The organism is Brevundimonas sp. (assembly GCF_013912005.1).
Lineage (GTDB): Bacteria > Pseudomonadota > Alphaproteobacteria > Caulobacterales > Caulobacteraceae > Brevundimonas.
The window spans coordinates 1-41,903 of sequence record NZ_JACESB010000023.1 but is presented as its reverse complement, the minus strand read 5'-3'; the positions used below and the strand labels follow the sequence as shown (position 1 = coordinate 41,903).

General features: G+C 72.2%; 45 protein-coding genes. 14 read left to right on the top strand and 31 right to left on the bottom strand.

The window, feature by feature from the left end; translation table 11 throughout:
- From H2038_RS12825 to H2038_RS12815, 3 genes are all read right to left on the bottom strand, one after another.
- A partial coding sequence (locus H2038_RS12825) for a hypothetical protein (RefSeq protein WP_292113915.1) occupies positions 1-464 on the bottom strand: 464 nt, incomplete at its 3' end.
- Between the two features lie 79 nt (positions 465-543).
- A complete protein-coding gene (locus tag H2038_RS12820) occupies positions 544-2,415 on the bottom strand; it encodes a ferrous iron transporter B (protein WP_292113911.1) in 1,872 nt (623 codons plus the stop codon).
- On the bottom strand, positions 2,415-2,684 hold the full coding sequence (locus H2038_RS12815; RefSeq protein ID WP_292113908.1) for a FeoA family protein: 270 nt from the start codon (positions 2,682-2,684) through the stop codon (positions 2,415-2,417). The genes H2038_RS12820 and H2038_RS12815 overlap by 1 nt, the downstream gene beginning before the upstream one ends.
- A 137-nt stretch (positions 2,685-2,821) precedes the next feature.
- Here H2038_RS12815 and H2038_RS12810 point away from each other — a divergent pair, with 137 nt between their 5' ends.
- A complete protein-coding gene (locus H2038_RS12810; RefSeq protein WP_292113905.1) occupies positions 2,822-3,319 on the top strand; it encodes a cytochrome c family protein in 498 nt (165 codons plus the stop codon).
- Here the strand turns inward: H2038_RS12810 and H2038_RS12805 are convergent.
- From H2038_RS12805 to H2038_RS12790, 4 genes are all read right to left on the bottom strand, one after another.
- Entirely contained in the window at positions 3,298-6,555 is a 3,258-nt protein-coding gene (locus H2038_RS12805) for an efflux RND transporter permease subunit (protein WP_292113919.1), read from the bottom strand. The two genes, H2038_RS12810 and H2038_RS12805, sit on opposite strands and share 22 nt — an antisense overlap.
- Positions 6,555-7,685 (bottom strand): efflux RND transporter periplasmic adaptor subunit, encoded by a 1,131-nt coding sequence (locus H2038_RS12800; RefSeq protein WP_292113902.1) that lies wholly within the window; start codon positions 7,683-7,685, stop codon positions 6,555-6,557. Before H2038_RS12800 ends, H2038_RS12805 begins: the two co-directional genes overlap by 1 nt.
- Positions 7,686-7,831: 146 nt before the next feature.
- Positions 7,832-8,614, bottom strand: a complete 783-nt coding sequence (locus tag H2038_RS12795) for a hypothetical protein (protein WP_292113899.1) — start codon at positions 8,612-8,614, stop codon at positions 7,832-7,834.
- Positions 8,611-9,375 (bottom strand): class II aldolase/adducin family protein, encoded by a 765-nt coding sequence (locus H2038_RS12790; RefSeq protein ID WP_292113897.1) that lies wholly within the window; start codon positions 9,373-9,375, stop codon positions 8,611-8,613. The genes H2038_RS12795 and H2038_RS12790 overlap by 4 nt, the downstream gene beginning before the upstream one ends.
- Positions 9,376-9,514: 139 nt before the next feature.
- On the opposite strand from H2038_RS12790, the gene H2038_RS12785 reads away from it, so the two are divergent.
- From H2038_RS12785 to H2038_RS12775, 3 genes are all read left to right on the top strand, one after another.
- A complete protein-coding gene (locus tag H2038_RS12785) occupies positions 9,515-10,645 on the top strand; it encodes a DUF2336 domain-containing protein (protein ID WP_292113896.1) in 1,131 nt (376 codons plus the stop codon).
- A 31-nt stretch (positions 10,646-10,676) separates the two neighbouring features.
- Positions 10,677-11,453, top strand: coding sequence for an NAD kinase (locus tag H2038_RS12780; RefSeq protein ID WP_292113893.1), 777 nt, complete (start codon positions 10,677-10,679; stop codon positions 11,451-11,453).
- 67 nt (positions 11,454-11,520) lie between these two features.
- Positions 11,521-11,997 (top strand): Hpt domain-containing protein, encoded by a 477-nt coding sequence (locus tag H2038_RS12775; protein WP_292113890.1) that lies wholly within the window; start codon positions 11,521-11,523, stop codon positions 11,995-11,997.
- Between the two features lie 38 nt (positions 11,998-12,035).
- Here H2038_RS12775 and H2038_RS12770 read toward each other — a convergent pair whose 3' ends face one another.
- Both H2038_RS12770 and H2038_RS12765 read right to left on the bottom strand, forming a co-directional pair.
- Positions 12,036-13,175, bottom strand: coding sequence for a DUF2336 domain-containing protein (locus tag H2038_RS12770; protein ID WP_292113888.1), 1,140 nt, complete (start codon positions 13,173-13,175; stop codon positions 12,036-12,038).
- 78 nt (positions 13,176-13,253) lie between these two features.
- Positions 13,254-14,051 (bottom strand): transglycosylase SLT domain-containing protein, encoded by a 798-nt coding sequence (locus H2038_RS12765; protein WP_292113886.1) that lies wholly within the window; start codon positions 14,049-14,051, stop codon positions 13,254-13,256.
- Between the two features lie 154 nt (positions 14,052-14,205).
- On the opposite strand from H2038_RS12765, the gene H2038_RS12760 reads away from it, so the two are divergent.
- The gene (locus H2038_RS12760; RefSeq protein WP_292113883.1) at positions 14,206-14,943 is read left to right on the top strand and encodes a TonB family protein; all 738 of its coding nucleotides are present in this window, start codon (positions 14,206-14,208) and stop codon (positions 14,941-14,943) included.
- Here H2038_RS12760 and H2038_RS12755 read toward each other — a convergent pair whose 3' ends face one another.
- Both H2038_RS12755 and H2038_RS12750 read right to left on the bottom strand, forming a co-directional pair.
- On the bottom strand, positions 14,944-15,951 hold the full coding sequence (locus H2038_RS12755; RefSeq protein WP_292113881.1) for an FAD-dependent oxidoreductase: 1,008 nt from the start codon (positions 15,949-15,951) through the stop codon (positions 14,944-14,946).
- 39 nt (positions 15,952-15,990) lie between these two features.
- Positions 15,991-17,835 carry a phosphoenolpyruvate carboxykinase (GTP) gene (locus tag H2038_RS12750; protein WP_292113879.1) on the bottom strand — a complete coding sequence of 615 codons (1,845 nt, stop codon included), beginning with the start codon at positions 17,833-17,835 and terminating at the stop codon, positions 15,991-15,993.
- A 208-nt stretch (positions 17,836-18,043) separates the two neighbouring features.
- Between H2038_RS12750 and H2038_RS12745 the strand changes: the two genes are divergently transcribed.
- The gene (locus H2038_RS12745) at positions 18,044-18,679 is read left to right on the top strand and encodes a DUF938 domain-containing protein (protein WP_292113876.1); all 636 of its coding nucleotides are present in this window, start codon (positions 18,044-18,046) and stop codon (positions 18,677-18,679) included.
- A gap of 6 nt (positions 18,680-18,685) precedes the next feature.
- Here the strand turns inward: H2038_RS12745 and H2038_RS12740 are convergent, their stop codons facing one another.
- Positions 18,686-19,186, bottom strand: coding sequence for a hypothetical protein (locus tag H2038_RS12740; RefSeq protein ID WP_292113873.1), 501 nt, complete (start codon positions 19,184-19,186; stop codon positions 18,686-18,688).
- Positions 19,187-19,462: 276 nt separating this feature from the next.
- On the opposite strand from H2038_RS12740, the gene H2038_RS12735 reads away from it, so the two are divergent.
- On the top strand, positions 19,463-20,218 hold the full coding sequence (locus tag H2038_RS12735; protein WP_292113871.1) for a pseudouridine synthase: 756 nt from the start codon (positions 19,463-19,465) through the stop codon (positions 20,216-20,218).
- A gap of 130 nt (positions 20,219-20,348) precedes the next feature.
- Here the strand turns inward: H2038_RS12735 and H2038_RS12730 are convergent, their stop codons facing one another.
- Complete coding sequence (locus tag H2038_RS12730) at positions 20,349-21,092, bottom strand: MauE/DoxX family redox-associated membrane protein (RefSeq protein ID WP_292113869.1); 744 nt, start codon at positions 21,090-21,092, stop codon at positions 20,349-20,351.
- 69 nt (positions 21,093-21,161) lie between these two features.
- Here H2038_RS12730 and H2038_RS12725 point away from each other — a divergent pair, with 69 nt between their 5' ends.
- Positions 21,162-21,578: a MerR family DNA-binding protein gene (locus tag H2038_RS12725; RefSeq protein WP_292113866.1), complete on the top strand. Its 417-nt coding sequence runs from the start codon at positions 21,162-21,164 to the stop codon at positions 21,576-21,578.
- A gap of 102 nt (positions 21,579-21,680) precedes the next feature.
- Here the strand turns inward: H2038_RS12725 and H2038_RS12720 are convergent, their stop codons facing one another.
- From H2038_RS12720 to H2038_RS12710, 3 genes are all read right to left on the bottom strand, one after another.
- Positions 21,681-23,213: an acyl-CoA carboxylase subunit beta gene (locus tag H2038_RS12720; protein ID WP_292113863.1), complete on the bottom strand. Its 1,533-nt coding sequence runs from the start codon at positions 23,211-23,213 to the stop codon at positions 21,681-21,683.
- Positions 23,214-23,275: 62 nt separating this feature from the next.
- Entirely contained in the window at positions 23,276-24,040 is a 765-nt protein-coding gene (locus H2038_RS12715) for an ATP12 family chaperone protein (RefSeq protein ID WP_292113861.1), read from the bottom strand.
- 97 nt (positions 24,041-24,137) lie between these two features.
- Positions 24,138-24,626, bottom strand: coding sequence for a hypothetical protein (locus H2038_RS12710; protein WP_292113859.1), 489 nt, complete (start codon positions 24,624-24,626; stop codon positions 24,138-24,140).
- A gap of 105 nt (positions 24,627-24,731) precedes the next feature.
- On the opposite strand from H2038_RS12710, the gene H2038_RS12705 reads away from it, so the two are divergent.
- Entirely contained in the window at positions 24,732-25,109 is a 378-nt protein-coding gene (locus H2038_RS12705; RefSeq protein ID WP_292113858.1) for a DUF202 domain-containing protein, read from the top strand.
- A 3-nt stretch (positions 25,110-25,112) separates the two neighbouring features.
- On the opposite strand, the gene H2038_RS12700 is transcribed toward H2038_RS12705, so the two are convergent.
- The 3 genes from H2038_RS12700 to crcB are packed head-to-tail and all read right to left on the bottom strand — an operon-like array spanning position 25,113 to position 27,189.
- Positions 25,113-25,790 (bottom strand): HAD-IA family hydrolase, encoded by a 678-nt coding sequence (locus H2038_RS12700; protein ID WP_292113856.1) that lies wholly within the window; start codon positions 25,788-25,790, stop codon positions 25,113-25,115.
- Between the two features lie 8 nt (positions 25,791-25,798).
- Positions 25,799-26,809: an RluA family pseudouridine synthase gene (locus H2038_RS12695; protein ID WP_292113855.1), complete on the bottom strand. Its 1,011-nt coding sequence runs from the start codon at positions 26,807-26,809 to the stop codon at positions 25,799-25,801.
- Complete coding sequence (gene crcB / locus H2038_RS12690) at positions 26,806-27,189, bottom strand: fluoride efflux transporter CrcB (protein ID WP_292113853.1); 384 nt, start codon at positions 27,187-27,189, stop codon at positions 26,806-26,808. The genes H2038_RS12695 and crcB overlap by 4 nt, the downstream gene beginning before the upstream one ends.
- Before the next feature lie 361 nt (positions 27,190-27,550).
- On the opposite strand from crcB, the gene H2038_RS12685 reads away from it, so the two are divergent.
- Together H2038_RS12685 and H2038_RS12680 are read left to right on the top strand one after the other, a co-directional pair.
- Positions 27,551-28,759 carry a hypothetical protein gene (locus H2038_RS12685; RefSeq protein ID WP_292113851.1) on the top strand — a complete coding sequence of 403 codons (1,209 nt, stop codon included), beginning with the start codon at positions 27,551-27,553 and terminating at the stop codon, positions 28,757-28,759.
- A 78-nt stretch (positions 28,760-28,837) separates the two neighbouring features.
- A complete protein-coding gene (locus H2038_RS12680; protein WP_292113848.1) occupies positions 28,838-29,854 on the top strand; it encodes an alpha/beta hydrolase in 1,017 nt (338 codons plus the stop codon).
- On the opposite strand, the gene H2038_RS12675 is transcribed toward H2038_RS12680, so the two are convergent.
- The 4 genes from H2038_RS12675 to H2038_RS12660 all read right to left on the bottom strand — a co-directional run bounded on the left by H2038_RS12675 (position 29,851) and on the right by H2038_RS12660 (position 33,170).
- Positions 29,851-30,357 carry a hypothetical protein gene (locus H2038_RS12675; protein ID WP_292113846.1) on the bottom strand — a complete coding sequence of 169 codons (507 nt, stop codon included), beginning with the start codon at positions 30,355-30,357 and terminating at the stop codon, positions 29,851-29,853. The genes H2038_RS12680 and H2038_RS12675 overlap by 4 nt on opposite strands.
- A 214-nt stretch (positions 30,358-30,571) precedes the next feature.
- The gene (locus tag H2038_RS12670; RefSeq protein WP_292113843.1) at positions 30,572-31,297 is read right to left on the bottom strand and encodes an RluA family pseudouridine synthase; all 726 of its coding nucleotides are present in this window, start codon (positions 31,295-31,297) and stop codon (positions 30,572-30,574) included.
- A gap of 39 nt (positions 31,298-31,336) precedes the next feature.
- Positions 31,337-31,789 carry a hypothetical protein gene (locus H2038_RS12665; protein WP_292113840.1) on the bottom strand — a complete coding sequence of 151 codons (453 nt, stop codon included), beginning with the start codon at positions 31,787-31,789 and terminating at the stop codon, positions 31,337-31,339.
- Between the two features lie 61 nt (positions 31,790-31,850).
- Positions 31,851-33,170, bottom strand: a complete 1,320-nt coding sequence (locus H2038_RS12660; protein ID WP_292113838.1) for a replication-associated recombination protein A — start codon at positions 33,168-33,170, stop codon at positions 31,851-31,853.
- 70 nt (positions 33,171-33,240) lie between these two features.
- On the opposite strand from H2038_RS12660, the gene H2038_RS12655 reads away from it, so the two are divergent.
- Complete coding sequence (locus H2038_RS12655; RefSeq protein WP_292113837.1) at positions 33,241-33,660, top strand: VOC family protein; 420 nt, start codon at positions 33,241-33,243, stop codon at positions 33,658-33,660.
- A 6-nt stretch (positions 33,661-33,666) separates the two neighbouring features.
- On the opposite strand, the gene H2038_RS12650 is transcribed toward H2038_RS12655, so the two are convergent.
- Complete coding sequence (locus H2038_RS12650; protein WP_292113834.1) at positions 33,667-35,079, bottom strand: Do family serine endopeptidase; 1,413 nt, start codon at positions 35,077-35,079, stop codon at positions 33,667-33,669.
- Between the two features lie 49 nt (positions 35,080-35,128).
- Positions 35,129-36,430 (bottom strand): TCR/Tet family MFS transporter, encoded by a 1,302-nt coding sequence (locus H2038_RS12645; protein ID WP_292113831.1) that lies wholly within the window; start codon positions 36,428-36,430, stop codon positions 35,129-35,131.
- Positions 36,431-36,560: 130 nt separating this feature from the next.
- On the opposite strand from H2038_RS12645, the gene H2038_RS12640 reads away from it, so the two are divergent.
- On the top strand, positions 36,561-37,472 hold the full coding sequence (locus tag H2038_RS12640) for an ABC transporter ATP-binding protein (RefSeq protein ID WP_292113828.1): 912 nt from the start codon (positions 36,561-36,563) through the stop codon (positions 37,470-37,472).
- On the top strand, positions 37,462-38,337 hold the full coding sequence (locus H2038_RS12635) for a hypothetical protein (protein ID WP_292113825.1): 876 nt from the start codon (positions 37,462-37,464) through the stop codon (positions 38,335-38,337). The genes H2038_RS12640 and H2038_RS12635 overlap by 11 nt, the downstream gene beginning before the upstream one ends.
- Positions 38,338-38,343: 6 nt before the next feature.
- Here the strand turns inward: H2038_RS12635 and H2038_RS12630 are convergent, their stop codons facing one another.
- The 6 genes from H2038_RS12630 to H2038_RS12605 all read right to left on the bottom strand — a co-directional run.
- On the bottom strand, positions 38,344-38,817 hold the full coding sequence (locus tag H2038_RS12630; protein ID WP_292113822.1) for a GNAT family N-acetyltransferase: 474 nt from the start codon (positions 38,815-38,817) through the stop codon (positions 38,344-38,346).
- 97 nt (positions 38,818-38,914) lie between these two features.
- Complete coding sequence (gene rplQ, locus H2038_RS12625; protein ID WP_292113820.1) at positions 38,915-39,334, bottom strand: 50S ribosomal protein L17; 420 nt, start codon at positions 39,332-39,334, stop codon at positions 38,915-38,917.
- A 106-nt stretch (positions 39,335-39,440) separates the two neighbouring features.
- A complete protein-coding gene (locus H2038_RS12620; RefSeq protein WP_292113817.1) occupies positions 39,441-40,460 on the bottom strand; it encodes a DNA-directed RNA polymerase subunit alpha in 1,020 nt (339 codons plus the stop codon).
- A gap of 87 nt (positions 40,461-40,547) precedes the next feature.
- Positions 40,548-40,937, bottom strand: coding sequence for a 30S ribosomal protein S11 (rpsK, locus tag H2038_RS12615; protein ID WP_292113815.1), 390 nt, complete (start codon positions 40,935-40,937; stop codon positions 40,548-40,550).
- Positions 40,938-40,953: 16 nt separating this feature from the next.
- Positions 40,954-41,322 carry a 30S ribosomal protein S13 gene (rpsM, locus tag H2038_RS12610; RefSeq protein WP_292113813.1) on the bottom strand — a complete coding sequence of 123 codons (369 nt, stop codon included), beginning with the start codon at positions 41,320-41,322 and terminating at the stop codon, positions 40,954-40,956.
- A 140-nt stretch (positions 41,323-41,462) separates the two neighbouring features.
- The coding region (locus H2038_RS12605) for an energy transducer TonB (protein ID WP_292113810.1) at positions 41,463-41,903 on the bottom strand (441 nt) is incomplete at its 5' end.

The following is a 41,903-nucleotide window of genomic DNA, read 5'->3' as shown; positions in this document are numbered from 1 at the left end:
AGTTCGCCCGGCTGCGGGAGGCGCGGTTCGCGCTGTCCGGCGGCCCCGCCCCCGGACAGCGCGAACCGCGCCTCCCGCAGCCGGGCGAACTGGACCGCGGCCGGAGGGCCGAACAGCAGCGGCTCCGCCGAATGGCCGTCCTCGATGATCGCCAGCACCGCGTCGAGGGTCTCTTCCGGACCCAGGACGCCCCCGTCGGCCAGCCTCTCCAGCAGCTCCGGCAGGCGTCTCCGCCGCGCCGCCGCTTCCCGGCGCAACGCCTGCGGCGCGGTGGCGAACCGCACCGGCGCCGGAAGCGGCCTGCCCTCCCCGGCGGCCGGCGGGCCCGACGGCGGGGCCCTCCGCGGCGGCGGCCCCGTCTCCACCTGCCCGAGCTTGCCGCACCGGCGACAGCGTTCCGCCCGGTGCCGTTCGGACCAGTACCAGTCATGGCGGCAAAGCAGAGGCTTGAGCGGCGACCGCATGCGTCTCTCCCCTGCCGACAGGGAACCGCGCCCGCCGCCGCCTTGTCAACCGTCGTTCCGTGAATGCGGACGAGCGACCTCAGCCGCCGCCCAGCGCCACCGCCACGCGATAGGTCACGAAGGCGGCGAGATAGGCCAGGCCGAACATGTAGGCGATCATCACCCACATCCACTTCGCCGAATTGGTCTCGCGGCGCACCACCCCGAGGGTGGCCACGCACTGCGGGGCGAACACATACCAGGCGAGGAAGGCCAGGCCGGTGGCCAGCGACCAGTGCGCCGACAGGGTCGTGGCCAGCGCCGCCGTGGCGCTCTCCGCATCGGCCACCGCATAGACGGTGCCCAGGGCGGCCACCGCCACCTCCCGCGCCGCCATGCCCGGCACGAGGGCGACGACCATCTGCCAGTTGAAGCCGATCGGCTGGAACAGCGGCTCCAGCGCCCGTCCGATCATGCCGGCGAAGGAATAGTCGATCGCCGGCCCGGTGGCGCCCGCCGGCGGGTACGGGAAGGTCGACAGGGCCCAGACCACCACCATCAGCGGCAGGATGATGCGGCCGGCCCGCTCCAGGAAGATGCGCGCCCGGAGCCACAGGTTGAACAGCACGCTCTTCACGTCCGGCGCCTTGTAGGCCGGCAGCTCCATCATGAAGGGCTCGACGGCGCTGCGCCAGAACAGCTTGCGGATGACGAAGGACACGACCAGGGCGCTGACGATCCCGGCCGCATAGAGGCCGAACATCACCAGCCCCTGCAGGTTGGCGAAGCCCCACACCTGCCGGTCCGGGATGAAGGCGGCGATGATCAGGGTGTAGACCGGGATGCGCGCCGAGCAGGTCATCAGCGGCGCGATCAGGATCGTGGTCAGCCGGTCCCGGCGGTTGTCGATCACCCGCGTCGCCATCACGCCGGGGATGGCGCAGGCGACGCTGGACAGCAGCGGGATGAAGGCGCGGCCGTGCAGTCCGGCGACGCCCATGATCCGGTCCAGCAGGAAGGCCGCCCGGGCCATGTAGCCGAAGTCCTCGAGCAGGATGATGAACAGGAACAGGATCAGGATCTGCGGCAGGAAGACCAGCACGCTGCCCACCCCGGAGATCAGGCCGTCGACGATCAGGCTCTGCCAGAGCCCGTCCGGAAGGAGGGCCGCCACGCCGCCGCCCAGCGCCCCCAGTCCGGCCTCGATGGCGTCCGCGGCCGGCGTGGCCCAGGCGAACACCGCCTGGAACATCACGAACATCACCGCCGTCAGGATCAGCAGGCCGGCCACCGGGTGCAGCAGGAGCGAATCGATGCGGCCGGTCAGGGTGTCCGGCCGTTCCGGCGGCCGCACGCAGGCGCGCATGATCCGCTCCGCCTCGGCCGCCTTGCCGCGCAGCGCCGTCGCATCCGGGGGCGACCAGTCCGCGGCGAGCGCCGGTGCGGCGTCGGCGGAGGCCGTCGCCTCGATGGTGCGGACCAGATCATCGATGCCGCGCCGGCGGGTGGCCACCGTGGTCACGATCGGCACGCCCAGCTCCGCCTGCAGGCGCTCCAGGTCGATGCGCAGCCCCTGGCGCTGGGCGATGTCGAACATGTTGAGCGCCAGCACCATGGGGCGGCCGACCGCCTTCAATTCGAGGATCAACCGCAGCACGAGGCGCAGGTTGGTCGCGTCGGCGACGGCCACGATCACGTCCGGCGGCGCCTCCCCGGCCAGCCGGCCGAGAATGGCGTCGCGGGTGACCTCCTCGTCCGGGCTGCGGGCGCGCAGCGAGTAGGTGCCGGGCAGGTCGAGCACCGACAGGGTCCCGTGGGCGCCGCGGATGATCCCTTCCTTCCGCTCCACCGTCACGCCGGCGTAGTTGGCGACCTTCTGGTGGGCGCCGGTGAGGGCGTTGAACAGGGCGGTCTTGCCGCTGTTGGGATTGCCGACCAGCGCCACGCGGGCGCTGCGAACCTGCATGTCCATCAGGCCAGCGCCCCGGCCCGCACCGTGATGCTCTCGGCCTCATGCCGCCGGAGCGCCACCCGCATGTCGTCGACCTTCAGGGCGATCGGGTTGCGGCCGAACAGGCCCTCGTGCAGCAGCTCCACGCGCGCGCCCTCGACGAAGCCCAGCTCCAGCAGCCGCCGTTCCAGCTCGGCCGTATGCTCGTCCTCCTGGTGGTGGCAACCGACGCGGACGATGACGCCGCAGGCGCCCTTGCGCGCCTCGCTGAGTTTGAAGGTGTCGGACATGGCTCTCGAACCGGTCGGCGTCGTGACGCGCCTTTCTGACAGTGATTATCAGGTGCGAACCGCCAGCGTCCACCCCGTCAAGGCGTCGCAGGTGGCGCCCGGCGCGGGTTGGGCTATCAGGAGGCGACTGACCGGAGATGACCATGCACCGCCCCGCGCTCGCCGCCGTCCTTCTGCTCCTGGCCGCCTGCGGCGACGGCGGCGGGACGACCTCGCAGCCCGCCGCCTCGCCCGCTCAGGCCCCGGCGCCGGCGACCGATGCGGAGAAGGCGGCCATCCTGGCGTCGCTGCCGGCCCCCTGGAGCGCCGGCGACATCGAGAACGGCCGCCGCGTCTTCGCCCGGTGCCGCGCGTGCCACACCCTGACCGAGGGCGGACCTAACATGACCGGTCCCAACCTGCATGGCGTGTTCGGCCGCGTCGCCGGGTCGAAGGACGGCTTCAACTACTCCCCGGCCCTGCGCGAGGCGGGCTTCGCCTGGGACGCGGAGCGCCTCGACCACTGGCTGGAGAACCCGCGCGAGTTTCTCCGCGGCAACAAGATGAGCTTCGCGGGCATCCGCGACGCGGAGGACCGCCGCGACCTCATCGCCTTCCTCAAGGTCGAGACCGGCTACGCCCCGCCCGCGGTCTGAACCTGTTCGGCGGCGGCCGGGACCGGATCGTTGGCGGCGATCTCCTTCGCCTCCCACTCCTCGATCTTGCGGGCGGTGTACTCCGGCGATTTCGTGAACCGGGCCAGCACGCCGTAGATCACCGGCACCACGAACAGGGTGAGCAGGGTCGCGAACATCGCCCCGGCGAAGATCACCACCCCGATGGTCTGCCGGCTGCCCGCCCCCGCGCCCTGCCACAGCACCAGCGGCAGGGCCCCGAAGGCGGTGGCGATCGAGGTCATGATGATCGGGCGCAGGCGCAGGGTCGACGACTCGATGATGGCCTCGCGGATCGACCGGCCCTGGTCGCGCAGCTGGTTGGCGAACTCGACGATCAGGATGCCGTTCTTCGCCGCCACGCCGATCAGGATGATCAGCCCGATCTGGGAGTAGATGTTGAGGCTGGAGCCGGCCATCACGAGGCCGAACAGCCCCCCGGCGGCGGCCAGCGGCACCGTCAGCATGATCACCGCCGGCGTAATCCAGCTCTCGAACTGGGCCGCCAGCACCAGGAACACCAGCAGCAGCGCCAGACCGAAGGCCCAGGCCACGGCCCCGCCCGCCTCCTGCTGGTCGCGGGCCGCGCCGCCCCACTGGGTGGTCACCACGCCCTGGGGCTGCTCCGCGGCCACCCGGTCCAGGAACTCCGTGGCGTCCACCAGGGTGGTGCCGGGGTTGAGATCGGCGCTCAGGGTGATGGCGCGTTGCCGGTCGAGGCGGCGGCGTTCCGGCGTGTCGCCGGAGGTCTGGGTGGTCACCACCGACGACAGGGGCACGAGGGCTCCCGAACCGGTGTTGACGTACAGCGCCTCGAGATCGCCGACGCTGCGCCGGTCGTCCCGCTGGGTCTGCAGGATGACGTCGTACTCCTGACCGCCCTTCAGATAGGTCGTCGCCCGCCGCGAGCCGAACATGGTCTCCAGCGTGCGGCCGATCGACTGGGCCGAGACGCCGAGGGCCGCGGCCTTCTCCGGGTCGACGTCGACCAGCAGTCGGGGGGCGTTGGGCTCGTAGTTCAGACGCGGGCGGGAGAAGCCCGGGTTCTCCAGCGAGGCGGCCAGCACCGGCTGCAGCCACTCATAGATGTCCTCGTACTCCGCCCCGGTGACCACCATCTCGATCGAGTTGGAGTTGCCGCCGCCGCGCTGGAAGGCGCCGGGCGTCGAGGCGTTGACCTGGGCGCCGGTCTGGCTGCGCAGTCTGCCGTTCAGCTCCTGGGCGATCTCGTCGGCCGAGCGGTTCCGCTCGGACCAGTCCGCCAGCGTCAGCACCGCATTGCCCGAATTGAAGCTGCCGCCGCCGAAGCCCGGCGCCGAGACGAGGAAGGTCTCCGCCTCCCCGCTCTCGACGTAGTCGGCGAGGATCGGCTCGAGCCCGAGCATGATCTCGCGGGTGTAGTCGAAGCCGGCGCCCTCGGGCCCCTGCACCCGCACCGACACCCGCCCCCGGTCCTCGTCCGGCACCAGGGTCTCCGGCAGGGTGACGAACATCGCCGCCGCGCCGGCGCCGATCAGCGCCACCACCAGCCCCGTTCCGACCACCGCCGACCGGCGGCCCAGCAGGGCGGCCAGCGAGTTGCTGTACGAGGTCTTCAGCCGGTCCATGGCCCAGTCGACCCTGCGCGCCACCCAGCCGCCGCTGGTGGCGGGGCGCAGGATCTTCGAGGCGAGCATCGGCGACAGCGTCAGCGCCAGGAAGGCGGAGAAGGCCACGGCCGCCGCGATCGCCGCCGCCAGTTCGACGAACAGGCGACCGACGTAGCCGGGGAGAAACAGCAGCGGCGCGAACACCGACAGCAGCACGATGGTGGTCGCCACCACGGCGAAGAACACCTGCCGGGCGCCGCGCTCCGCCGCCACCAGCGGCGGTTCGCCGTGGTCCAGCCGGCGCTGGATGTTCTCGGTGACGACGATGGCGTCGTCGACCACGAGGCCGATCGCCAGCACCAGCGCCAGCAGGGTCAGCAGGTTCAGCGAGAAGCCCAGCGGCGCCAGCACGATGAAGGTCGACAGCAGGCAGATCGGCGCGACGATGGACGGGATCAGGGCCGCGCGCAGGGTGCCGAGGAAGATGAAGTTCACCAGCGCCACCAGGACCATGGAGATGCCGATGGTGATCCACACCTCGTCGATGGCGTGCGAGGTGAAGACGGAGTTGTCGGAGCCGACCACGAGCTCCACGCCCTCCGGCAGGCTCGGCCGCACCTCCTCCAGCATGTCGCGGACGCCGGCCGAGATGGCGAGGTCATTCGACTGGGCCTGGCGGGTGATGGCCAGTCCGATCTGGTCGAGGCCGTTGCCGCGGAACAGGCGGCGGTCCTCCTCCGGCGCCTCCTCCACCCGGGCGATGTCGCCGAGGCGCGTGACGTACCCGGTCTGGCCGAGGATGGCTCCGCTCGCGCCGCTGGGCAGGCTGCTCAGCGATGCGCTCGCGGCCGCGGCGGCGCCGCCTCCGGTGGCGGTGGCGGACAGACCGCGCGCGCCGATCGGCAGCTGCCGGAAATCGGCCGGATTGGCGTACGTCCGCGCCACCCGGACCGTGTAGTTCTTCTGCCCCGACTCCAGCGCGCCCGCCGGCAGTTCCACGTTCTGGCTGGTGAGGGCGCTCTCCACGTCGGTGACGGTGATGCCCCGCGCCGCCATGGCCGCCGCATCCAGCCAGATGCGCATGGCGTAGCGTTGCTCGCCGTAGATGTTCACCGCCGCCACGCCGGGCACGGTGGCGAGGCGGTCCAGCAGGTAGCGGTCCGCGTAGTCGGTCAGCTCCAGCCGGTTCATGGTCGAGGCCCGCAGGAACAGGATCATGATGGGCTGGCTGTCGGAGTCGGCCTTGGCGACCTCGGGCGGGTCGGCCTGGTCGGGCAGGCGCCCCACCACCCGCGAGATGCGGTCGCGGACGTCGTTGGCGGCGTCGTCGATGTCGCGGTCCAGCGAGAACTCGATGTTGACGTTCGAGCGCCCGTCGCGGCTGGTCGAATTGATGCGTTCGACGCCCTGGATGCCGGCGATCTGCTGCTCGATCGGCTCGGTGATCCGGCTCTCGATCACCTCGGCCGAGGCCCCGGCGTAGCTGGTGTTGACCGAGACGATCGGCGGATCGACGTCCGGCAGCTCGCGGACCGGCAGGAAGAAGAAGGAGGCTGCGCCGATGACGCACAGCACGATGGCCGCGACCGCCGCGAAAACCGGGCGCCGGACCGCGACGTCGGAGAGCATCATCGGGCGGCGCCCTTCGCGGCCGCGCCCTGCGGCGCGGCGCCGGCCACCCGGATCGGGGCGCCCGGCTGGATGCGGTTCAGACCGGAGCCGACGACCCGGTCGCCGGCGTTCAGCCCGGATACGATCTCGACGAAACCGCCCTCGACGGCGCCGGTCTCGACCTCGACCCGCTGGGCCGTGGCGCCGCGCTCGCCCATGGCGATGCGGTACACGAAAGCGCCCTCGCCCTCGTACTGCACCGCCGACTCCGGCACCGCCGGCGCCGTGCGCTGGCCCTGCGCGACGGAGACGCGCACCGCCATGCCCGGCCGGATGCGCCCGCCCGGATTGGGGATCTCGGCCCGCGCCGTGACCGCGCGCGTCTGTTCGTTGACCCGGGTGTCGATCAGGGCGATGCGGCCCGCGAAGGTCTCCTGGCCGTAGGCGTCGACCGTGGCGGTGATCGACTGGCCGGTGCGCAGCACGCCCAGGTACCGCTCCGGCACCGGGAAGTCGACGCGGACCACGTCGATGTCGTCGAGGGTCGCGATCACCGCGCCCGGGCTGACGAGGGTGCCGGCGGTGACGGTGCTCAGGCCCAGAATCCCGGCGAAGGGCGCGCGGATGATCCGGTCGCCCTGTCGCGCCTGGGCGGCGTTGAGCGCCGCCTGCGCGCTTTCCAGCTGGGTCTCGTACTGCTCGACCATCATGGGCGAGGCGAAGCCCCGCTCCCCCAGCGCCCGGTACCGTTCGTACATCGACCGCGCCTGGGCGACCTGCGCCCGCGCCTCCACGACGCCCGCGTCCTCCTCGCGCGCCTGCAGTTCGACCAGAGGCGCGCCGGCCGCGACCCTCTGGCCGTCCCTGAACAGCACCCGGGTGATCAGCTCGCTGGTCGAGGAGGTGATGTTCACCGACCGCCGGCCCCGCGCCACGCCCAGGACGCGGATCTGGTCGCTGAACGGCCTCGGCGTGGCCACCGCCTGGGAGACCTGTTGCCCGCCGCCGCGCCCGCCGGGTCCGCCGGGGCCGCCGGGGCCGCCGCCCCCCTTCTCCTCGCCCGCGAAGGCCATGCGCAGGATGACGGCGATCACCATCACGCCGAGCAGGAGGCCGGCGGCGACGAGGAAGAAGTGGCGTTTGATCACGCGGAAGGCACTCCGGACGGGGGACGAGCCGGCTTAGCGGCTTCCGCCGGCGGCGCAACTCAAGTTCATGTAACGGATGCGGTTCCGGTTTCCGTCGCCGCCATGGTCGCAAATGTACGACCGGAGGTTGGCCGCGGATCGCGGCGTCAGAACCGCCGCCAGAGGGCGATCACCGGACCGGAGGAACGCGGCGTTTCGCGGCCGCTCACCGTCTCGCGCCAGCCGGCCTGCAGGCTCCAGTCGCCGAACCGCCGGACGGCGGAGGCCTCCATCGAGAGCCAGCGCGGCCCGTCGTCGTCGGCCCGCCCGCCGAAGGCCTGCACCAGCACCATCCAGTCGTCGCCGAAGTGCGCCCCGGCGGTGGCGTCAACGCGGACCTCGTCGGCCAGGCCCTCCCGCACCCGCCGCGCGGCCTGCAGCTCGACGAACCCGCCGGCGAAGCCGCCGGGACGGTCGCGCGGCCCGGGAAAGGCATGGCCGACGGACGCCCGCACCTCCCAGTCCCGCTCGCCCTGGCCCGGCGCCGCATAGCCGGCGTTGCGCCCCTCCCCGCCCGCGGCGACCGCGCCGTACAGCGCCACCGTGGTGCGGTCGTCCCGCCAGAGCGCCCAGTTGACGCCGACCTCCAGCGGCCCCCGGCCCTCGTAGTCGACGAAGGCGTCCTCGCCGGACTGCCAGTCCCCCTTGACCACCAGGGTCGCCCGGTCCGTCAGCCCGTATTCGGCGAAGACGCCGAGGACGCGGTCCCGGCGTTCCGCCGGCAGGGGCGCAAGGTCCCCGGCGGGATCGAAACCCTCGGCCGCTCGCATGTCCTCGAACTTGAGGATGACCTGCCCCTTGCCCTTCCGCTGCGGCCACGCCCCCGCCTCGGCCGGCAGGGCGATCGCGCCGGCGGCCAGGACCAGAAGCAGGCCGCCGCCCGGGTTCACACGTCGTAGCCCGGCGACTTGCGATCCAGCATCCGGAGCGCCCCCGGCCAGGCGAGGGCCGAGACGAAGCCGACCCCGCCGCCCTGCTGGCGGGTCTCCTCCTGGGCCGCCTCGGGGGCGAACAGCACGTGCTCCCGACCGCCGGACAGGGCGGCGATCTGCTGGGCGCAGGCCCGCTCGAGGAAGAACATCCCCACCCACGCCTGGGCCGCCGTCCGGCCGACGGCCAGGGTGCCGTGGTTGCGAAGGAGCATCAGCGGCTTGTCACCGAGATCCGCCACCAGCCGCTCACGCTCGTCATGGTTCAGCGCAAGGCCTTCGTAGCCGTGGTACGCGACCTGGTGCTGCAGCAGGCAGGCGTTCTGGCCGATCGGCAGCAGCCCCTCCTTCTGCGCCGCCACGCCCACCCCGGCCACCGTGTGCAGGTGGATGACGAAATGCGCATCCTCGCGCGCGCCGTGGATGGCGGAATGGATGGTGAAGCCGGCCGGATTGATGAAGTCGGTGGTCTCCTGGACGATGTTGCCGTCCAGATCGACCTTGATCAGCGAGGAGGCGGTGATCTCCTCGAAGTAGTAGCCGTACGGGTTGATGAGGAAGTGGGTCTCCGGCCCGGGCACGCGCGCCGAGATGTGGGTGAAGATCATGTCGTCCCACCCGTGCAGGGCGACCAGCCGGTAGAGGGCTGCAAGCTCGACCCGCGTCTGCCACTCCGTCTCCGAAACCCGGGACTTCAGGGAAGTGATCGCCCCGTCCGCCATCGCAGCGTCCTCCTTATGTTCCGGCGCACGCTCGCGCCGACGCGAGCCCCCGTCAAGATTCAGGTTCGGTTAACCCTGTCTTAGGTCCCTGCGGCTAAGGTCCGGTTCGCCGCATGCAGCCGGCGCGCCGGAGACGTTCGTGACCGTCCTCGTCCAGCTTCCTCTCGCAAGCCGCGAGCCGGCCTCCGCCAGCGAGCTATTGACCCTCGCCCGCAACCCCAGCCCGGACGCCCGCCAGCGGCTCCTGCTGGGCGTCATGGCGCTGTGCGACGCCAGTCCGCCGGCGGGCGAGCTCTCGCCGGTGCTTGGGGAGATTTTCCTCACCCTGGCCAGGCAGGCCGAACGCGAGGTGCGGCGCGCGCTGGCGGAACGGCTCGCCGACGCAGACTGGGCGCCGCGCGCGCTCGTGAACATCCTCGCCCTCGACGAGATCGAGATCGCCCGGCCGATCCTGCTGGCGAGTCCGGTCCTGGGCGACGAGGACCTGCTCCGGGTGCTGATCGAGGCGTCCCTCGATCACCAGATCGCCGTGGCCCGCCGCCCCCGGCTGAGCGGCCGGGTGGCCGACGCCGTGATCGACCGCGGCGCCCCGGCCGTGCTGGCGGCGCTGGCCACCAACCGGACCGCCGAGATCAGCGGCGACGGATTGCGCCGGCTGGTCGAACACTCCCGGCGGATCGCAGCCCTGCGGGGGCCGCTGATCCGCCATCCGCGCCTGACCGAAGCGCTGGCCCGCGAGATGTACCACTGGCTGGGAGACGCCCTGCGGCAGTCGATCGTCGCCCGGTTCGAGGTCGACGAGCAGAAACTCGGCGCGGCGGTGTACGACGCGGTCCAGGGGGTCATGCGGCCCGCCGCCGCAGACTACGCGGAAACGCCGGAGCGGGAGGAGATGGAGCGCCGGCTGGCCGCCAAGCTCCACGCGGCGGGGCAGCTGCGCCCGGCGGTCGTGGTCCGGGCGACCCGCGAGAAGCGGATGAGCCTGGCGGTCCACGCCCTCGCGCTGCTGGGCGGCTTCACCGTCGCGCAGGTGCGGGCCGCCCTCGCGGCCCCGTCGCCGGAAGCGCTCTACTACGCCTGCGCCGCGGTCGGCATCGACCGGGCGGTCTTTCCCGGCCTGCTGGCGGAGCTTCGGCGCATGAACCACGGGCTGCCGGGTGACGAAGGCGCCGCGGTCTGGCTCCGCGGCGGCATTTCCGCCACCTCGGCGCAGCGGGCGTTCCGCGCCCTCCTGCCCGAACCGGCGGCCGAGGCCCGGGCTGCGGTTTGACTCCGCGGACGGGCTCGGCTTGCCTGCCGGTGTGAACCAGCCCCGCCCCCCGCGTCTCGCCTTCTCAGCTTCCGACCGCCCCGAGGCGCAGGAGGCTCGCGCCCGCCTTGCCAGCCGCTACGGCTCCGCACCGCCTGAAGAGGCGGACGTCATCGTGGCGCTGGGGGGCGACGGGTTCATGCTCGAAACGCTGCACACCGTCATGAACCGCGGCACGCCGGTGTTCGGGATGAACCGGGGTTCGGTCGGATTCCTGATGAACGACTACAGCGAGGACGACCTGCCGCAGCGCATCGCCGGCGCCGGGCGAACGGTCATCCATCCGCTGCAGATGGACGCCTGGACCGAGAGCGGACAGGTGCAGAGCGGCCTGGCCATCAACGAGGTCTCCCTGCTGCGCCAGACGCGCCAGAGCGCCAAGCTGAGGATCAGCGTCGACGGGCGGGTGCGGCTGGAGGAGCTGTCCTGCGACGGCTGCCTGGTCGCGACGGCGGCGGGATCGACCGCCTACAACCTGTCGGCGCACGGGCCGATCATCCCCCTCGATTCCCGGGTTCTGGCGCTGACGCCGATCAGCGCCTTCCGGCCGCGGCGCTGGCGCGGCGCCCTTCTGCCGCACGAGGCGAAGGTCTGCTTCGAGGTGCTCGAGGCCGACAAGCGGCCGGTCAGCGCCACCGCCGACAGCTTCGAGGTGCGCCGGGTGGTCCGGGTCGAGGTGCGGGAGCGGCGCGACATCGCCCTGACCATGCTGTTCGACGCGGACCGCTCGTTCGAGGAACGGGTGCTGGCGGAGCAGTTCGCCGCCTGAGGCTGCGTGCACCGGTTCTTAAGGTCGCCCGTGACAGACTGGTCCGGTTCAGTTTGGGGAGCCCTCCGTGAGCAATTCGGCCCAGGTCATCCGTCCGCCCAACACCCTGCGCCTCAAGGTCGGCGGCGGGTTCGGCGGCATCGACGCCGGCGCCATCGCCAAGGCCGAGGAAGCCCTGAAGGCGATGTCGGCCCAGTTCGGCCAGTGGCTGCAGGACGAGATCGAGAAGCTGGACAAGGCGCAGGCGGACATCCGCACCCGCGGCTACGACGAGCAGACGGCGGAGGCCCTGTACTTCCGGGCGCACGACCTGAAGGGACTGGGCACGACCTACCAGTATCCGCTGGTCACCCGCCTCGCGGCGTCGCTGTGCAAGATGATGGATGAGCCGGCCAAGCGCATGGCCGCGCCGCTGGTGCTGATCGACGCCCATGTCGACGCCATCAAGGCCGTGGTCCGCGACCAGATCCAGACCGACGATCACCCGACGGGCCGCGTCCTCGCGGAAACCCTCGAAGCTCGCGTCGCCGACCACCTGGCCTGACCGCCGCCGGCGCGATCGCGCCGGAGCCTCCCGCACGTTCAGGCGGCGACGTTCACCTCGGAACGGTCGGCCGGCCGGCGATCCAGTCGCTCCATCAGATAGGCCAGATCCTCCCGGCCCACATTCGGCCTCTGGCTCAGGAAGCGCTCCAGCATCTGCTGACGGAAGCCGTCGGCCGAGGTGTCCGCCCCTTCGGCCTGCAGGGCGCGCCAGGTGTCGACCCCGGCCCGGAAGGCGTGGAACAGGCGCGGCGGCAGCCCCGCCCGGTCGTAGATGGCCTTCAGGCCCAGCGGCCCGGCGTCGTGGATCATCAGCCAGGCCCGCTGGTGCGGGGCGCCGGCCAGCTCCGCGACCCCATGCTCGAACAGGGTCATCTGACCGCGGGCGAGCGCGCGCAGCAGAAGCGAGGCCGTGAGGGCCCGGCGGGCGTTCAGGGTCGCCACGAACTGTCCGATGTCGGCGTGGCTGGAGGCCTGGTCCACCAGGTCGACCGTGGCGCGCTCGCGGGCCGAAGCGGCCAGCCGGATCGCCGTCTCGGGAGCCACCGCGTGGCGGGTGACGAGGTGCTCGCGGACGGAGTCCGAAGCCAGCTCGATCAGACGCTCGGTGACCGACAGCGGCAGGGCCTGCCGGTAGGCGAGCGCCGCCACCACCTCGGGCGAGGCGCCGAACCGGTCGATGCACCGCGCCAGCGCCGGCTCGGCGATGTCGGCGTTGTCGTTCGCGGCCAGGGCGCGCACCGCCGGTTCGGCCGCCAGCTCGGCGACCGCCGCCGCGACGTCGCGCCCCACGGACGGGCGACTGGCCACGGCCGTCTGCCGCACGGCCGATCCGGCGCGGACGATCTCGATCAGGTCCTCGTCGGTGAAGGCCGGCGAGAAGCTGATGATGGGGAGCGCGACGCTGTCGACGTCCGCCGCCAGCCGGCGGGCCACGTCCCGGGGGATCAGGTCGGAGGACTTGAGCGTCACCGCCATGGCCCGGCGCACCAGCTCCGCAGCGTCTTCCGCCAGCATGCGCAGGATCTTGTGGGCGGCGTCACGGCCGGCGTCGTCGAGCTCCGCCTTGTCCATGCTCCGGCACAGCTTGTGGGCCGCGGCCGCCCGCTCGTCGTCGTCGCCGGCCTTGATCAGGCGACGGATGTCCATCTCGGTGAGGCGGGCGCGGTAGGCGGTCATGGAACGGGCTCGTTTTCCGGCAGCGCCGCAGCATTCGCCCGTCATCCTTAACGGGCGGTTCACCATGACCGGATTCGGTCAGACGTCCGAAGCGTTCCCCGGTCCGAAGGCGCCGCCGAAGCCGCTCCGGCCGCCCTCCCCCTCCTGCCCCAGCAGCAGGGCCAGAAGGCTCTGGTCCTGGCGCAGCCGGTCCAGACGGGCGGCCAGCATCTGGTCCCGGGCGGACAGGTCGGGCGGCCCGGCCGCCGGCGGGGAGCCGGCGGCGGGCGCGCCGCCCCCGGCCGAACGCTGCAGGTTGGCGTGGACCTCCGCGACCGTCGCCGGGCGGCCGTCGCGGTAGAAGATCGACCGGTTGGCCGCCGCCGCCTCGGGGAAGATGGCGGCCGCGCTGGCGGCGGGCCGCTGCGCCATCGCCTCCATCAGCCGCGCGGCCCCCGCGGGGCCGAGGAAGTGGGCGGCGTACAGGTCGCCGGCGCCCGGCTCCCGCCCGGTTCGGCCCCTCAGATAGGCGGCGTTGGAGGCGGTCAGTTCGGCCGCCATGATCGAGGCCGCCTGGGGATCGAACCTCAGGTCGAGGACCACGTTGCGGGCCGAGCCGCCGACGCGCCAGCGCCCGTCGGAGCCGCGGTGGATCAGGTCGGCGTACTGGCCGTAGCCGTGCTTGGCGCCGTGCGCCTTCACCGTCGCCAGCCAGGTCTGCTCGATGAACTGGAACAGCCCCGCGGCCGAGGAGGTGGGCGCCCGCGCCGACGGGTTCATCGCACTCTCGCGGCGGGCCGTCCGCACGAGGAAGTCGGCGTCCACGCCCGTGGCCGACGAGGCGCGCCGGATGGCCGCCTCGACTCCGTTCGCAGAAGGAATCGACCCGATGGTCATAATCGTTAACGCTGGCGAACTCTGGTTAACGGAAGCCTAACGGCGCTCTCCCGGGCGGTGATCATTTCGCGGCGAAGCTCGCCTAAAACTTGCCGTAACGTCAGCGCTCAACTTCCACAGGGACGCTGTGGGGACAGTGACAGGGATGACGGCCATGATGATCAGAACCGCAGGCGGCCCCGGACTGGTGAGCCCCATCGACTTCCACGAGCGGCGGGAGCCCCGCCTCTCGCGCAACGCCTGGATCGCCATCGGCGTGGTCGCCGGCGCGCACCTGGCCGTCGGCGCGGCGCTGTACTACCAGCGTTTCGAGCTGGAGGCGCCGCCGCAGAAGGTCGAGGGGCCGGTGATCCAGGTCACCACCTGGACTCCGCCGCGGCTCGAGCCGAAGCCGGCGCAGGCGGAGCCGAAGGCGGCGAACGCCCCGGTGCATCGCCCTGAAACGCCCCCGCGCGCCGTCGAGACGGCGCCGGTCGTGTTCAACGACGCCGCCACGGAAAGCGCGCCGGTGGTCAGCCTCGCCACCGTCGTCGACAAACCTGTGGAAGACGCGCCGCCGGCCCGGACGCCGGAGCCGGAGCCGCGGCCGGCGGCGGTGATCCGCAATCCCAGCTGGGCGCGGCAGCCCACCGGCGAGCAGCTGATGCGGGCCTATCCGGACCGCGCCCTGGCGCGCGGCGTGGGCGGCTCGGCGACGCTGAACTGCCTGGTGCTCGCCAACGGCTCGGTGTCGGCCTGCGACGTGGTGCGCGAGACGCCGGCGGGCATGGGCTTCGGCCGGGCCGCGCAGGGCCTGTCGCGGCACTTCGGGATCAACCCGCGCACGGTCGACGGCGCGGCCCAGGGGTCGCGGGTGATCATCGATCTCCGCTTCGTGCCGCCGGCCGACTGATCAGCCGAACCTGAGCGGGTCGAGGGCCGCGGCCTCGGGGCGCGGCGGGCGGCCCTCGATCCCGTCGGCGACAATCGCGGCGACCAGCGGGCCCAGTAGCCAGCCGTTGCGCAGCGGCGCCAGGGCCAGGTGCAGGCCCGTCTCGTCCGCCGGGCCCGCCAGCGGCAGGCCGTCAGCGGTTCCGCCGCGGATTCCGACCCGCGGCGAGGCCGCTTCGCCCGTCAGGCCGGAGAGGGCGCGGCCGGCTTCCAGCTGACGCCGGGACACCTCCATGTCGGGCGCGAGGTCGCGGCGGCCGCGCTCCATCGTCGCCCCGACCACCGCGCCGTCCGCCGCGGGAACGACGTAGAGGCCCGGCGCGCGGATCGTCCGGGCCGGCGGCGGCCCTTTCACCGGGGTCAGCTGGCCCCGCCAGGGCTCGATGGACGCGACCTGTCGGGCGACGGCGCCGGGCAGGCCCGCCAGGGGCGGCGCCGCGCCGGTCGCCAGCACCACCACCGGGGCCGCGCCGATGTCGCCCTCCGCCGTCGCGACCCGCCAGGTCTGATCCTCCCGGGCGAGCCGGATCGCCCGCCCCGGCTCGACCCGCACGCCCGGCGCGCGGGCGAGCGCCTGCAGGGCCGGAAGGACCTCGACCCGCCAGTCGTCCGGGGTGAACAGGCCCTCCGGCGTCCGCCGCGCGCTGACGCCGAAGGCGGCGAGCCGGGCCAGCGCCGCCTCGGGATCCGGTCCTCGCCACTCCACCCCGTCCCGGTGCAGGGGCAGACCGAACCGCTCGGCGAAGTCCGGCCACAGATCCCGCGCCCGCAGCAGCAGGGCGGCGCGGTCCGGGGTGGCCGCGTCAGACAGGCATTCCAGCGCCGGGGCGAGCATTCCCGCCGCCGCCGAACTGGCGTTGGGACCGCCGGGGTCGACGACCGTCACCGCAGGGCCGCGGCTGGCAAGCTCGGCCGCGGTGCACAGGCCGAGCACGCCGGCGCCGATGACGATCACGTCGGGGGAGGACACGGGCGGTCAGATCGACCCCCCGCGGCCGGATTGCAAGCCCTACTCGGCGGCGATCGCGGCCGCGCGGGCCTCCTCGAGGCGGCCGACGAGCGCTGCGTGCTGGGACCAGAGGGCCTCCGGCAGACGATCGCCGAACCGGTCGTAGAAGGCGGGGATCAGCGCCGCCTCCTCGGCCCAGACGTCGGCGTCCACCTCGAGCAGGGTGGCGAGGTCGGATTCGGACAGGTCGAGGCCGGACAGGTCCAGCGCCTCGCGCGTCGGCACGCGGCCGACCGGGGTGTCCACCGCCTCGGCCTCGCCGTCCAGCCGGCCGGCGATCCACTTCAGCACGCGGGCGTTGTCGCCGAAGCCGGGCCACACGAACTTGCCGTCCTCGTTCTTGCGGAACCAGTTGACGAAGTAGAGGCGCGGCAGCTTCGCGGGGTCGGTGCGGTCCTTCATCGACAGCCAGTGCGCGAAGTAGTCGCCCATGTTGTAGCCGCAGAAGGGCAGCATGGCGAAGGGATCGCGGCGCAGCTCGCCGATGGCGTTCTCGGCGGCGGCGGTGCCCTCCGAGGCGACGGTCGAGCCCATGAACACGCCGTGGTCCCAGTCGAAGGCCTCGGTGACCAGCGGCACGGCCGAGGCGCGGCGGCCGCCGAACAGGATGGCGTCGATCGGCACGCCCTTCGGGTCTTCCCACTCCGGCGCGATCGCCGGGCACTGGCCGGCGGGGGCGGCGAAGCGGGCGTTCGGGTGGGCGGCGGGCTCGCCCGACGACGGATCGTGCGGCTGGCCCTTCCAGTTGGTCAGGCCCTCGGGCGCTTCCTTCGTCAGGCCTTCCCACCAGACGTCGCCGTCGGCGGTCAGGGCGGTGTTGGTGAAGACGGTGTTCCGCGCCAGGGTGGCGAGGGCGTTGCCGTTGGTGTTGCGGCTGGTGCCCGGGGCGACGCCGAAGAAGCCGGCCTCCGGATTGACCGCATACAGCCGGCCGTCATCGCCGAAGCGCATCCAGGCGATGTCGTCGCCCACCGTCTCGGCCTTCCAGCCCGGCAGGCTGGGCTGGAGCATGGCGAGGTTGGTCTTGCCGCAGGCCGAGGGGAAGGCCGCCGCGATGTATTTGGCGCGGCCCTTCGGATCGGTCAGCTTGAGGATCAGCATGTGCTCGGCCAGCCAGCCCTCGTCGCGGGCCATGACCGAGGCGATGCGCAGGGCGTAGCACTTCTTGCCCAGCAGGGCGTTGCCGCCATAGCCCGAGCCGTAGGACCAGATCTCGCGCGTCTCGGGGAAGTGGACGATCCACTTCTCGTCATTGCAGGGCCAGGGCACATCCGCCTGCCCTTCCGCGAGCGGGGCCCCGAGCGTGTGGACCGCCGGCACGAAGACGCCGTCGGTTCCCAGCACCTCCAGCGCGGCCTGGCCCATGCGGGTCATGACGCCCATCGACACGGCGACGTAGCCGCTGTCGGTGATCTCGACGCCGAGGGCGGAGATCTTCGAGCCCAGCGGCCCCATGGAGAACGGCACGACGTACATGGTCCGGCCCGCCATGCAGCCGTCGAACAGGCCGTTCAGCCGGGCGCGCATCTCCACCGGATCGGCCCAGTTGTTGGTCGGGCCGGCGTCGCTCTCGTTGCCGGAGCAGATGAAGGTGCGGCTCTCGACGCGCGCGACGTCCTTGGGGTCGGAGGCGGCGTAGTAGCAGCCCGGGCGCTTCGTCTGGTCGAGCTCGCGCAGGGTGCCCTTGCCGATCAGGTCGGCGATGATCGCCGACTTCTCGGCCTCGGAGCCGTCGCACCAGTGGACGCGCGCCGGTTTCGTCAGGGCGGCGATCTGCTCGACCCAGGCGACGAGGCCGGCGTGGGCGGTGGGGGCCGGGTGCAGGCCGGGAATGGAACGGGTCACGCGAACTCTCCTGAAACGTCGGCCCGGCGATCTCCGCCGCCGTGGCGCCTCCCGATATGCGTGACGATCACGCAATGTTTCAGGCGAGATGGCATTGAAGCCAACGCTGCGTCAACCGATGCACGTTTCAACCTCCCGCGAGCGGCGCGCCGCCCGGCCGCTGCATTTTCCGGTCGCAAACCCGGGCAACGGGGACTAGGGGCGAGGCATGCAGACGCTCGACCCGCTCTCCACGACGCCTGACGGCGCCCTCGCCTCCCCGGCGGCGGCGCGGAACGCGGGGCCGATTCTGGAGGTGCTGCGGGCGCATCTGCCGGCGCGCGGACGGGTGCTGGAAATCGCCAGCGGCTCCGGCCAGCACGCGGCGGCCTTCGCCGAAGCCCTGCCCGATCTGCGCTGGACGCCCAGCGACCCCTCGGCGGAGGCCTGCGCCAGCATCGCGGCCTGGGCGGCCGCGGCGGCCCTGCCGAACCTCGAGCCGCCGCTGGCTCTCGACATGCTCGAGGCGGACGGCTGGCCGGAGGGGCCGTTCGAGGCGGTGCTGTGCAGCAACATGGCCCACATCAGCCCGTGGGCCGCGACCCTGGGGCTGATGCGGCTGGCCGGACGGACGCTGCGGCGGCCCGGGGGGCTGCTGGTCTTGTACGGGCCGTGGCGGGAGGACGACGTGCCGCTGGCCCCGTCCAACGCCGCCTTCGACGCCAGCCTGAGGGCGCGGGACCCCGCCTGGGGCCTGCGGCGGCGGGAGGACGCGGCGGCGGCGGCGAAGGCGGAGGGCCTGGCCCTCACCCGGCGGGTGGAGATGCCCGCCAACAACCTCATGCTGCTGTTCCGCGCCCTCTGAGGCCGGTCAGCCGATGCGGCCGGCCGCGGCGGTGACCGCATCGGCGTCGGCCAGCGGATAGACCTTCGCGCCGTCCGTCAGCACCGCCGCCACGTCGAGCAGGTCGGCCGGATCGGCGCCGGCGGCGCGGGCGGCGTGGACCACGCCCTCGCCGAAGGCCAGCACCGGCACGCCCTTCTCGCGCGCCTTCCGGAGCAGCGCCTGCACCGCCGCCTCGCCGTCCGCGTCCGGCGTGCCGCCCGGCAGCACCAGCCCCTTCAGCGCGCCGCTGTCGATGTCCGAGGCCTGGGCGGTCGGCAGGACGGTGACGCCGTTGACCGACAGGCTGGCGTCGCCGGTCGAGATCGGCGCGAGCGCCAGTCCGCCGGCGCGGATCATCGGCTCGGCGTCCCCGAAGGTCCCGAAATTCATGCCGCGGCGCATGGCGAGGCCGACGCGGGCGCGGACGACGGGACGGGGGGCGTAGCGGTTGTTGCGGGTGGGCTTGTGGGCGCGTTGAGCAGTCAAGACGACTCCTGGGTCTGTTGATGAAAATCGGGAACAGTAAAGTGCGCCGCAGGACGAATATCGCGCCGCCCGACGTCGCAGAGCACCCGACATCGACGCACGATCGCCCGGGAGCGGCCCACGTCGAACTATTTGCGAGAACCTTCAACATAGGGAGGCAGGGACTGGCGGTCAACCGGCGGGGCCGCAGGACCGCGGGCGCGAACATTGCTCCGGCCGGTTGTTCTTGCCGCCCGCCCCGGGCCTCCATAGAGAGACGCCAAAGGCGGAAGGCGCATGGGCTGGACCAAGACCTACGACGGCGACGAGCCGGTGCGGATCAACAAGTGGCTGGGCCAGTCCGGCGTCTGCTCGCGGCGCGAGGCCGACGCCCTGATCGCGGACGGCCTGGTGTCGGTCGACGGCGAGGTGGTGCGGGACGCCGGGCGCAAGCTGGTCCGGGGCCAGACCCTGGCGCTGGCCGACCGGGCGGAGGCGGCGCTGGCCGAGGGCGTCACCATCGTGCTGCACAAGCCGGTCGGCTACGTCTCCGGCCAGCCGGAGCCCGGCAAGGTCCCGGCGGCGCGGCTGCTGACCCGCGACCGGCTGGAGGGCCCGGGGGAGCCGCCGGCCCGCGACGCCTCCCTGCCCCCGATCGGGCGGCTGGACGAGGACTCCCGCGGCCTGCTGCTGTTGTCCTCCGACGGGGTGGTGGCGAAGGCGGTGATCGGGCCGGAGTCGACGCTGGACAAGGAATACCTCGTCGAGGTGACGGGGGCGGTCACCGAGGCGAAGCTGGACCGGCTGCGGCACGGGCTGGAGCTGGACGGGCGCCGGCTGAAGCCGGCGCGGGTGACGCAGCTGGCTCCGCAGCGGCTGCGCTTCGTGCTGCGCGAGGGCCGCAAGCGGCAGATCCGGCGGATGTGCGACCTGGTCGGGCTGGAGGTCGTCGACCTGCTGCGCATCCGCATCGGGCCGCTGGAGCTGGGCGACCTGCCGGAAGGCCGCTGGCGGCTGCTGAGCCCGGCGGAGCGGGCGGCCCTGGTCGGCTGATTCGGGACTCCGAAAGGGGGTCCCGGGAGTCCCGGGAGTCCCGAACCGCGGCGGCGACGTGGCTGATTGTCAAAGACCGGAGCCCGCAGCCTGCGCCGCCGCTGCGTCAGATGCGGTCGTGGCCGGCGCGTCAGTGGGCGACGGCCAGCATCCACACGGCCATGGCGATCATCATCAGGTTCTCGGTCAGGGAGACGAAGCCCAGCGGCACGTTGGAGGAGCCGCCGACGCAGGCGCACTTCAGCTGGCGCTTGTCGACATACACCGCCTTGAACACCGAGACCGCGCCGATCCCGCCGATGAACAGGGCCACCGGCGCCGACAGCCAGGTCAGCACCCCGGCCAGCATCAGCACCCCCGCCCCCAGCTCGGCGAACGGATAGAGGTAGCCATAGGTCGGCCAGCGCTGCGCCAGCAGGTCGTAGTTGAGGAACATGGTCGAGAACTTCTCGACGTCCTGCAGCTTGAGCATGGCCAGCAGACACATGGCCACGGCGATGAAGTCGGGCAGGACCCTCCAGCCGACCGCGCCTGTCGCCAGGACCTCGATCGCCAGGGCGATCAGGGCGGCGACCGCGAACACCGCCAGCACCGGGGTGTAGCTGGTCGCCCCGGGCTCCGGGACCTTCTGGCCGAAGTGGCGGCGCAGGTCGTCGTGGCCGCCGATGCGGACGCCGTCGATGAAGGTCTGGGGCGTGGTCTTCACCCCGTGCTCCGCCTTGAAGGCGTCGGTCTCGGCGCGGGTCTTCAGATGATGGTCCTCGACGACGTAGCCCTTGCGGCGCAGCAGCCACAGCGACTTGCGCCCGTACGGGCAGACGTGGTCGGGCATGACCATGCGGTAGAGGACGGCGGTCTTCTGCGGGTCGGACATGGGGGCTTCTCCGTTGCCGGTAACGATCCGCACCCCATGTAGGGTCCGGACCATGGTACGGAGTCAAGCATGCCCACCCCCGCATCCGGACTGACCATCGCCGGGCTGGCCGCGGCCGGCGGCGTGGGCGTGGAGACGGTGCGCTACTACCAGCGCCGCGGCCTGCTGCCGGAGCCGCCGCGGCCGGCGGGCGGCGGCTCGGGCGGCGGGGTGCGCCGCTATGGTCCGGAGGAGGCGCGGCGGCTGCGCTTCATCCGCTCGGCCCAGGCGGCGGGCTTCACCCTCGAGCAGATCGGCGAGCTGCTGGCGCTGGACGCCGGCGAGGACCGGGCCCGGGCGCGGGAGCTGGCCGAGACGCGCATCGCCGCGCTGGACGCGCGGATCGCGGAGCTGGAGGCGGCCCGGGCCTCGCTGCGGCGCCTGGCGAGGGCCTGCGCGGCCGGCGGGACCGGGCCGTGCCCCATCCTCGAGGCGTTCGAGGGGTGAGGGGCGTCGCGGGTTGGCGGGCTTCCGCCTCAGGCGGGAGGGCCTGCCGGACGTCCCGGCTCTCCGCTTCGCTTCGGCCGGGATGACAAGGAGGGCGTGGCTCTACAGCGGAATATTATCGTGCTTCTTCCACGGGTTCTCGGCCTGCTTGTTCTTCAGCGTGCGTAGCGCCCGGATCAGCCGCCGCCGCGTCCCGTGGGGCATGATCACGTCGTCGATGTAGCCGAGCCCCGCCGCCACGAAGGGGTTGGCGAACCTCGCCTTGTACTCGGCTTCGCGCGCCGCCAGCGCCTCGGGGTCGCCGGCCTCCTTGCGGAAGATGATCTCGACCGCGCCCTTGGCGCCCATGACGGCGATCTCGGCCGAGGGCCAGGCGTAGTTGACGTCGCCGCGCAGGTGTTTGGAGCTCATCACGTCATAGGCGCCGCCATAGGCCTTGCGGGTGATGACGGTCAGCTTGGGCACGGTCGCCTCGGCGTAGGCGAACAGCAGCTTGGCGCCGTGCTTGATCAGGCCGCCGTACTCCTGGCGCGTGCCGGGCATGAAGCCGGGCACGTCGACGAAGGTCACCAGCGGGATGTGGAAGGCGTCGCAGAAGCGCACGAAGCGGGCGGCCTTGCGCGAGCTGTCGATGTCGAGCACGCCGGCGAGGGTCTGGGGCTGGTTGGCGACCACGCCGACGGTCTGGCCGTCGAGGCGGCCGAAGCCGGTGACGATGTTCTTCGCGTAATCGGGGGCGATCTCGAAGAAGTCGGCCTCGTCGACCGTCTTCAGGATCAGCTCCTTGATGTCGTACGGCAGGTTGGGATTGGCCGGGACGAGGGTGTCGAGCGAGGGCTCGTCGCGCTCGGGGTCGTCGTAGCTGTCGCGGACGGGCGGCTTCTCGCGGTTCGACAGGGGCAGGAAGCCGATCAGGCGGCGGACTTCCGACAGGGCCTCGAGATCGTTCTCGAAGGCGCCGTCGGCGACGCCCGACTTGCCGGCGTGGACGCGGGCGCCGCCGAGGTCCTCGTGGGTGACGACCTCGTTGGTGACCGTCTTCACCACGTCGGGGCCGGTCACGTACATGTACGAGGTGTCCTTCACCATGAAGATGAAGTCGGTGATGGCCGGGGAATAGACGTCGCCGCCGGCGCAGGGGCCCATGATGACGCTGATCTGGGGGATGACGCCCGAGGCGAGGGTGTTCTGCAGGAAGATGTCGGCGTAGCCGGCGAGGCTCTCGACCCCCTCCTGGATGCGCGCGCCGCCGGCGTCGAACAGGCCGATGATCGGGGCGCCGTTAGTCAGGGCCATCTTCTGGATCTTGACGATCTTGGCCGCGTGGGCCCCCGACAGGGAGCCGCCGAAGACGGTGAAGTCCTTGGAGAAGACATAGACCAGCCGGCCGCCGATGGTGCCCCGGCCGGTGACCACGCCGTCGCCGGGGATGCGCTGCTTCTCCATGCCGAAGTCGTGCGAGCGGTGCTCGACGAACATGTCGGTCTCCTCGAAGGAGCCCTCGTCCAGCAGGACGGCGATGCGCTCGCGCGCGGTCAGCTTGCCCTTGGCGTGCTGCGCTTCGATGCGCGTCTGGCCGCCGCCCTGACGGGCCTGTTCGCGGCGCTTTTCGAGCTCTTCGAGGATGTGTTGCATGCGGTGACTCCCTGCCGGCAGGCTTAGGGAGCGACGCGCGCGGTGGCAAGGCGGGCGGGGCGTCAGCCCGCCAGCGCCCGGAACCACCGCTCCAGCAGCGCCGCCTCGGCGCGGCGGGCGGCGGTGCGTTCGGCGGCCTCCTCGTCGACGCCCCAGCGGGATTCCTGGAAGGCCTCGTCGAGGCGGGACAGTTCGAAGGCCGTCTCCCCGTCGAGGGCGCCGCGCTGCAGGGCGAGGGCGAGGACCGCGGAACCCAGCAGCGGCGTCGCCATGCCGAGCCCGGCGAGGGCGAAGTCGTCCAGCCGCAGGGCCAGCTCCTTCACCCGCGCCACGGCGGCGGGGTCCTGCGGCCGGTGAACGATCCCTTCGGCCGGCTCGAGGCGGACGCCCAGCTCGACCGCGGCCCAGGCCCGCCACGGCGCCCACTGCCGGGCCTGCTGCTCGACCACGCTGGCGGGCTCCCCGGCGAGGTAGCAGAGCAGGTCCGAGCCGGCGAAGGCGGCGATCTCGTCGGCGACTGGCTCGCGGGCCTGCGAGACGCGGTCGATGGCGGTGGAGGCCAGACGGGTCGCCGGCATGGTCGCGGGCAGCAGGAACTCGCCCTGGGCGGCCCATTCGTCCGCGGCCAGACGGGCGGCGGCCTCGCCGGGCAGGACGAGGGGCGCCCCGGCCGGGGTCCTGGGCGTCCGGCCGTCGAGGCGCACCGCCCAGCCGTCCGGCCCTTCCGCGACGTCGACCGTGGTCCAGAAGCGCTTCAGCCGCTCCTCGGATTCCCGGAAGCCCTTGCGGGCGGCGACGTTGGGATCGAGCGGCGGAATGTGGGGCATGGCGGGCCATATAGAGAGACCCTGCCCCTTTTGGCAGCCCCGCCGGGCCGGAACGGCGGCGCGGCCGGCGGGACGGGACCGTCCGGGCGGGCGACGGTCAGCGGGCGGACCGGACGCCGGACAGCTCCCGCGCGAACCCGTCCAGCGCCGCCGGCAGACCGGGCCCGAGGGCCTCCGCCTGCGACAGGCTGAGACGCGCCGCCAAGGGACCGCCGACCAGATCCTCGATCTCGGCGAAGGCGGCCGGCCAGGCGCCGCCGGCGCCGGACACGCAGAAGGCGGCGACCGACCGGGTGCGCGGGCCGTAGCGACGGAGGAAGGCGCGCAGCGGCGTCGCGGGCTTGCCGGCCCAGATCGGCCCGCCGACCACCACCAGCCGGTAGGCGCCCGGATCGACGTCGATGCGGATGTCCGGGGCCCGGCGGCGCAGGGACTCCCAGATCCCCCGGGCGAAGCCCCCCGCCCCCGCATAGGAGGCGGAGCTCACGATCGGCCGGGCGTCGGCGCCGAGCCGCCCGGCCAGGGCGCGCGCCACCCGCTCCGTCGAGCCGGAGCGCGAGTACCAGGTCACCAGAACGTCGGCCATCGTCCATCTCCCGCGACGCGCCGATCCTGCGGCGGCCGGGGCGGCGACGCCTTGATCCCGATCAAGGCGGGGAACGCATGCCCAGCGTGGCGGTTAGTCGAGCGCATGGACGATCGTGGAGACAGCCGCCGGGGCCTCGCCGAGGACCGCACCGACCTGGCCGAGGACCGCACGGCCATGGCCAATGAGCGGACCTTCGCCGGCTGGGCGCGCACGGCCATGGCGGCCATCGGCATCGGCCTGGCCTTCAACGCCCTGTTCAACGCCATGGAGCCGGCCTGGGCCCCCAAGGCCATCGCCACCGTCTTCATCCTGCTGGCCATCTTCCTCGTGGTCATGGCCGAGCGGCGGGCCTGCGCCGTCTCGGCCCGGCTGGACACCCACGCCGGCAAGGAATTGTCGACGATGAACGTCCGCGCCATCGCCGTCGCCATCGGCTTCGGCGCGGCCTGTCTGATCGCCGGAATCTGGCTGCTGGTCTGAGGCTCAGGCGACGCGGGTCAGGGCGGCGAAGCCGTCCAGCACCACCGTCAGCTCGGAGAAGGTCCCGGCCACATGGCGGGCCCCGGCGGCGCGCTGCTCCTCGACCGTGTGGAAGCCCCAGGCCACGCCCAGCGGCAGGACGCCGGCGTTGACCGCCATCGCGTGATCGTGGGCGGTGTCGCCGATCATGACCGTGCGCGAAGGGGCGCTGTCGCAGGCCGCCATGGCGGCGTGCAGCATGGCCGGGTCCGGCTTGCCGGGGCCGTCCTCGGCGCAGTGCGATGACAGGAACAGGTCGGCCCAGCCCTGGCGGGCGAGGTTGCGGGCCACGCCGCGGCGGTTCTGGCCGGTGGCCAAGGCCAGCCGCCAGCCGTCGCGATGCAGCCGGCGCAGGTGCTCCATCACGCCGGGATAGAGCGGCTCCTCGTGCCCGGCCTCGTACATGCGCCGGAAGCTGGCCTGGAAGGCGGCGACGAACTCGGCCAGCTCGGCGTCGGTCAGCTGCGGCTCCAGCGTGTGCAGCGCCTGCGGCAGGCTGAGGCCGACGATCATGCGCACCCGGTCGTAGGCCGGCTCCGGCAGGCCGAGGACCTGCGCGGCCTCGCAGGCGGCGCGGTGGATCGAGGCGCGGCTGTCGACGAGGGTGCCGTCGATGTCGAACACGGCGAGGGGTCGGGTCACCGCCGCCCTCACCGCATCCGCCGGACGCCCGCGAAGGGGTCCGGATCGGCCTCGTCCTCGGAGAAGCCGAAGTGGGCGAAGCCGGCCTTCATCTCGGGGCTCAGCGGGGCCTCGACGATCAGCTTGCCGCCGCCGGGGTGGTCCAGCTCGATGCGGCGGGCGTGCAGCTGCAGCTTCAAGGGGCCGGACAGCTCGGCCGATTCCGGGGTGCCGTACTTGGGGTCGCCGAGGATCGGGTGGCCGATGGCGGCCATGTGGGCGCGCAGCTGGTGGGTGCGGCCGGTGAAGGGGCGCAGCGCCATCCAGGCGGCGCGGTGGGCGGCGCGGCTGAGGGTGGCGTAGGCGGTCTCGGCCGGCTCGGCCCCGTGCTCCTTGGGATCGGCCGGGCGCATGATCTCGAAGTCGTTGATGCCGGACTTCTTCAGCGCCAGGTCGATCTGGCCGGCGGGCGGCTTGGGGTTGCCGATGACCAGGGCCCAGTAGGTCTTCTTCGCCTGCCGCCGGGCGAAGGCGCCGGCCAGCCGCTTGGCCGCCTCGGGCCCCTTGCCGAGCAGCAGGACGCCGGAGGTGTCGCGGTCCAGCCGGTGCACCAGACGGGGCCGCTCCATCCCCTCCCCCCAGGCCGACAGCAGGCGGTCGATGTGCTTCGTGGTCTTGGTGCCGCCCTGCACCGCCAGCCCCGCCGGCTTGTTGAGGGCGATGACGAGGTCGTCCTCGTAGAGCACCAGCGACTTCGCATAGGCGGCGTCCCGGTCGCTGATCTTCGGCTTGTCGGCCGGATCGCGGACCACCGGATCGGGGATGGGCGGCACGCGCACCGCGGCGCCGGCGGTCAGCCGGTCCTGCGGCTTGGCCCGCGAGCCGTCGACGCGGATCTGGCCGGAGCGGGCCAGCTTCTCGATCTGGATGTGCGACAGGTGCGGCCAGCGGCGTTTGAACCAGCGATCCAGCCGGATGCCGTCCTCGGCCTCGGCGACGTAGAGGGTCTTCACCTCGCGGGCGGGAGCGGCGTCGGTCACAGGGCGGCTCCGAAGGCGCGGCGGGCGATCATCAGCCCGAGGAAGAGGGCCGCGACGGACAGGCCGACCGAGGCGGCGACATAGCCCGAGGCGAGGGCGAACTGGCGCTTCTCGATCATCAGCGCCGTCTCCAGCGAGAAGGCCGAGAAGGTGGTGAAGCCGCCGAGCAGGCCGACCGCGGCGAACAGGCGGATCGTCTCGCCCTGGGCCCCGCCGCGGAAGGCCAGCCAGCCCGCGAGCAGGCCCATCAGCAGGCCGCCGGCGACGTTCGCCGTCAGGGTCGGCCACGGCCAGCCCGTGGCGGGCAGCACGCGGCCGACGCCGTAGCGGGCGACCGCGCCGAGCGCCCCTCCGGCGGCGACGATGAGAAGACGTGTCATGATGCGCGGCTTATACCCGCGAATGCGGCAAAGCGAAGGGAGGGGCGGCCTCCGCGTCTCCTCCCCGCGCTTAGCGTGGGGAGGGGGACCATCCGGAGCCGGAGGCGGAGGATGGTGGAGGGGTGAAGTCGTGCTGTCCTCCGACCCCTCCACCACACTTCGTGTGGTCCCCCTCCCCATCCGCTGCGCGGACGGGGAGGAGACGACGACGCCCCGCCTGACCGAAACTTCACTTGCCGGGCGGCACGGTTAACGGCGATACCCGAACGGCGACGCTTCGCGCCGCTGGAGAACGTCGTCGGTCCGGCGACGGGCTCACGCCATAGTGACGGGTCAAGTTCGAGGGAACCGCCGAAGCGCCATGTCGCACGACGATCATCACCCCGCGCCCCCGCCGGTCAGCGACGGCGGCCACGGCGGCCACGGCCCCGACCAGCGCTCCGGCGGCGTGGACGCCCACGCCAATCCCCCGCCCGCCGGCGCCGCCGACCTGCACGAGCGGGCCGTCCCGACCGCCGTCCCCCCTCGCCGCAGCGGACCGCTGCGCAATCCCGAGGGCATCCTGAACCCGATCCAGGACAGCGAGTATTTCTCGGAGGATCCGGAGGCGATCGAGCGCGTCTCGGCGCACATCGACGAGTATTTCAACCAGCCGCTCGACATCTTCCCGTTCTGGGAGACCGAGGGGAAGCCGGACCGTTTCCACGTCCTGTTCGCGCGTCAGATCGAGGAGCGCTTTCCGGTCGACTCCGACCTGCGGGCCGACATCTACGCCTACGGCCGACGGGTGTTCGACGCCCTGCGCGTGCACGTGCTGGTCAAGCGCCTGAACCAGGCGCTGGCCATGGCGGCCTTCGGCGTGCTGACGGTGCTGGGGCCGACCTGGTTCAGCCGCTGGACCGGAACCGACGCGGCCGGGGCGGCGCTGGCCGGCGGCGCCATGCTGGCGGCGCTGGGCCTCTACTGGGGAATCCAGCAGATCCTGTTCATCCAGTACCGCTTCCGGCTGGAGAACGACTCCTACCAGCTGTCGCGCGAGATCGTGCAGCGCACCCGCGAGCTGCAGAACCTGTTCACCTCGGGCCGCGCCATGGCCGACCAGGCCGAGACCCGCTACCAGCAGGACGGCAAGGGCTGGGGCCAGCGGGCGCTGTACCTGACCCGGCTGACCATGTGGCTCGGCGCGCGCATGGAGTACCTTGAGAAGTACGTCCAGATGGAGCTGTGGCGGGTGCGCCGCGAGCGCTACTGGATGCGCTGGCTCGCGCGACTGCTGACGCCGCTGGTGTTCCTGGTCGGCGCCGCCGTCATCGCGCTGGAAACGGCCCCGCCCGGCCATGACGTCGCCTTCCGCGGGCTGCAGGCCTTGGCCCTGCTGCTGTCGGCGGTCGTCGCCCTGCTGTCCTACTTCCGCTGGCAGACGCCGACCTCGGCGGTGCAGGACAAGCTCGGCATCGAGAACTGGGTCCGCTACGCCTCGCTCGACGTCGACAACGCCGTCGCCGACCAGGTCCGGCGCGACAAGGAGCGGCTGGTCGAGTACCGGGCGCTGACCCGGGGCGGGCGCTGACCGCGCCGGCTTGAGCAGGATCAAGGCGGACGCAGGGGCGGCGCGGCAGCCTCCGGACCGGATGGTCGGAGACGCCTGATGTTCGATGGGCCCCGTACGCGCGCACGACCGCCGCGCCGCTGGCGGTGGCTCGGGACGACGGTCGCCGTCGCGGCGCTGGCCGGCGTCCTGACCGGCGCCGTGGCCTACCACCGGGACATGGCCGCAGCTCGGGCGTCCACGGTCGGTCGCAGCACTGTGGTCGACAGCCCGTGGGGGCCGATCGAGTACGCGGACATCGGCTCGGGGCCGCCGGTCCTGTTCATCCACGGCAGCGGCGGCGGCTTCGACCAGGGACTGGCGTTCAGCGCCCCGCTGGCCCGACGCGGCTTTCGCATCATCGCCCCGTCGCGGTTCGGCTATCTGCGCAGCGCCATGCCCGAGGGGGCGACTCCCGAGGTGCAGGCGGACGCTCTCGACTGGCTGCTACGGCGGCTGGACATCGAGCAGGCGGTCATCATCGGCGGATCGGCGGGGACGCTGTCGGCGACGCAGCTGGCGCTCCGGCGGCCCGGGCGGTGCCGTGCGCTGGTGCTGGCCGTGCCCACCCTGTACGCGCCGGACCGCCTGCCGGGGGCCAACGCCGCACCGGATCCGGCGACGCAGCGGGCGATCGACGCGGCGCTGGGATCCGACCTGCTGTTCTGGACCGGGATCAGGGCGGCGCCCGACTTCATGACCCGGATGGTGCTGGCGACCGATCCGGAGACGGTGAAGCGGGCGTCGGCGGCCGAGCGCCGGCGCGTCCGCGAGGCGATGTTCCACATCCTGCCGGTCAGCGCCCGGCGCCGGGGCATCCTGATGGACTCGGCCACCGCCGGCGCGCCGCCGCCCTGGCCGGTGGAGCGGATCGCCTGCCCCACCCTGGTCATCTCGGCCAGGGGCGATCTCTACGAGACCGACAAGGCGGCGGTGCGGACGGCCGCCCGGATCCCGGGGGCCAGGCTGGTGCTCTATCCCGACGGCGGCCACCTGTGGGTGGGCCACGACGCGGCGCTGTGGCGAACCGTGGCCGGGTTCATCGACGGGCTGGAGCCGGAACCTGCGCCGTCCTAGAGGCGGGGACGCAGGCTGTCCTGCACGCCGCGCGCGTCGTAGGCGTTGGGCCGGTCGGGCCGCGCGCCGTCACCCATGATCACCTCGAGCGTGGTCGAGGTCGGCGAGGGGCCGCTGAAGTTCAGGCCGACGCCGACCCCCAGTCCCGAGCTGGAATAGCTGCCGTAGCGGCCCGAAGAGCGGCCGGAGCCGTAGCCGACGCCGACGCTGGGCCGCAGGCCGCCGGCGCTGTCGGGCCGACCGTCGGTCCAGCGCTGGGTCACCTCGAACCAGTCGTGGCCCTGGGCGAGGGTCAGCTCCGCCGCCCGCAGCAGCGCGAGGTCGGCCACCGGGCCGGGGGCGCCGACCCCGTAGTAGGTGATGCGGAAGCGGTCCGACTCGATGCGTTGCTCGGTGTAGCCCTGCCCGCCGGGCGATGACTGCGGGCCATAGGGGGCGAGGCTGGCGCAGGCCGAGAGGGCGAGGCCGGCGGCGGCGATCAGGGGCAGGGTCAGGCGTTTCATGGCGCAGGCTCCGGGGCTTTGGGGGAAAGCGTGGCAGGCGGGGTTGGGTTCCTCTGCCCCCGCCGCCTGCGCCGCCCCCACCTGATCGTCGCCGCGCGACGATCGGTCCTCCCCATTCGCCTGCGCTCATGGGGAGGTGAATCCGTGCGCTCACCTCCCCACACAGTGGGGAGGGGGACCGCGCGAAGCGCGGTGCAGGGGGCGGCGCAGCCTTCTAGAGCCCCGCCGCCTCGACCAGCGCGGCGAAATCCGCCGGCAGGGGCGCCTCGACCGTGATCCGGCCGCCGCCCGGGTGCGGGAAGGTCAGCCTGGCGGCGTGCAGCATTAGCCGCGGCGCCGCGCGGCCGGCGAAGGTCAGGGCCCCGCCATAGCGGGCGTCGCCGACCAGGGGGCGGCCGATCGAGGCCATGTGCACGCGCAGCTGGTGCATCCGGCCCGTCTTTGGCTCCAGCTCGACCAGGGCCCCCTCCTCCGAGGCGGCGACGGTGCGGTAGCGGCTGAGCGAGGGCTGGGCGCCGGGCGCGTCGGGGGCGGCGACGCGCATATAGCTCTCGCGCCCGACCTCCTGACGGACCAGCGGCGCGTCGATGGTCCCCGACCGCGGCTCGGGAGCGGCGGAGACCAGGGCCAGATAGGTCTTGTCCAGCTTGCGCGCCTGCAGGGCCTTGCCGAGGAAGCCGGCGGCCGGCTTGGTCTTCGCCGCCAGGATGACGCCCGAGGTGTCGCGGTCCAGCCGGTGGACCAGTTCGGGCCGCTTGCCGTTCGAACGCATGAATGCCCACAGCAGGTCGTCCAGGGTGTGCGCCTTGATGCGGCCCCCCTGGCTGGACAGGCCGGACGGCTTGTTCAGCGCAAGGACATGGGCGTCCTCGTGGAGCACCCACGACCGCACGGCGGCGATCTCGTCGTCGGAAAGGGAAACGGGCGGCCGGGCTGTCACCGGGGGTGCATACCCGGCGCGGGGCCGCCCGTCAGCCCGTCAGCGCAGCACGCCCTTCTTCGCCATCGTCCAGGCGTACCAGGCGAGCAAGACGGCGATGGCGGTGATCACCCACGGCATCCAGCGCATCATCGCCATCTCCGGCGTCAGCGGCGGCGGGTCGATGAACTGGCCGTAGACAAGGCTGATGACGGCGCCGACCAGCGAGGCGGCGAAGGCCCACACCGCCAGCCGGTTGCGGATCAGCAGCAGGATCGAGCCCAGCGCCGCGCCGAAGACGCCGAGCATCCACGGCCCCCACATCCAGGCCGGCATGGCCTCGTAGTAGTCGATCATGGCCTGGTCGAAGCCCATCGAGCGCATGTAGGCCGCGCCCTGGGTCGTGGTCATGACGAAGTCGTACACCCCGAAGCCGTTCCACAGCAGGCTCAGCACCCCCACCGCCCACAGGTGCCAGGGCGTGGAGGTCGTCATTTTCATGGTCTCGGTCATCATCCCCTCCCAAGGATTCCGATGGCGGGAGAGTGCGCCGAAAACAGTGTTACGGCAACGCTCAGTCGCCGTCCGGGGGCTGCGCCTGCGCCTTCGCCCGAAGCGCCGCCCAGCGCTCCAGACGCTCGCGGATCTTCGCCTCGTGCCCCTCCCCTTTCGGCGCATAGAAGGTGCGCCGCTCCATGCCGTCGGGAAAGAAGTTGGCGCCGGAGAAGCCCTCGGGCGTGTCCGGATCGTACTGGTAGCCCCTCCCGTAGCCGAGCGACTTCATCAGCTTCGTCGGGGCGTTGCGGATGTGGGCGGGGGGCATGAGCGAGCCGGTCTCGGCGGCCGCCCGCTTCGCCGCCTTGAAGGCCTCGTAGACGCCGACGGACTTGGGCGCGGTGGCGAGATGGACCACCGCCTGGGCCAGGGCGAGCTCCCCTTCCGGGGAGCCGAGGAAGTCGTAGGCGTCCTTCGCCGCATTGGCGACGAGGATCGACAGCGGGTCGGCCTCGCCGATGTCCTCGACCGCCATGCGCACGATGCGGCGGGCGAGGTACAGCGGGTCCTCGCCGCCGTTCAGCATCCGCGCCAGCCAGTACAGGGCGGCGTCCGGGTCCGAGCCGCGCACGGACTTATGCAGCGCGGATATGAGGTTGTAGTGCTCTTCCCGCGACTTGTCGTAGGCGGGGGCGCGGCGCTGCAGCGTTCCCGCCAGCCCCTGCACGTCCAGCTCGACGCCCTCGGGGAGGGCGAACAGGGTCTCGGCCATGGTCAGCAGGTAGCGGCCGTCGCCGTCGGCCAGGGCGCTCAGCGCCTGCCGCGCCTCGGTCGTCAGCGGCAGGGCCCGACCCTCGTGCGCCTCGGCCCGGATCAACAGTTGATCGAGCGCCGCCTCGTCGAGCCGCTTCAGCACGAACACCTGCGACCGCGACAGCAGGGCCCCGTTCAGCTCGAACGACGGATTCTCGGTCGTGGCCCCGACGAGGGTGACGACCCCCTCCTCCACGAACGGCAGGAAGCCGTCCTGCTGGGCGCGGTTGAAGCGGTGGATCTCGTCGACGAACAGCAGGGTCGACTGGCCGGCCGCCCGGCGCATGCGGGCGGCCTCGAAGGCCTTCTTCAGGTCGGCCACCCCGGAGAAGACGGCGCTGATCTGCTGGAACTGGTAGCCGGCGGCCTGGGCCAGCAGGCGGGCGATGGTGGTCTTGCCCGTGCCCGGCGGGCCCCACAGGATCATCGACCCCAGCCGCCCGGCCTCGACCATGCGGCGGATCGGCCCGCCCTCGCCCAGCAGGTGGTCCTGGCCCACCACCTCGTCCAGCGCGCGCGGCCGCAGCCGGTCGGCGAGCGGGGCGTCGGGGGGATGGATGCCGGAGGCTTCGAACAGGTCGGTCATGCGGGGATCAGAGATAGGCGTTCGCGCCCCGCTTTTCACGCGTTAGTGTGGGGCGAGGGAGGAGCCCGCCATGGCCGAAGACCGCACCCAGCAGGGACCCGCCGGAGGCGTCGCCCCGCACCTGACCATCCCCTCGCGGGGCGGGCAGGCGGCGATCGAATTCTACCAGCGCGCCCTGGGCGCCGAGGTGTTGCGGATGATGCTCGCCGAAGACGGCGAGCGGGTCATGCACGCCCACCTGCGCATCAACGGCGGCAGCGTGATGATGCACGACGAATTCCCCGAGATGAACGGCGAGCAGGACATCCAGCCCAAGGGGGTCGTCCTGCACCTGCAGGTCGACGACGCCGACGAATGGTGGAACCGCGCCATCCTCGCCGGCGGCGTGCCGATCTATCCGCTGGCAGACCAGTTCTGGGGCGACCGCTACGGGCAGTTGCGCGACCCGTTCGGCCACAGCTGGTCGATCGGGGCGCCGCTCAGGACGTAAGCGCCTCTAGCCGATCACCCCTGTCATGGCCCGGCCGCGACGGCTGATGGTCATCTCCGTGCCGCGGCCGACGTTCCCCAGCTGGTCCGCGGAGGTCACGGCGCGGCCGTTCACGGCCACGATCACGTCGCCGCTCTGCATGCCGACGCGCTGGGCGTAGCTGCCGCGCTGCACCCGGGCGACGATCACGCCAGTGGCGAAGGGATCGCCGCCGAGGCTGTCGGCCAGCGCGGGGTTCAGCTCGAGCACCTGGGCGCCGGCCAGGGCGCCGGTGCGGATGAGGGCGGCCTTCTCCACGTCCGCGTCGCCCGGCAGCCGCTGGACCCGGGCCTCGAGCGCCACCGGCCGGCCGTCGCGGAGCACGGCGACCGCCACCGTCGCGTTCGGTTCGCGCGTGCCGACGCGGAAGTTCAGCCCGCCCTGGTCGTTGATCTCGGCCCCGTCGACGGCGGTGATGACGTCGCCCTCGCGGATGCCGGCGCGGGCGGCCGGTCCGTTCGGCCAGACCTCGGTGACCACCAGCCCCTGCGGCCGCTCGAGGCCGAGGCTGCGGGCGATGTCGGCGGTGACCGTCTCGCCCTTCACGCCCAGCCACGGCCGGACCACGGCGGTGGCGCCGCCGACGGCGGAGTCCACCACCCGCTTCACCATGGTCGCGGGCACCGCGAAGCCCACGCCCGACGACGATCCCGAGCGCGAGAAGATGGCCGTGTTGATGCCGATCAGGTCGCCATCCATGTCGACCAGCGCCCCGCCCGAGTTGCCGGGGTTGATGGCGGCGTCGGTCTGGATGAAGGAGCTGGAGTCCGAAATGCCGGTCTCGGTCCGGTTGAGGGCCGAGATGATCCCGTTGGTGACCGTCTGGCCCACGCCGAAGGGGTTGCCGATGGCCAGCACCAGATCGCCGATCTGCTGCTCCTCGCGGTCGTCGATGTTGAGGGTCGGCAGGCGTTCGTTGACGCCCTCCAGCTGCAGCACGGCGATGTCGGAGCGTTCGTCGGCCAGCACCACCCGGGCCGCGAACTCGCGCCGGTCGTTGAGGGTGACGCGGATCTGCTGCATGCCCTCGATGACGTGGTTGTTGGTCACCACCACCCCGTCGGGCCGGACGATCACGCCCGAACCGATCGAGCCCACCTGCTGGGCCTGCGGCCGCATGCCGAACATCGACCAGAACGGATCCTGCACCGTCCGCACGCCGCGGGCCGAGATGTTGACCACCGCCGGGGCCGCCTCGCGCACCACGGGGGCGAAACTCGCCTTCATCGAGGTGGCGTCGCCGGGGACCACGCGGTTGTCGGCGAACACCCCGTCCTGGGCCTTCGAGCTGTCGGGCTGGCCGCAGGCGGCGAGCGTCAGGGCGATGGCGATCGCGAGCGAGCTGGTCTTCATCGTGGTCCGGGGGATCTGGAAAGCCATGGGTCCCAATCCTGCCGGGTAATTCGACGGGATCAAGGCGTTCGCAGGCTCAGGCGATGACGCTTTCCTCACGTTCCGCCCGACGCGCCACCCGCCAGCCGATCAGCGCGGCCAGACCCAGGATGCCGGCCGCCACATAGAAGGCGAGTCCCGGATCGTACAGCGCGCCGACCAGCGGCGCCGCCCAGTCGCCGAGGCCCGCCGCCAGGCGCGCCAGCCCGCCGAAGTCGCCGCCGGTCGAGCTGGCGTAGATCCAGCCGAAGAACAGGGGCGAGGCCACCCCGGCGATGGAGGCGACGCTCATGTTGGCGCCCTGCAGCTGCCCCTGCTCGTCGTCGCCGACGCGGCGCGTCATCAGGGACTGGAGGGTCGGCATGGCCAGCCCCCACAGGGCGTTGGGCAGCATGGCGGCGATGAAGACCCACGCCGAAGGAGCCCAGCCCATCAGGGCGACGCCCACCGTCCCGCCCGCCAGGCCGAGGATCATGGTGGCGCGGTCGCCGAGGCGGCTGACCACCTGTCCGGTCAGGCTGCCCTGCACCGCCATGTCCAGCACGCCGACCATGGCCAGCAGCAGGCCGACCTCCTTCGGCCCCCAGCCGAAGCGCAGGGCGGCGTAGAGCACGAACACCGCCGAGAAGACGTGGTGGGCGAAGTAGAGCAGGAAGTTCACCACGGCCAGGCCGCTGAGCTCCGAATGCCGGCGCAGCAGGATCAGGGCTCCGACCGGATTGGCGCGGCGCCAGCTGAAGCGCATGCGCTTGTCGGCCGGCAGGCTCTCGGGCAGCACCAGCAGGCCATACAGGAAGGCCACGCCCGACAGGCCGGCGGCGAACCAGAACGGCACGCGCGGCCCGAACTCGCCGAGGAAGCCGCCCAGCACCGGCCCCAGCACGAAGCCGCCGGAGAAGGCGGCGCCGATCAGGCCGTAGGCCCGCGCCCGGCGCTCCGGGGCGGTGATGTCGGCCATGTAGGCGTAGATGGTGGTGAAGCTGGACGAGGTGACGCCGGCGATGATCCGCCCCAGCGCCAGCCACCACAGGTTCGGCGCCATCGCCATCAGGACGTAGTCGATCGAAAGGCCGGCGCAGCTGATCAGGATCACCGGCCGGCGGCCGTACTGGTCGGACAGCGACCCGATGACCGGCGAGCACAGGAACTGCATCCCCGCCCACAGGGCCACGAAGACGCCGTTGATCCAGCCCGCCTCGGCGTTGGAGCCGACGAAGTCGACGATCAGCTGCGGCAGCACCGGGATGATGATCCCCATGGCCACGATGTCGAGCACCGCCGTCACGAAGATGAAGGCGAGCGCGGCGCGCTTGGTGCGGAGTCGGGTGAGGAGGGACATGGCGAGGCTCGGAAGGGAGCGCCTTCTACCCGAGCCGGAGCCGCGGGTCAGCCGTCCGCGGCGGCTTGTTGCCAAAGCTTAATGCGAAGCCGGATTGCGCCGCCCGCCGGTTCACGTTCAACCTCCGCTCATGACCGCCGTTATCGAAACCCGTGGGCTGACCAAGACCTACGGAACCGTCCGCGCCCTCGACGGGCTGGATCTGACCATCCCGCGCGGCGGGGTCTATGGCGTGCTGGGCCCCAACGGGGCCGGCAAGTCGACCCTGTTCCGCATCCTGCTGGGGCTGATCCGGCCGTCGGACGGCGAGGCGCGGGTGATGGGCGGGCCCGTCAACGAGGTCAGCCACATGCGCCGCATGGGCTCGATGATCGAGACGCCGCGCTTCCCGCCCTTTATGACGGCCCGGCAGGTGCTGCGCTGGCTGGCGCTCGAGCACGGCGTCGGGGGACAGACGGACATCCCCCACTGGCTGCAGCGCGTCGGGCTGACCGAGGCGGCCGACCGCCGGGTGCGCGGCTTCTCGGTCGGCATGATGCAGCGGCTCGGCGTCGCCGCCGCCCTGATGAGCCGACCCGAACTGGTCATCCTCGACGAACCGACCAGCGGCATGGATCCGCCCGGCATCCAGGAGATGCGCGCCCTGATCCGCTCGCTCGCGACCGACGACGGCGTCACCGTGGTGCTGGCCAGCCACCAGCTGCTGGAGGTGCAGCGGGTCTGCGACCGGGTCGCCATCCTCAACAAGGGGCGGCTGGTGCGCGAGGGCGCGGTCAGCGAACTGACCGCCGTCGGCGAGCGGCTGCGGCTGTCGGTGACGCAGAAGGATCAGGTCCTCGAAGTCCTCGGGGCCAAGGGTCTGGCGGAGGGCGACGCCGTGCTGGCCGACATCAGGCGGGACGAGGGGCCGGCCCTGATCCGCGCCCTGGCCGCCGCCGGGGTCGACATTCACGAAGCCCGCTGGGTCGGCACCGACCTCGAGGCCATCTTCTTCACCGAGACGGGCGCGATCCAGACGCCGGAGGCCGATCATGCTGGCTGACGCCATTCGCGCGGAGGGCTTCCGCCTCTCGAAGAACCGCACCGCCCTGTTCTGGAGCGTGCTGTTCGTGCCGCTCCTGACGGTGGCGATCGGGGCCGTCACCCAGTTCGTGCTCAAGGCCAACGTCTCGAAGCTGGCGGCCGACGCCGACACGCCGCCGGGGCTGCGCCAGATGATGACCTCGGGCGGCGAACTGGATCTCGCCCGGGCGCTGGCCGACGCCGCCGGCGATCTGGCCAACCCGATGGTGCTGCTGTTCGTCCTGATCGGCGCCGCCACCCTGTACGCCGGCGACTATCGCTGGGAGACGTGGCGTCTGATCAGCGCCCGCAACCGGCGGACCAACCTGTTGCTCGGCAAGCTGGCCGTGGTGGCCCTCCTGTCGGCGGCCGCCATGCTGTTCATGCTGGTCGCCGCCCTGGCCGAGAATCTGATGCGGGCCGTCGTCTTCGACCGCACGCTGACGTTTGGCCCGGGCGGAGACGTGCTGGCGGACTTCTTCGCCGGCTTCGGCCTGTCGTGGCTGCGCATCCTGCAGTTCACCATGATGGGCATGCTCGCCGCGGTGATGACCCGGTCGCTGCTGGCCGCCCTGTTCGTGCCCCTGGTGGTCGGCGTCGCCCAGTTCTTCTCGCCCAACATGCTCGCCCCCATGGGGATCATGCCGGACGCCTGGCTGGCGATGCTGCTCAACCCGGGCGCCGCGGCGGACGCGGTCGGCGCCATGGCGAAAGGCGGCGCGGCCGCCGCCGCCCTTCCTCACGGCATCGGGCCGAAAGCCTGGCTCAGCCTCGCCCTCTGGACCTTCGGGCCGCTCGCCGCCGCCCTCGCCTGGTTCGGTCGTCAGGACCTGTCGAAGGAGTAGCGGCGGCTACAGCCGCTTCTCCATCCACACGTCCGCCCGGACGTAGGGGCTGGGGCGCGGCGGCAGGTCGACGAAGCCGAAACGCCGGTACAGCGTCCCCGCCGCCTTCAGCGTGCTGCTGGTCTCGAGATAGAGCCGCGGGGCCCCGGCGTCCCGCGCCGCGGCCTCGCAGGCCTCCAGCAGCCGGCGCCCCAGACCGAGGCCCCGGGCGGCCGGCGAGACGGTCATCTTGGCGACCTCGAAGCCGCCGTCCGCCATCGGCATCAGCGAACAGCAGCCGATCGCCTCCCCCGCCCGCTCGGCGATGAAGATGCGGCCGCCCGGGGCGAGGATCGCCCCTTCCGGGTCGTCGATCACCTTGCGGTCCTTCGCCTCCACGACGAAGCCGCCCTCGGCCAGCCACGCCTCACTCAGGGCCTTCCAGGCGGCGGCGTGGGCCGGGCGGTAGTCGACGATGACGGCGGCCTGTTCGACGCTCATGGCGGGATCCCTGCCCGGTCTGCTGGTGCTGCAGGCAGCGAAAAGGGCGGCCGGTCCTTCGACCCGCCGCCCTTCGTTGCCCCGACGAGGAAGCCGATCAGGCCTCGTCGTCGCCCTCGTACGCCTGGACCGGACCCGAGTCCTTGCCCTTGGCGTCCACGTCGCGGTCGACGAACTCGATCACGGCCATCGGCGCGTTGTCGCCGTGGCGGTAGCCCGCCTTCATGATGCGGATGTAGCCGCCGTTGCGCTCGGCGTAACGGGGCGCGAGCGTGTCGAACAGCTTGCCGACCTGGGTCACGTCGCGCACCTGGCTGATGGCCTGGCGGCGGGCGTGCAGGTCGCCCTTCTTGCCGAGCGTGACCAGCTTCTCGACGAACGGCCGCAGCTCCTTGGCCTTGGGCAGGGTCGTCGTGATCTGCTCGTGCTTGATCAGCGAGGCGGCCATGTTGGCGAACATCGCGGTGCGGTGGCTGGCCGTGCGGCCGAGCTTGCGATAGGCGGCGCCGTGGCGCATCGGGGTCTCTCCTACTCAACCCTGGTTTCCGCGATACCACTGCGGACCTTGGGCTCTCTCATTCTAACCGCTCCGCGATCCGGGGATCATGGGCGGAGGGTTGAAACTAGATCTGGTCGTCGAACTTCTTGGCCAGGTCTTCGATGTTTTCCGGCGGCCAGTTCGGCACGTCCATGCCGAGGCTGAGGCCCATGGTCGCCAGCACTTCCTTGATCTCGTTCAGCGACTTGCGGCCGAAGTTCGGGGTGCGAAGCATCTCGCCCTCGGTCTTCTGGATCAGGTCGCCGATGTAGACGATGTTGTCGTTCTTCAGGCAGTTGGCCGAACGGACCGACAGCTCCAGCTCGTCCACCTTCTTCAGCAGGGCCGGGTTGAACGGCAGGTCGGGCTTGCCGTCGGCCGCCTCGACCGCCTTCTTCGGCTCGTCGAAGGTGATGAAGATCTGCAGCTGGTCCTGGAGGATGCGCGAGGCGTAGGCCACGGCGTCCACCGGCGAGACCGCGCCGTTGGTTTCGACTTCCAGCACCAGCTTGTCGTAGTCCAGCGACTGGCCCTGGCGGGTCGGCTCTACCCGGTAGGCGACGCGCTTGACCGGCGAGTACAGGGCGTCGACGGCGATCAGGCCGATCGGCGCGTCTTCCGGACGGTTGAACTCCGAGGCGACGTAGCCCTTGCCGTTCTGGACGGTCAGCTCCATGCGCACCGAGGCGCCGTCGTCGAGGGTGCAGATCACGTGATCCGGGTTCAGCACCTCGATGTCGGCCGGGACCTCGATCTGGCCGGCGGTCACCGGGCCGGGGCCGGTGGCGCGCAGGGTCATGCGCTTCGGCCCTTCGGCGTGCATGCGCAGGGCCAGCTGCTTGATGTTCAGCACGATGTCGACGACGTCTTCCCGCACGCCTTCCAGCGACGAGAATTCGTGGACGACGCCGTCGATCTGGATGGCGGTCACCGCCGCGCCTTGCAGCGACGACAGGAGAACGCGGCGCAGGGCGTTGCCGAGCGTCACGCCGAAACCGCGTTCGAGGGGCTCGGCGACCAGGCGCGCCTTGCGCTGCGGGTCGGAGCTCGCCTCGATCTGCGGCTTCTCGGGACGGATCAGCTCTTGCCAGTTACGTTCGATCATAGGTGTCCCTCGAAACGGGTTTCGCCGATCCCCCTCGCCTCGTCAGGAAAGGCGGGACCGGCGCAGAAAGGTACTCGACGTCGTCGCTTAGACGCGGCGGCGCTTGGGCGGACGGCAGCCGTTGTGCGGCATCGGCGTCACGTCGCGGATGGTCGTGATGGTCATGCCGACGGCCTGCAGGGCCCGCAGGGCCGACTCACGGCCCGAACCCGGACCCGAGACGTTGACTTCCAGCGTCTTCACGCCGTGCTCGGCGGCCTTCCGGCCGGCGTCCTCGGCAGCCATCTGGGCGGCGTACGGGGTCGACTTGCGCGAGCCCTTGAAGCCCATGTGACCGGCCGACGACCAGGAGATGGCGTTCCCCTGCGCGTCGGTGATGGTCACCATGGTGTTGTTGAAGCTGGCGTTCACATGCGCCACGCCCGAGGTGATGTTCTTGCGTTCGCGGCGCTTAACGCGACCCGGTTCCTTGGCCATCGGTCAGGTCTTTCTCTTACTTCTTCTTGCCGGCGATCGGCTTGGCCGGACCCTTGCGGGTGCGGGCGTTGGTGTGCGTGCGCTGGCCGCGCACCGGCAGGCCCTTGCGGTGGCGCAGGCCGCGGTAGCAGGCCAGGTCCATCAGGCGCTTGATGTTCATCGAGGTTTCGCGGCGCAGGTCGCCCTCGACCGTGTGGTCGCGGTCGATCGTCTCGCGGATCTGCAGGACCTCGGCGTCGGTCAGCTGGTTCACGCGGCGGGCGGGCTCGATGCCGACCTTCTCGGTGATTTCCTTCGCAGCGGCCGGGCCGATGCCGTGGATGTACTGAAGCGCGATTTCGACGCGCTTGTTGGTCGGGATGTTGACGCCAGCGATACGGGCCACGAAGCTCTCCAGATACGCGTGTGCGGACGCAACAAACGCTCCGGTCAACAGACCAGGAGCGTTACGCGCCCTTCGCGGAAGCGCGCCTTATACAGGGGATTCAGCTTCCGTCAACGGGAGACAGGCCCACGACGCGGACTCTAGCGCCGCGGCGGGCCGAACTCCACGCCGAAGACGCCGCGCTGACCGGCGACGGGCTCGCCGCCGCGGATCGGCGGGCGGACGCGGAAATAGCCGGACGCGCGCAGGGCGGCCTCGCCGAAGCCCATGCCCGGCGGCGTCTCGCGCAGCAGGCGACAGTCCTCCAGCCGCTGGTCGAGGCGGATCTCGCAGGACATCTCGGCCCGCCCGGACTGGCGCGCGGCGAGGGCGGCGCGCGGGTGCTCGCGCCGCACCTCGGCGAGGCTGGGCCCGCGCAGGATCATGAACGGCATGCCCGAACCGGGCCCGGAGCCCTCGCCCTGGCCGCCGCCGGTCCCGGTCCCCTCCCCGCCCAGGCCGGCGCCGGGCGTCGGCGACGGGGCCGGCGCAATCCCGACGGTCAGCTCGGGCGTCGGCGCCTGGACCGGCGGGGCGGGCAG

What these genes read in the sequence shown, in the direction of transcription:
- H2038_RS12820 (WP_292113911.1), bottom strand. Translation starts at nt 2,415, where the DNA reads ATGGACATGCAGGTTCGCAGCGCCCGCGTGGCGCTGGTCGGCAATCCC.
- H2038_RS12815 (WP_292113908.1), bottom strand. Translation starts at nt 2,684, where the DNA reads ATGTCCGACACCTTCAAACTCAGCGAGGCGCGCAAGGGCGCCTGCGGC.
- H2038_RS12810 (WP_292113905.1), top strand. Translation starts at nt 2,822, where the DNA reads ATGACCATGCACCGCCCCGCGCTCGCCGCCGTCCTTCTGCTCCTGGCC.
- H2038_RS12805 (WP_292113919.1), bottom strand. Translation starts at nt 6,555, where the DNA reads ATGCTCTCCGACGTCGCGGTCCGGCGCCCGGTTTTCGCGGCGGTCGCG.
- H2038_RS12790 (WP_292113897.1), bottom strand. Translation starts at nt 9,375, where the DNA reads ATGGCGGACGGGGCGATCACTTCCCTGAAGTCCCGGGTTTCGGAGACG.
- H2038_RS12770 (WP_292113888.1), bottom strand. Translation starts at nt 13,175, where the DNA reads ATGACCGCCTACCGCGCCCGCCTCACCGAGATGGACATCCGTCGCCTG.
- H2038_RS12765 (WP_292113886.1), bottom strand. Translation starts at nt 14,051, where the DNA reads ATGACCATCGGGTCGATTCCTTCTGCGAACGGAGTCGAGGCGGCCATC.
- H2038_RS12760 (WP_292113883.1), top strand. Translation starts at nt 14,206, where the DNA reads ATGATGATCAGAACCGCAGGCGGCCCCGGACTGGTGAGCCCCATCGAC.
- H2038_RS12745 (WP_292113876.1), top strand. Translation starts at nt 18,044, where the DNA reads ATGCAGACGCTCGACCCGCTCTCCACGACGCCTGACGGCGCCCTCGCC.
- H2038_RS12735 (WP_292113871.1), top strand. Translation starts at nt 19,463, where the DNA reads ATGGGCTGGACCAAGACCTACGACGGCGACGAGCCGGTGCGGATCAAC.
- H2038_RS12730 (WP_292113869.1), bottom strand. Translation starts at nt 21,092, where the DNA reads ATGTCCGACCCGCAGAAGACCGCCGTCCTCTACCGCATGGTCATGCCC.
- H2038_RS12725 (WP_292113866.1), top strand. Translation starts at nt 21,162, where the DNA reads ATGCCCACCCCCGCATCCGGACTGACCATCGCCGGGCTGGCCGCGGCC.
- H2038_RS12720 (WP_292113863.1), bottom strand. Translation starts at nt 23,213, where the DNA reads ATGCAACACATCCTCGAAGAGCTCGAAAAGCGCCGCGAACAGGCCCGT.
- H2038_RS12715 (WP_292113861.1), bottom strand. Translation starts at nt 24,040, where the DNA reads ATGCCCCACATTCCGCCGCTCGATCCCAACGTCGCCGCCCGCAAGGGC.
- H2038_RS12710 (WP_292113859.1), bottom strand. Translation starts at nt 24,626, where the DNA reads ATGGCCGACGTTCTGGTGACCTGGTACTCGCGCTCCGGCTCGACGGAG.
- H2038_RS12705 (WP_292113858.1), top strand. Translation starts at nt 24,732, where the DNA reads ATGGACGATCGTGGAGACAGCCGCCGGGGCCTCGCCGAGGACCGCACC.
- crcB (WP_292113853.1), bottom strand. Translation starts at nt 27,189, where the DNA reads ATGACACGTCTTCTCATCGTCGCCGCCGGAGGGGCGCTCGGCGCGGTC.
- H2038_RS12685 (WP_292113851.1), top strand. Translation starts at nt 27,551, where the DNA reads ATGTCGCACGACGATCATCACCCCGCGCCCCCGCCGGTCAGCGACGGC.
- H2038_RS12680 (WP_292113848.1), top strand. Translation starts at nt 28,838, where the DNA reads ATGTTCGATGGGCCCCGTACGCGCGCACGACCGCCGCGCCGCTGGCGG.
- H2038_RS12675 (WP_292113846.1), bottom strand. Translation starts at nt 30,357, where the DNA reads ATGAAACGCCTGACCCTGCCCCTGATCGCCGCCGCCGGCCTCGCCCTC.
- H2038_RS12665 (WP_292113840.1), bottom strand. Translation starts at nt 31,789, where the DNA reads ATGACCGAGACCATGAAAATGACGACCTCCACGCCCTGGCACCTGTGG.
- H2038_RS12660 (WP_292113838.1), bottom strand. Translation starts at nt 33,170, where the DNA reads ATGACCGACCTGTTCGAAGCCTCCGGCATCCATCCCCCCGACGCCCCG.
- H2038_RS12655 (WP_292113837.1), top strand. Translation starts at nt 33,241, where the DNA reads ATGGCCGAAGACCGCACCCAGCAGGGACCCGCCGGAGGCGTCGCCCCG.
- H2038_RS12650 (WP_292113834.1), bottom strand. Translation starts at nt 35,079, where the DNA reads ATGGCTTTCCAGATCCCCCGGACCACGATGAAGACCAGCTCGCTCGCG.
- H2038_RS12645 (WP_292113831.1), bottom strand. Translation starts at nt 36,430, where the DNA reads ATGTCCCTCCTCACCCGACTCCGCACCAAGCGCGCCGCGCTCGCCTTC.
- H2038_RS12640 (WP_292113828.1), top strand. Translation starts at nt 36,561, where the DNA reads ATGACCGCCGTTATCGAAACCCGTGGGCTGACCAAGACCTACGGAACC.
- H2038_RS12635 (WP_292113825.1), top strand. Translation starts at nt 37,462, where the DNA reads ATGCTGGCTGACGCCATTCGCGCGGAGGGCTTCCGCCTCTCGAAGAAC.
- H2038_RS12630 (WP_292113822.1), bottom strand. Translation starts at nt 38,817, where the DNA reads ATGAGCGTCGAACAGGCCGCCGTCATCGTCGACTACCGCCCGGCCCAC.
- rplQ (WP_292113820.1), bottom strand. Translation starts at nt 39,334, where the DNA reads ATGCGCCACGGCGCCGCCTATCGCAAGCTCGGCCGCACGGCCAGCCAC.
- H2038_RS12620 (WP_292113817.1), bottom strand. Translation starts at nt 40,460, where the DNA reads ATGATCGAACGTAACTGGCAAGAGCTGATCCGTCCCGAGAAGCCGCAG.
- rpsK (WP_292113815.1), bottom strand. Translation starts at nt 40,937, where the DNA reads ATGGCCAAGGAACCGGGTCGCGTTAAGCGCCGCGAACGCAAGAACATC.